The sequence below is a fragment of the Lactiplantibacillus mudanjiangensis genome, from assembly GCF_005405385.1.
GTDB lineage: Bacteria > Bacillota > Bacilli > Lactobacillales > Lactobacillaceae > Lactiplantibacillus > Lactiplantibacillus mudanjiangensis.
Window position 1 is genome coordinate 1 of sequence record NZ_BJDY01000004.1, and the last position, 57671, is coordinate 57671.

Here is a 57671-nt window from a genome sequence, read left to right on the forward strand (position 1 = left end):
ATGGCAATCTATATAAATGGCAAATCTATACACCCATTTATTAATGGCAAACGTATTGGAACGATTTATAGAGGCGGCAGTAAGGTTTATCAGGACTATGTCCCAGTCGGAACACTATTAGCAACAAACACTGATAATAATGTAACTGGTGATGACTTAATATTAAATTTGAGCGATAAAATTAGTCGAGCAAAGAATGGGATAACGATAACGTATACAAAATATTATGAATATCAGCAGGGTGGGCTCCCACAGCTTTCAGATTATGGAACGGGTCAAGGAAATATCCCTAAGAGTCAATTGGTAGTTGGAAAAACGGTTGTTTTACCAGTCAGTCCTTCCTTCGGTGGTTCATCCGGATTGTCTATCAAGATAGTGAGTGAAAAAAGTTTGCAGATTCCACATTTATTAATAAACGGCCCGTACAATGATGGATATTATCTATTTATGGGCAAAGTAGTAACTTACTAAGAAAGGATGAAAATAATGAATAATCTAAAATTGAATAGGTCGTTGCTCATGTCTGGTCTAGAAACGATTATGATTGGTGCCTACTTTGTAGCCAACTCATTTCGTTTTGCACGCCCGGACTTTTTTAATACGGTGGCTAGTCGCCTTGATGATCCGCCATTTGCCACAATCGCCATTATTTTAGGTACAATCACGGTAATTGTAGCCATATATAATATTCGGCCGTTAATTAGCTGGTGCTTTGTCGTTCTCACGTTTGTGTGGATCGTCTATGCGCTAGCTTTTCTTTTACAAAATATTGAGTTATGGGGACACCCATTTGCTCGGTTAGATTGTTGGCTGATGTTTGCCGTGGCCGGGCGATTGATTTTCGATGCGTGGGCTGGTGATACCGAATGAACTCAGGATTAATTCAAACGTTGCTAACGGTTGGCGGCGGTGTGATTGGCGGCATCATCACTTATTTTGGAACTAAAACGAAAGCTAGTTCTGACACTGAATCAGTTTACGCGCACTCAATGCCAGATATGATTGCTAAAGTTCAAGAATTGCTTGAACAGCTAGAATCAAAGAATGGCAAAATTGCTGAGCTAACGGCACAAGTTGAAGCACAGTCAACAACCATTGATGCTTTAACCAAGCAGGTTGGGGCAATGCAAGAAAAAATTGATAAATTAACAGGGGGACAAACAAAATGATGAAATTAGTAAATGATGTATTTAGTTGGTTAGTAAATGGTGGGGCAACGGTGATCGCAGTAATTGGCGGCACAATTGCAGTTAAGGCATGGCCTTTGGTTCATAAGATCCTTGATAATAAAGAAGCGACCACTAAGAGTGCCAAGACTAAGCAGCACTATGAACAGCTTGAACAATGGGCGGGGACGGCAGTGGCCGCAGTCTCAGTTAACCTTAACGCGATGGGTGCTGACAAGAAGAAAGAGGCTGTCCGCATTGTGAACCAACAACTGGCTGACCACAAGATCGATATCAACGTGGAAAACGTAGCTAATGCTGTGGAAGCGGCTTATCAAGCGTTTAAAGCGACCCAACCATCAACCAAATTAACTGCTTTGACAACCAGCGTGGCACACGTTGAAAAAGGCGGTTTAGTTGATACCACTAAGACGGCAACAAATGTACCAGATGGTAAAGAAATTGCTATTCCAGCCACTAAGGACACAGAAGACTAGGAGGTGCACCTATGACTGAATTTAATGACGTGGCGGTCTTTCAGCCAAAGACTAAAGCGTACTTTCAAAAGCTAAAGAGTCTTGGCAGTAAAGGAATCCTAGTCAAGCTGACTCAAGGTAGCGCTGACGGTACTGCCTACGTCAATGTGAGTGCCAAGGAACAGCTAGCTAACGCCAAGGCGGCTGGTTTACCAGTGGGCGCCTATCACTACCTAACTTGTAACTCGGCGCGGTATGGTTCCGATGACCCTATTGCCGAGGCTAAATGGTTTGTGATGTACTTGAAAGCATACGGTATCAATAAAACAGATCCAGTGATCGTTGACGTTGAAGATGGTTCACTCATGAGTAATGCCACTAAAGACGTTAAAAGCTTCGTTAAGTACGTTGAATCGCAAGGTTACAGCAATACGTGGGTTTACACTATGGGTAGCTGGTTCGGTTCCCGTATTTCATCTAGTGTTACTGACCGCTGGTGGATTGCAAGCTACGGCATTGCTAAACTAAATATTTCAGCTGCTAAAGCATGGCAATACACAGACAACTGGCACGGCCTAAGCGTTGATGGCAGCCACGATTACGGCTCTATGTTCAAGTATAAAGGGACCGAAAAGAGCGCTGCTAGCAAGCCTGCTAAGGCGTCATATTATGATTGGAACCCCAAGCTGATCCAAACTTTGACTAAGGTTGGCTTATATAAAGATACCGAATTTAAACACCGCGTCCGCTACTATCCGGCTGGTACACAATTCAAAATTAAAGATGTTGTAAAAACTAAAGCCGGAACGCCGCGATTACTAACGGATTCTGGCTTTTATATTACTGCCAATCGAGATAACGTAAAGAACTGGTACTACGTGACGAATCCTAAGCAGATCAAAGTGGTCAAGTCTACTTATCTGTATAAGGATAAGGACCGAACTAAGTGTATTCGCAAGTATGGAAAGGGTACGGTATTCACGATTACGGCCGTTGTTCGCTGGGGCGACATCTGGTTGCTTAAAACCGAGTCTGGATTTTATCTCACTGCCAACAAGAGCTATGTTAAAATTAATAACTAAACTTGACCCACATTATGTATATTTACCCCTCGCATAGGCAAAAGCGAAACTACTTGCGAAACTACTTGTATATTGAATGGTGTAAAATCAGTGATACCAAGCGGTTTAGAGATTTGTTGATGAGTTCTTCTTGGCCGCACTAATAATGTTAAAGCTCTTGGAACACCGATGTAGTGGTGATTCAAGAGCTTTTTTCTTTTGTCTTTGGGCTTAGCAAGAGTTGAAGGTATGCTAAAAAGTCGTCTGAATGCCGGTACATAGATATATCCAATACTTTGTTTTTGGCATTACTTAGAATTTGAAGCTTCGTTTTGGGCAGTAGGTAGGATGATTGACTAAGTCCCTGAATCTTGGTATTATTTGTATGAAGAAAAGTAGTTTTCTTCAGTTGGTCAGGCAACTATAAAATCAGATACTTGTTAGATAATTTAATCTAACGTCCGCTGGGGACAGAAAATTCAGATAGTTTTTGCTAGTTAACCACTAGCGTTCGCTGAGAACAGAAAAACCTGATGAAGATTGCTAATGAGTCTTTAAAAATAGACTTGTTAGCAATCTTTTTATTTTTGGTTAGAAACGAGTCGATATTTTGAAGTATCCACAAGAATATAAGCGTGCAACTTCGCAAGACCTTAAACGTATTAGACTGAAAATGAATGATTTAAAGATGGCTTTTAGTTATGTTGAAACTGAGCTGTGTGACCGTGAACGCTATTATTTTTATCAAAAAGCTGGAAAAGTGGCTGCTATTCAATTAAATGTTAAGCGGGAAAACTTCATGCACCTGTGTGGTTTGAGCTATAAAAATGGTGGTGCGAAACGTTTTTGGCATGACCTAAAACGCAATCATTTAGTTTTGGAAAACTTACTTGTAAAAGCGGATGGAACCACGTTTCAAAAACTACAGGTTATAAATTTACTGCCAGAATTAAGTAAATTAGATTTGAAGATCACTAGTGCTGGTAAGTATCTAAAACTTCAATATGACCATGCCATTAGAACTAGGAGAGAGCTAATGGCGATTGCGTTTCAATTTGACACGGATGGATATATTCCATTATCTCTTTTAAACTTAAGTGATACAAAGTTTAGAAATAATGAACTCTACGGTGTGCTGGCTATTGTAGACTGTTTTGAAAGTTCTAAAATATTGGTGGCTGCAACTAAAACTCCAGATTATTGGTTAACGAAGGTTCATCGCTAAGAAAATTAGAATAGATTTTTTTTAGCATTTTAGGCTAAGCAGAGTATTTGATATTCTAAGTAGTTGTTTGTAAAATGATGACGTAGTTCAGTCATCATGCATAGACAATAGTTGATCTTATGCTGGAAAATACCACAGTGAAAGTTCAAAATAATAGTCATCAAATTGATGGTATTTTCTGAGAAGACATAAGTTTCATTTTTATACGAATTACTAGGAGTTGAGCTAAATGCAAGCAACTAAGTTAAATAAAAATGAAGTCTACAATAAATTTATTAAAAAAATGAATGGTAGAACCGCTGCTGAAGTTGAGCGTGAAGCGTTAAATGCGATTCGACGTGATTTAGGAAAACCAAGCCTTGAAGCAGAAGCTAAACAAAAAAAGTCGAAATCAGTTGTGATTAAATCGGATGATAAACTGGCTAAAAAAATAATCAGCTTTTTTAAAGTCCTTTAAATAAGTGTTTTGTTGAAAAAACAGGTGTAGAGACTGACATAGTCTGAATATAGTTTTGCTAAGAATCTTTGGAGTACTATTAATTTAGTATTTTGAAGATTCTTTTTTATGTCTTGTTGTAACCCTAATTTATTTCAATAAAATCATGATCTTGTTTTTAAGCAAGCCATCATAATTGTCGTTTGGAGAAAATAATTGCGCCTAACGCGATGAAGCCAATTGCCCACATGCCATTTCCAACAGCTAATTGAGTTAGTGTGAGATGTGTCATGTGGCGATACGCTGGATTGCCGTATTCATTTTGCAAATTCAACATATTCAATGGATTCCAGCGCAAAATTCCCGTTAGTGGTCCGGCAACTTGTAATACCATTGCGGACAACCCTTCACCGAAGAAACAAACAGCCAAACTTACAGCAATCGTCACGCCACTGTTCCGTCCCAGACTTGCTAAGCAAAAGACTAAGCCGATAATTAATAAATTGCCATATAAATCCAGCTCGGCGTTAGCGACTAAGTTGTGTAGCAAACTTTGATGATAGAGATAGTTAGACTTGAGTTCTAGGTGTTGGTTTAAACCTAGCTGAATGAGCATTGTCGTTAAAATAGCCAATCCGTGTAAGCAAACACTAACCCCCACCATGACCAACCATTTAGCAAAATAAATTTGGTTACGACTGCGAACTTGCAAGGCAAGTTGCTTAATCGTGCCATATGCAAACTCCATCGTTACACAGGTTGCACTGAGAATAATCATTAAGATTGAGACCCATTGAAACCCTGAGTAGGCCACAGAAAAATAGAATTGTTGATCACTGTAGGTTGCGGTTAGTGTAAATCCGGCCACAAATAACATGAGCATGATGAGCACCCCCGCGGCCGCCCACAGACTCTTTTGATAACGTAACTTAAATAATTCTTGTTTAATCATAGTTATTTTCCTCCTCATGGTGAGTTAGTAGGGTTAAAACGGTTGTTTCTAAATCTGGTTGTGATTCATGAACTGTCAAAATGGGTAAGTTGGCGTTTACCAATATTCTCAAAATGTCATTTAACTGGCCATATGCAGTAGGCTGAAATCGGACATCGGCTCCAGCAACTAAAGTCACCTGTCGTGTCAGTAATAATTGACGAGCGCGTCGATCATCAGTTGTTTTCACCACGATTTCAGTTGGTCTGTCTTGTCTTATTTGCGCTAACGATGCTTGCAAAAGCACTTGTCCCTGGTCAATGACGATCACATCATCTAAAATTTTTTCAAGTTCACTTATTTGATGGCTAGAAATCAAGAAGGTTGTTCCGGCTTGTGCCAAGTGCTGGATGAGTTGGCGAAACGCTTGGACTGATTGCGGATCTAGGCCATTCATCGGTTCATCCAAAATGACCAGGCGCGGTCGTTTCACCAAGGCCATGGCAATCCCCAGTTTTTGTTTCATCCCCAACGAATAGTCACGTGCTCGGCGTTGTATATAGGATGCCATCCCCATCGTATCTACAATTGTTTGACTCTCCGCTGCTGATCCGTATAGTTGTAAATGCTGCCAGCCAGTTAAAAATGGATATAGTGCTGGACTTTCAATCAATGCGCCCGCAGATTCTTGAATAAATTGATGTTGCTGTGCGGTGACATTTTTACCGGCTAAGATGACCTGACCGGTAGTGCCGTTCAACAGCCCAATCATAATCTTCATTAACGTCGTTTTCCCGGCACCATTTGGGCCAATCAAGCCGACAATATGTCCCATCGGTAATGTTAATGACACATCATGCAAGATAACTTTACGGCCAAACCGTTTACTTAAATGTTTAATTTGGACAAGTGGCTCATTTTGCATATTTCCATCTCCAATTTCAATGACTATATTCAGCCTACGCGTTACCCGATTATCTGAAAATAGGCCCGGCAAAGTTTGTGGCGATGCTAGTAAACGTAGCCGATTTACGCTATGCTAGAAATAATAGCATTACCGGTATAACGGGATTACGAGGGGACAGGCTCATGACAACACGAACACTAGGTGCTCACTTAAAACACCTACGCCAAGCTAAAAAACTAACGCAAAATGATCTTGCCAGTCAGCTGCACGTGTCACGTCAGACGATTTCAAGCTGGGAAACCGATCGAAATCAGCCGGATTTGACAACCATTCAACAACTGGCCAATTTTTATCAAGTGTCATTGGATACGTTAGTTGCTGATCGTCCAGCCGACAAAATGATGACGACAAAGCCGCAACGAGCTATTGTGGTGATTTGGGCGTTACTTGCTGTATTGACGATTGAACGTATCACTCAGATGTCTACCTTCTCGGGTTATCATTGGGTTGATTTTTTGTGGTGCTGGTTAATAGGCTTGTTAGGCGTGTCCTGGTGGTCTAAAAGACATCATTCATCCCGAACAACGACTTATCTCGTTGCGGGCGGACTCTTGATTTTTGCTGGATTAGGCATCACGAGTGGTCTCGTCAATGCTTTTGATATGGGTTTTGGTCTAACGAATACTTGCTTTCTTTCAGGTGTCGTTGCGCTAATTACGGCTATTATCAGTATTCGACGGCAACGCCAAACTAATTAAAAAAAGCTGAACTCTTGAAATACGATTAATTTAGTATTTCAAGAGTTTTTTTATATTTCGTTATAAACTAAAGGTTGAAACTTACTCATCGTTAGTAGGACCTTACTAGAGCTGACGTGAATACCCCACCTTCGGCTGTCAGTGATTCTGCCAGCTGTGGGGACCGATTTCAGCCAAAAAGCGGGCTTCAATCTCGCTTGAAAGCCTAGCAAAACCACTAGTCTTTCAAGACGTCCACGTCGTAAGTCCGACAAAAACACTCGGACAACGACGTTTTCACGGCTGGCGCCATCACTGACAGCCTGCGGTTAAGCGACGATCATTGTTTAAAACAATGATTTGGTCACAAATCTAGCCGAGAGTGAGTCTAATCTGGGTCCAGCCGTGGGCGTTTCTTAGCGGTTTTTGCTTAGAAACTGGCGCTTTTGAAACGCCGACCTTTGCGGTTCAAAACGAAATCCAAGACCGAACTTTGGCTTGGATTGTCCATCCACAGCGTTCCGGCCCGGATTGGGCGAACGGTAGGCGGCAAGTTTCGCTATTTTTGACCGTTAAATGTCTATCCTATCAATGGTTAAGTCTAAAATTCAGCTTTCAACCTTTAGTTATAAACTTAATAAGTTTTAATTTTAGAGGACATTGCTTGTTCAAGTTACTTAATTCAGTTAATCTAGGATTAACCCCACAATAGTTGGTTATTATGAGGAGGAAGAAATTATGAAAACGTTGATGCCTTACTTCAAACGGTATCGAGTCGATATTTGGGTCGCCACGATTGCAGTCTTATTGTTAGTCTTTGCAACCTTGTGGCAACCGCGTTTATTACAAACAATAATGGAAGCGATTATAAAAAATGATCAAGCAACCGTCTTACGAGAAGGCCTATTACTACTTGTGCTAGCCGTCCTAGGGATTATTGGTGGGATCGTGAATACGATCTATTCTGCTCGTGTTGCCTTAGGGGTAGCGACCGACTTACGGGCTGATCTTTATGCCAAAGTCCAATCACTGGCTTATGCGGACGTGGAAAAGTTTGCGCCGTCCAACTTAGTGGTACGGATGACCAATGATATTAACCAAGTCCAACAAATTGTGATGGCTGGGTTTCAGCAGATTACGCGGATTCCGCTACTCTTTGTGGGGGCGTTAATTTTAGCCGTCATGACGATGCCGGAACAATGGTGGATCATTGTGGTTATGATGGTCGTGATTATCTTAGTGACCTTGGTAGCGGTGCGTCGGATGACGACGTATTTTGCCCAAACCCAAGAAGATATTGAACAGGTCAACACGCTGGCTCGTGAAAACCTAATGGGCATTCGGGTAGTTAAGTCATTTGTCCAAGAAAAGAATGAAATTAAAAAGTTTTCTAACGCATCCGATGAATTGACGAATGTGACCGCTAAAATTGGCTACTGGTTTGCGGTTTTGATGCCGGCGTTCTTTTTGATTGCCAATGTGGCGATGGGCGTTTCGGTGTATATTGTGGGACAAAACATCACGACGCATCCATCATACTTAGCGGCCATTACGAGTTTTATCTCCTATTTAATGCAAATTTTATTTGCAGTGATTAATGGGGGCTTCTTGATGACGTTTGCGTCACGGGCAGTGATTTCGATTGGCCGAATTAACGAAGTGATGACGACGACGCCTAGCATGACTTATGCTGATGGCCCAGTCGAACAGATTCCTGGTGATATTCAGTTTGATCATGTCACCTTTACGTATCCCGGCGATGATCAACCGACGTTAAAAGATGTGACGTTAACGATTCCCGCGGGCAGTATGTTGGGAATCGTCGGGGCAACCGGATCGGGTAAAACGACCTTAGCACAACTGATTGCCCGGCTTTATGATCCAGATGAAGGCCGGGTATTAATTGGGGGCGTTGATGTCCGTGAGTTACCGGAAAAAACGTTACGAAAAACGGTCGCGTATGTCTTGCAACGTTCGACCTTGTTCTCAGGCACGATTGCGGAAAATTTACGGCAAGTTAAGCCGGATGCTGAAGCACAGCACATGGCTTGGGCGGCTGATATCGCACAGGCAGCCGAATTTATTGATCAGTTACCGCAAACGTACGATGCGCCGGTGGAAGAACGGTCTCAAAATTTTTCCGGCGGGCAAAAACAACGGTTATCGATTACCCGTGGGGTGATTGCCAATCCAGAAATTCTCATTTTGGACGATGCCACGTCAGCGTTAGATGCCCGTTCGGAAAAATTAGTCCAAGAAGCCTTGGATCGTGAATTAAAAACGACAACCACGATTGTGATTGCCGAAAAGATTGCCTCAATCATTCGAGCAGATCAAATTATCGTTTTGGATGATGGTCAAATTGTGGGGCATGGCACACATCATGACTTATTAAAGACGAGTACGGTTTATCAAATGATTTATCAGACGCAAAAAGCGCGCGAGGAGGGGCTAAATGACTGACTTACGCAACGCCGGTAAATATTACTGGCATTATTTGAAACGTTACTGGTTCGGTTTTTTGATGAGCATTATCCTCATTGTGATTGCCACCTGGTGTATTGTGATGGCACCCACTTACTTGGGACGGGCGATTGAAGATTTAACCCAGTATTTACAACAATGGACCAATCAAGCCATGCGGGCCAAGGCCACATTACAGCCGTTTAATCAGACGTTAGTGACGTATATTCTCTTGTATATTGTCGAAGCGATCGCGTTATTTGTAGCGAGTTTGATTTTGGCGCGGGTCACGGCTTATTCGACTGGGACAATGCGGGTAGGCTTATTCCGTAAGTTGCAACGCATGCGGGTCCAGTATTTTGATACTCACCGAGATGGCGATATTTTAGCCCGGTTTACGTCGGACTTAGATAATATCTTTAATGCGATGAATCAGGCACTGCTAGAAATTCTGTTGGCAGTCGCCCAGTTTGTGGGACTCCTGATCGTGATGTTCAATCAAAATGTCACGATGGCGTGGGTCACCATGGCGTCAACGCCAATCACGTTAATCTTAGCTGCCTGGGTGATGCACAAAGCTAGTGTCGCGGTGAACCAACAACAAGATGACATCGGCCAACTAAATGGCTATATTAATGAACAAGTTACCGGTCAAAAAGTCTTGATCACAAATGGCCTGCAACAGGATTCCGTCAAAGGGTTCCAGAAATATAATGCCAAAGTTCGGCAGTCAGCCTTGACCGGGCAAATCTGGTCGGGAATCTTAAATCCATTAATGCAAGGGATGTCGCTCTTAAATACGGCAATCGTGATCTTCTTTGGCTCGTGGTTTGCGTTGAATGGGAATCTATCAACAGGGGCCGCGTTAGCATTAGTCGTCGTCTTCGTGAACTATGCGCAACAGTATTATCAACCCATCATGTCATTGACGAGTCTTTATAGCATGATCCAGTTAGCGATTACCGGTGCACGCCGGGTCGATGAAGTGCAGCAGCAACCAGATGAAGTTAATCCAGCTGACGGTCGTGCCCTAACCGCGATTGAAGATGAATTGAAGATCGATGATGTGCACTTTAGCTATTTACCCGGCAAAGAAATTTTGCATGGCGTCTCTATTCAGGTGAAACGTGGTGAAATGGTTGCGCTAGTTGGGCCAACTGGCTCAGGGAAAACGACCGTGATGAACTTACTGAATCGGTTCTACGATGTCGATAGTGGTGCGATCACCTTTGATGGTGTGAATATTCAAGATTTCGAGTTGTCGGCTTTGCGTCAACATGTCGGGATTGTCTTGCAAGATCCACAATTATTTAGTGGCACGATTGCGGATAATATTCGCTATGGGGAACCAACGGCAACGATGGATCGCGTGATTGATGCGGCGAAACAGGCCAACATTCATGACTTCATTGAAAGCTTGCCAGATGGTTATCAAACGCAAGTTTCTGATGAACAAAGTGTCTTTTCAGCCGGGCAAAAGCAATTGATGTCGATTGCGCGGACGATTTTGACAAATCCACAGCTCTTAATTTTAGATGAAGCGACATCTAACGTGGATACCGTTACGGAAGCCAAGATTCAAGCGGCGATGGATAATGTGATTCAGGGGCGGACGAGCTTTGTTATTGCCCATCGATTAAAGACAATCTTGAATGCGGATAAGATCGTGGTGTTGAAAGAGGGTCGCATTATTGAACAAGGTAGCCATCCTGAATTGTTAGCTGAAGACGGCTTTTACGCTGAGCTGTATCATAATCAGATGGTGTTTGATTAATTCAATAATTGGAGTCTTCCAAGATTATTGCCAATCTTGGAAGGCTTTTTAGTTAATAACTATGAGTTAATTCACGACAGTAGTATGATATGAACGAGCCACTTTGTTCATTAAACTAATAATCTAAAGGAGTCGGGGAATGATTATCAAAAGAGGATGGCTGATACTTATTGGTTTGAGTATTGGGGCAGGTTGGACCCAACTAGCTCATGCGAGTACCACCGTTAAGCAATCAGCAATAACACCAGTCGTTGCTAAGAAGACTTATTTAACTGCTAGTCAAACCGGTAAGCTTTATCAGTTTCAAGCAGCGGGTGAGCAGGTACAGTTAAAGGCTGTGCATCAATTGCGGAATTTTCCACATACTAAATGGACATGTACGCAACAAACTTATCTTTTTAAAAATGGTAAGAAGTATCTCTACTATTATGTTAAAAATAAAACTGGTAAATCGGGTTGGGTGTGGCATCAATATTTGAAGTTAACGGATGTTCGTTTAGCTGTTCCCTTAATTGGGCAGCGGCCACAGTTACCAACGGGATGTGAAATTACCGCAACGGCGATGATGCTACAGTATGCTGGTGCTAAAGTGACCAAAATGCAGTTAGCAAAAGAAATGCCGCGCAGTAGTAATCCTAATCGTGGTTTTGTCGGAAGTCCTTATAACAGCGTTGGTTGGGGACATTATGTTTATCCAGGCGGCCTAATGAGTACAGTAAAGCGGCATGTTGGAACCGCTGTGAACTTGACTGGAAGCCGATTGCCCAAGCTGAAGCAGGTTGTGACCAATAATCACCCAGTCGTTACCTGGATGGCTGGATTAGATGGTTTTCAAACGCATAGTATTACGGTTACCGGCTATTCGGCTAAACGAATTTATTATAATGATCCTTGGACGAAGCAAAAAACAAGTCTAAGTAATCAGCAATTTATAACCTATTGGCAAAAAAATCAATACCGAGCGCTTAGTTACTGATTATTGCAGTGCTAAACAAGTTATCAACTGACTTGTTTAGCGCTTTTTTTATATCTAAGTACAAATTAATTAATAAACTCACTCGCCAAACGGGTCATATCGATGTCAAGTGATCGAACAAAGCCGAAAGCTAGGCGTCAACCGTTTCTTAAGAAAAGTTAAAGCTAAATAATTGAAAGCGGTTAATCATCAACTTGTTTAAGAAAATATAAAGGAAACACTAAAAAAGACGTTCATTTGCTAAAAAAAACATAAAAATACGCTATATTGATACACAAAAAGCGATACAGAATACTGTATCACTTTTTGTGTATCAATATAAAGCCTTTAATATCGGTCTTTACCAATTAGTGTATTTTGGCACGGAAGTTGCATATATATTAGTGAGTGCAAAAAAGATTGCGCTTACAGTATCACAATAAAATTTAGTTACAGGCTATTTAGACATTATTTATTCATTTTCCTATGACTGTAACAAAAAAATAGGAGGTACAAAGATGGTAGGCATTATCATTGCTAGTCACGGTGAATTCGCTAAAGGCATTTATCAATCCGGATCAATGATTTTCGGTGAACAAGAAAACGTTCAACCGGTTACATTGATGCCTAGTGAAGGACCTGATGACATCAAGGCCAAATTGGAAAAGGCAATCGCTTCTTTCGATGACCAAGACCAAGTCTTATTCTTAGTCGACCTTTGGGGCGGCACACCATTCAACCAAGTTAACGGCTTGTTTGAAGCACATAAGGACAAATGGGCGATTGTCGCTGGTTTGAACTTACCAATGTTGATCGAAGCTTATGCTTCACGCTTATCAATGAATTCGGCGCACGAAATTGCGACCCATATCATTGAAACTGCTAAAGATGGGGTGAAGGTTCGTCCTGAAGCCTTAGCACCTAAAGAAGATGCTAAAGCAGCAGCTGTAGATAATTCAGCAAACGCTGGCCGTCCTGGGAAATTCGAATACGTGCTTGCACGGATCGATTCTCGTTTACTTCATGGTCAAGTTGCAACTGCTTGGAGTAAAACAGTTAACCCAACTCGGATTATCGTTGTTTCTGATAACGTTGCCAAAGACAACTTACGGACACAAATGATTATTCAAGCGGCACCAAATGGTGTTAAAGCGCATGTCATTCCAATCGATCAAATGATCAAGATTGCCAAAGATGACAAACACTTCGGTGGTCAAAAAGCGTTGCTCTTATTTGAAACCCCTCAAGATGCTTTGAAAGCAATCAAGGGTGGCGTACCGTTGGATACCTTGAACATCGGTTCAATGGCACATTCAGTTGGTAAAGTTCAACCAAACAAGGTTTTAGCTTTCGATCAAGATGATATCGATACTTACAAAGAACTTGAAAAGATGGGCGTCAAGATGGATGTTCGTAAAGTTCCTACCGATGGTCAAGAAAACCTTGATCACATCATGGATAAAGCTGAAAAATTGTTAAAAGAACAAGCTAATAGTTAATTATCGGAGAAAAATGGAGGATTAAATCATGAATTTGAACGCAATTCAAATGATTTTAGTCGTACTAGTCGCATTTTTAGCTGGTATGGAAGGTATTTTGGATGAATTCCATTTCCATCAACCAGTTGTTGCATGTGCCTTGATCGGCTTAGTTACTGGACAATTAGTTCCATGTATTATTTTAGGTGGTAGTCTTCAAATGTTGGCCCTTGGTTGGTCAAACGTTGGTGCCGCCGTTGCCCCTGATGCTGCTTTAGCATCAATTGCATCTGCAATTATTTTAGTTCTTGGTGGCCAAGGTAAAGCCGGAGTTTCTTCTGCTATTGCTATCGCCATTCCTTTAGCCGTTGCTGGTTTATTATTAACCATCATCGCACGTACAATCGCTACGTTAATGGTCCATGCAATGGACCGTGCTGCTGAAGAAGGTAGTTTTGCTAAAATTGACATGTGGCAAGTTATTGGTATTTGTATGCAAGGGTTACGTATCGCTATTCCAGCTGCTTTAATCTTGGCTGTTGGTGCTGGTCCCGTTAAAGCAATGTTGAACGCAATGCCTGCTTGGTTGACTGATGGTTTGTCAATCGGTGGTGGGATGGTCGTTGCCGTTGGGTATGCCATGGTTATTAACATGATGGCTTCTCGCGAAATGTGGCCATTCTTTGCCTTAGGTTTTGCTCTTGCTGCTATCAGCGAATTGACGTTGATCGCTTTAGGTGCTATTGGTGTTGCCATGGCTCTCATCTACTTGAACCTTTCTAAAATGGGTGGTTCAGGCAACGGTGGCGGTTCTGGTACCGGTGACCCTGTCGGCGATATTATCGATAAGTATTAGAGAAGGAGGAAAACTAAAATGGCTGATCAAATTAAATTAACTAAAAGTGATCGTGTTAAAGTTTGGTGGCGTTCGAACTTCCTCCAAGGTTCATGGAACTACGAACGTATGCAAAATGGTGGTTGGGCTTACACGTTAATCCCAGCTCTAAAGAAATTATATACAACTAAAGAAGACCGTGCCGCTGCTTTGAAGCGTCACTTGGAATTCTTCAATACTCATCCATACGTGGCTTCACCAATTATTGGTGTTACCTTAGCTCTTGAAGAAGAACGGGCCAATGGGGCTCCCATTGACGACGTTACGATTCAAGGGGTTAAAGTTGGGATGATGGGTCCTTTGGCTGGTGTTGGTGATCCAGTGTTCTGGTTTACCGCTAAGCCAATTATCGGGGCCTTAGCTGCTTCCCTTGCTTTGGGTGGTAGTATCATGGGACCAATCTTGTATTTCGTTGTTTGGAATGCAATTCGTATCGGATTTATGTACTATACACAAGAATTCGGTTATAAAGCCGGTTCTGCTATTACTGAAGATTTATCTGGTGGTATCTTACAAGACATTACTAAAGGTGCTTCTATCTTAGGGATGTTCATCTTACCAGCATTGATTGAACGCTGGGTTGTTGTTGACTTCAGTCCAGTTAAAGTTTCAAGTATCAAGCAAGCTTCTGGTGCTTACATTGACTGGGACAAATTGCCAAAGGGTGCTCAAGGTATCAAAGAAGCCTTGACACAACAAAAAGCTGGTTTGTCACTCGATAAGTACAAAGTTACAACTTTGCAAGATAACTTAAATCAATTAATCCCTGGTTTTGCTGCTTTGTTGATTACTTTCCTCTGCATGTGGTTATTGAAGAAGAAAGTTTCACCAATCATCATCATCTTCGGTTTATTCGCTTTTGGTGTTATCATGCATGTTCTTGGTGTTATGTAGAAAAAGATTTCAGTCTGAGTCTTTGACTTAGATCATTGGGATGGACTCTTTGGAGTTCATCTCTTTTTGTTAAACGGCGCCTTTGCGAAAAAGCTGCCGGCGCCGTATAATCGGTGTTATCAAGAGAAAGAAATGGAGTCAGTCAGATGGTCCAATCTATTAATACAAAGGTCGACTTAGTCATTGCTGGTAATTCTCATTTAGGATTAACCGATTATGGCAAAATTATGGTCGGGGACAAAGGGTTTGAATTTTACGATGATCGAAATGTTCGGAATTATATTCAAATTCCATGGGATGAAGTTGATTCAGTAATTGTGTCAGTAGTCTTTAAGGGTAAGTGGATTCCTCGGTATGCTTTGAAGACTAAGAAAAATGGGACTTATGCTTTTTCTTCTAAGAATCCGAAGAAAGTTTTGCGAGCTATTCGTAAATACATTGAGCCGGATCGTATTCTTCAATCCTTGACATTCTTTGACGTCATGAAACGATTATTTAAGGGTAAGAATCGGGACAATTATTTAAAGTAGGCTGAAATCTACTTGAAGGGCCAGTATCGAGAGAGCTGGTCCTTTTCTTACGAATTATTGTTAGCTCTTTCAGATTATACAGCTAGGTTAGTTTTAACATACTTGAAAAGATATATTGAGAGAAAATAATGTATGAATATATCAATAATCGGGGGTATCGTACTTTAATTAACGTTAAAAACATTGGCAGTCTCGCTAGGATCAATGGCAACTTTAATTCCATCAATTTCGATGGGAATGATTCTTGGGCGCACCAATTGGACAAGTGGTATTTTTAGGTGTTGCCAATGTAGTTGAGGTTTCTTGGAGCTGGTTGGGTTTTACAATTGGCTGTGGTTTGATCGTGTTATTTATTATCTTTGGAACTAGTCAAATGAAAGAGCCTGCCCTAATTGATGACTAAGTAAGGTGTAAATTACGATAGTCATTTGAATTTAGCAACTAACGTCAATTGGCGCTAGTTGCTTTTTTTGATTAAAAATAAATGATTAATCTTATTGAAATTTAATTATTTCTCTTCTAAAATTAGGCATTAGGAGGGGATACCAATGAAATTAAGGACGTTATTAGGGGATTATCTCAAAGGATTAGTGTGTTATGTGATCGTGGGCTACTTTGTGACCGCTAATCCTGATGGCACACTCAATTGGCACTGGAATGTGCTGAATATATGGCTGACTAGTTCTTACTTGATTTTTTACCCGCTGTTATTGAATCGGGTGCCACAACTACGGCGGCCGTGGTTAGCGATGAAGTCATTGACTAACTCAGGTTTTAAAGCGAGTCTCGATGATCGTTCAAGTTATCATCAAGCAACCAATCCGGTGATGAATCGCTATGACATGGCTGACCGAATGCAACGTCAAGATGATGGGGCGAATCTTGCCATCACGCTATTAGTGCGCGGCGTCTATATGCTTATCGCGATACCTGGACTGATTATTTATGGCATATGGACTGGTATTAAAAAAGCCAGCTAAAGTAGTTAGGTGAGTTATTTTTACCCAAATAATTCTTGTTACTCGTACATCATCGTGCTACTATGCAGACATGCAGGCTGGGGTTATGAGCTAGTGTCAAATCGGTTTAGGAGGAGTTAGGTTGATGCAAGATAAAGGGGATTTGTTCAGGGGACAAGGCGGTGCTAGTGATGCCAATTAAGCTAGTCAAATGGATCGTGGGCTTGTTAGTTGCTGGGATATTAGTGATTGGTTTCAAGCAGACGTTGTTTGCGTATCATCGCAAGGCTGCCGCTCAGCCAGAAAAAACAACTAAAGTTGCGGTTAAATCGAAAACGACTCGGCACGTTAAGTCGACCAGTCAGTCGATAGATTGGCACAAGCCCTCAATGACTAAGGCCTATCCAGATTTAGCGGCGCATCCGCAAGTTAAGCTAGAAGTCTCCATTGCCAAGCAACGTGTGTATTTAATTGATCAAGGCAAGACCTTGTACACGATGCGCGCATCAACGGGGAAAAAGGGTTCAGCAACGCCAAAAGGGCACTTTAAAATTCAAGCAGAACGTGGGACACACTTTTATAATGCGGCTTCTGGTGAAGGTGCGAATTATTGGGTGTCATTTAAAGATCATGGTATTTATTTGTTCCATTCAGTCCCAGTTGACGCTAGCGGGCACTATGTGGCAAAAGAGGCGGAACAGTTGGGGAAGAAATCAAATTCCCATGGTTGCGTGCGGTTGTCCATTGCGGATGCAAAGTGGTTGTATGAGCATATTCGACAGGGGACCCCGGTGATTATTAGCTAAAAATCGTGTTGTTTTGACAAGTGCTACCTGTTTATATAACACGTAAAACTTAAATTCTTTCTGAAGAATTCTATAAATGTCGATACACTGGCATTGTCGAATTCTTTTTTGTTGAATGATTTTTATATCGATTGACCGGTATATACTCAAATGAACTTTGTATAGTTTATTTTTAAAATGATAAAAATCAAATTGGTAGTTGATAAAATTTTGATTGTAATGTTATTTGGAAAATGATGAAAATGAATTATGTTATGCCATCATCAGCAGTGAATGCTTTGTAAATAAACTGAATGGAAAGAAATTAGTGAATTTATTTTTTAATCTATGAAAATATAGATAATTTAAGGTCCTTGCTAACATGGAGTTCCCTGATATATACTCTGTCTTGTAATTACAAATCATATTTCTTGCAAGAAATAATTACAGTTTAGGGGGACGCACATGCAAATCAGAACAGCACTATTTGCGACTGCCGCATTGTTTTCTGTCGGTATGTCCACTATTGCACCAACTGTTTCAGCACATCAGTCCACAACACCAAACACATCCACAGATCAATCAGTGAATATTCCTGATAATGCTGATTTAAGTACTATCCTAAAAGGTATGCCTAAAAAGTTAGCTAATTGGGATAAAAAATCAGGAGATATGCCTGTTAAAACAACACGTGATACTACAGACAACGACTTTTGGTTGAAGCTTTATGCTACTGATAAAAAAGCAGGTTATGCTGAAACTCCTTACCGAGTTAAGCAAAACACTTCAGGGGTTTATGAAATCACCACTCAACATAGCCGAAACTATCGAAATCCAGGTTGGGTTCGCGGGAGTAATGGTTATATAAATGTACCACGATATAATGATGCTGCAGGGCATTATTATGATCTTGCGTACAATCGCTCAATCCATATGTACAATACGGTAAAAGAAAACGGTCATAAAATGACAGCTATCGTAGCCGGTGCTGATCCTGGTAAAGAAAACTTCATCTGGGGTCGCTGGAGTCCCGATAGTAAATAAATTTTAATAGCTTTTTTACGGCCTCGCTTATGCGGGGCTTTAATATATTTTGAAACAATTTAAGATTTCAACAGTTCGAATATTTAAACCACTTCTAGGAGACTATTTTATGTATAAATACCTATTCTCACGTTTGGTCAGACGACCTGGTTTCTATTTCGCCATTTTACTAGGTAGCCTGATCACATTGGCCCAGGTGCCAGAAATTTTAAATATCGGTAACAGATTGCAAACTTCATTGTATACTCACTGGATTGAAAGTTTTACCGGATCTCCACTACCGCAGATTTATTGGATGGTATTTCCACTACTAGTGGCTATTCCGTTTGCAAGTATTTTAAGATCCGATCAAAAGAATAATTATTTTTACTTGATACAGGTGCAGGGACACTCAAAAAAGTATATGAACAGAGCTTTTATAATGAACTTTCTTGTGGGTGGGACGGTTGGAACTATTCCGTTAATGTTGAATTTTTATATTTTAGCAACTATTTTACCAGCAATTAAGCCCAACCTGGTATTAGATGGAGATGGAAACATAACAATCAACAAAATGTCTTTAACTATATTCCCAGATCTTTATTATAGTCATCCTTTAATACATGTCTTTCTATTTTTGTTCATTGCCTTCCTAGTTGGTGGATTACTCGCAGCTTTGGCATTTAGTATTGGAATGTGGACTAGGTCTGTATTTGTGACAGTCAGTAGTTCGTTTATTTTAATTTACATGGCCAGATTCTTTATTCCCTTATCGGACGATATTTGGGGAAGTTCAGTTATTCCAACAACATATGCTAATCAAACTGGCATGATTCATGGAATTAGTTTCCCGTTAATAGTTTTTAGTTATGCTATCTTTATGACGCTGACTTTGCTTATTTTTATGAGAGGCAGAAGAAGATATGCAATTTAAGAACTCTTTAAAGATCAGTATTTCTTTAATCAGCACAAATTTAAAATATAAGTGGATATATATCATTACGGCTATGCTTTTCATTTATGGATTCATGAATGTACACAAAACAATGCCACCAATGCTTAACTTTATTAATAACAGTGGTTCAGAAATGAATTACGTATTTATTATTATCCCTTGCTTTTGTTTCTGGTATGCGTGGAGCATGTCCCACCTTGATCAAACCATTAAAGCACATTTGTTACAGCGACCAATATATGTTTCTGTGATGATAGCTAACTCAATCGTCAATTCGCTAGTTTATAGTTTCTTTATAGGCGTAACTATGTTTTTATCTGTCGGTGTTCGACAAGGTGTTACGCTATATTTCTTCTATCGTACAATCAATCTTTACGTTCTATTAATTTGGATATTATCCATGTTTGGATATCTCCTTTTTATCTCGGTTATGATGACTTGTATTTATCAATTCGTGAAAGGGCCCATTCTCACAGCAGCAGTTTGTATTCTACTTGTTTGTAGCGAAAATTTAATATCGTTCTTTTGGGGACGTAATCTATTAGTTTCAAGGTTACCTTCTGCGACGAATATTGTAAAGTTAGCAAAAGGCGGACTATTCGATTTATTCTTGCTGTTCATCGGACTAATAATCTTAGCATCAATTTTCTTAGGAATAGTAGTGAATCGCAAGGATTGGTTAATGAATCGGGGGGAACAGGGTTAATGTACCGAGTAAAGGCTAGTTTTGAACTTTTTTCTTTGTCCTTAAGAAAATCTTCAGCATTATTTGGAACAACAGTAATAGGATATTTATTACTGCAATTTCGTGGATTAGAATTTCTGGAGCTTATTGCTGGAAAAACTGTTTTTAATGTTCAATCAGCGCCATTTGCTTTCCCTTTTTTTTGGTATTGGATGCTGATTTGGCCAAGCATTGTACTCTTTCCGTTAATGTATCTTTTTAAAGAAGGGGTATCAGAACAATTTGTTTTGGCGGGATGTTCTCGAATTAAATACTGGGCATTCAGATTTTGCGTATTTGGGATTAGCACAGCTGTATTGGACCTAATATTTTTTTCTTTTTTTAAAATATTCTTAATATACATTGCATTGACAGCAGTTGTTATTTTTACAGGTGGCAGTATCTTGATTACTTCGATCTGGCTACTATTGGCGTTAAGTCAAAAGATTGAAATAAGTTTTTTTTGCGCAATATTGTTTCCTGTTATTGGCATGAATAGTTTCATAAAGTTATTACCAGCAAATTTTTTGATGCCTGTCAGAGCGCAAGAAGCTGGATTGATGTGGTGGCAAGTTCTATTAATAGAAACTGTCTACTTAGTAGTAATTTTTGTTATTGGGTGTATTTTTAGCTATGGAATAGAGTATAAAAAAGGAGAAATTGATGAACGATAATCAAATTGAAATTCAAAATGTTTCCAAAAAAATTAAAGGCGCATTGGTACTGAACAATATAGATTTGAAATTCAAGGCGGGGCAGACATATGGATTGACCGGTATTAATGGTTCCGGAAAGACCATGATTTTACGTACCATTGCCGGCCTCATTAAGCCCAACACCGGTTGCGTTAAGATTGGGGATAAAAGCATAAAAATGGGAGGAGTCCCAGAAGGCATCGGAGCCATGATTGAGAATCCAAGTTTCGTTAACGAGTTCACGGGTGCGCAAAACTTAGAATTATTGAGTCTATTAAGCAAGAAACATAAATCAATAAAAAATGAAATTAACAACATTTTAGATCGCGTTGGCCTCAATCCTGAAGACAAACGTCTATTCCATAAATATTCACTTGGAATGAAACAAAGATTAGGCATCGCTCAGGCAATTATTGGACAACCTAAAATTGTTCTACTAGATGAGCCAACCAATGCTTTAGACGAATCAGGTATTAATCGACTTGTCAAAATAATAGATCAGTTACAAGCAAATAACGTCACAATCATTGTGGCTAGTCATGATCGCAGCTTTTTACAAGTGATTACGAATACTCAGAATATAATTCGCTTAGAGAATGGGTGTGTCGTTTCAGAAATGGATGCTGTTTTATGAAGAAATGGCTGGTGTTAATCTTTGCAGCGATCCTATTTATTGTGTCTGGCTACAAAATCTACATTTTAAATATTCGAGATACCGAGTCTCGGATTGAGGAAGCAACAACGCGCTATGGTGTGGCAACTCTAGGAACGGCTCCAACCATCATTGGTAAACCCAAGGTTAAGAAAATGATGATCAACAAGAACCAGAATAAGGTTCTTCGAGTAACAGTACCATATAAAATTAGTCTGATGAAAGGGTCTATAGGTGCTAAGAATCTAAAACATCCGGTAAATATGTCTAATCAGGTCAGAGTTCAGGCGGGCGGAACTGTATGGACTGCTAATCCGGGGAAAAGTGTTATGCTAACTGGAAAGAGTTGGAAAACTTCAGGAAATGTAATTGTAGATCTCTATATTCAAAATGGTTATCCTGAATCGGCTCTACGAGATTTCCAAGTTTATCTTCTAGAAGAGACTGGCACAACCTTGACTATAGTTCATAAGTACGTTTGAATTTAGTACAAAAATATATACTTCAAGGAATATAAGTAACAAAAATACCGGTATTACAGTATTACTACTTTCAAAGTATGTCAGCAACTAAACGTTGTAAGCTTACTAATTAAACAGAACGATCATATAATTACTGTGTAAGAAGACTGTGCATAATTGCACTAAAAAAGGCCGTCAATCAGAGGACGAGTTAAATGTTTTATAACATGTTCTTTAATGAATGTACGACTGATTATGTGACAAAAAAGGTTGAATGGTTTGGAAAGACCTCGGATTTTATGGCAATGCTTGATTGCCAATAAGAAATGACTGTATGAGTGTTGATACAGGACCCAGTGTTAAATAAATTGTAATAGTGAAGCCGTGTTTCAGGTATTAGTGTCAATACTTGAAACACGGCTTTTAGTTACTATAGGCAACTAAGATATTTAAGTGGAAGTTGGTTTTGTACAGTAATGCTTCAAATTTTTACCTAGTACAATGCAAATTAATTTATGGAGGAATTGGAATAGGCCTCTGAAAAATGTTGATGTGCTAGTTTTAGCTTCCGATAAAAGGTTCTCTCCCCAACACAAAGCTCTAACCAAATACCTACGTTGGTCAATTCTTCGATATTGATGTATTTCCAATAGAGGATAGAACGTTCCAAGGTATTTAATTTATTGATGGCTGTGATGATAGATTGAACTTCGGTTACGATACTATTATTATTTTCTGAAGGTGAGGTTTGCAATGTGAAGTCTTCATTAGCCACTATTGAACGCAGATTACTCCGTCGAAACAAGTGTCTGAATTCTTTTAGTAATTCTTTTGCGTGGTTAATGTTGCTGGTGGTCATTATTGTTTTCCTCCTGTTGATCAGAAAGTTTTGCAAGACTTTTAATAATAGAATGTGGAAGCTTTATTCCTAATTGTCCTAAATTCTCAACTACAGAAATACTGTAATTAAGAATATAGAATCCCATTATGGTATTGGCATAAGGTTTGAATCCAAGAAGGGTTAAGTATGGATATATTGTGAGCAAGATGAGAATCACAATAATGTGTTTTAGCAATCCTTTTAACCCAATACTACTGTCGAGCTTTTGATAATTATTTGAAAGAATTCCACGAAGATTTCCCGTTAAAATATCAAAGATAACAGCAATGATAAAAAAGTGAACATACAAGTTATCTTTCATACTGAAAATATTAAAAAGTAATTCGTGATCATCTAAAAACATGGTGTTTAACGAACTCGTAATACTTGCCCAACATAGATTTTGTCAATGTCAGCAATATTGTTCCACATATATAATTCGTAAATAGTAACGTGGAAACGAACAGCAATTTCGCTCAGAGTGTCACCAGATTTAACAGTGTAGTACATAAGATAGAAACCTACTTTCTTGACTTTAGTTACGGACTTTTAATACTTGCCCAACATAGATTTTGTCAATATCAGCAATATTGTTCCACATATACAATTCGTAAATAGTAACGTGGAAACGAACGGCAATTTCGCTCAGAGTATCTCCGGGTTTAACAGTATAATACATAGCAGTGTTCTCCTTCCTTTAATTTCAAAACCTGTTGCGTTTTGATGAGTAAATAATAACTTGAAAGAGCAGACCAAAATTGTCAGTTAACTGCCAATATACTGTCTTGTACATTTTAAGTGTTTGGCATGAAACATTATTTAATACCAAGTTCACTATAGTTGGAGTGAAGCAGTAATATTATAAAGAGATTATTTTTAAATTTTGAGTTTAATGTCTGAAAAAGTTAAGGTGTTTGTATTCTTAATAGAGAAGCTTAAGTTAACGTGATTGAAATCGCTAACTACTTAATTAAAGTTAACGCATCAACTTTTTCGACCATATTGACACGAAGTTGGCAGGTTATAAATAAGAATCCTATTTAATATATAGATGTTGATTTAATCAACTAAAAATATATGTAGGAGTGTTGATAGCGATGGATATAGCAGTTTTAAAAGTTCAGAAATGGTTGAACAAAACCTATGGGGATGTTCCTAAATTTGGTAGCGTTCCAGAAGATGGTCATACGGGGTGGGCAACTATTTATGGTCTTCGTAAAGGTCTTCAGTATGAGTTTGGCATTTCCGAACTTGATGACGGATTTGGAGATTTAACTATTGCAGCTTGTAATGAAAATGTAGGTGTTTTAGGAATTGGCTATTCTGGTAATATCGCTATGCTGATTCAAGGTGCATTTTGGTGTAAGGGTATTTCGCCAAATGATTTTTCACGGAAATATACAGAAGATACGGTCGATGCAGTTAAACAATTACAAGCCAATGCGGGGATTACACCTGATGGCTCTATGACAACTAATTTAATGAGAGCTTTATTCGATATGAGTGCATTTACACTAGTATCTAATGGTGATCAGGTAGTTCGAGATATGCAACAGTGGTTGAATGCTAATTATGAGCATTATATTGGTCTTCGGCCTTGTGATGGTATTTATCAACGTGATACTAATCAGGCCTTGATTTATGCATTGCAAGTATTGTCAGGAGTTTCAACACCTAATGGTAATTATGGTAGCCAGACAATTCAAAAAACGCCGACTATTGTTGAAGGCGTTACTGGTGATATTGTCAAATTAATTCAATATGGATTATACGTCAATAACTTTTATAAAGATGGGGCCATTGATGGCTATTACTCACCAGAAGTTGCTGATGAAGTTTTAAAATTTCGTCATTTTATGAGATTACCCGAATATAATGGGATTGCAGATATGCGAGTTATCAAGGGATTGCTTACCAGTAATGGAGATACATCTCGTGATTCGGTTGCATTCGATTGTGCAACGCAGTTGACAGATGTTAAGATGATTTCTCGTCTATATAATGCTGGATTTTCAATCGTTGGACGTTATTTAACCGGAACTGTTGGCCAAGATGATAATGAAAAAAATAAATATTTAACGTCTGATGAAGTTTCCAAGTTAACTAGCAACGGTTTTTCGATTTTTCCGATTTATGAAGATGGAGGCTATAGAGAAGCATATTTTACGGCCAAACAAGGGAATGAAGATGCGTATATTGCAGCTAATGCTGCACGCGATTTGGGATTCCCTGATGGAACGATTATTTACTTTGCCGCTGATTTTGATTTACAAGATGGAGATATTGATGGTACGGTGATGGCGTATATGGCAGCTGTTAAAAACGCTCTGGAACCGCTGGGATATATTACTGGTATGTACGGAACTCGTAATATGTGTCGTCATGCAGCATCAAAAGTGGGTATTGATCGATTCTTTGTTGCAAATATGTCATATGGTTGGTCTGGAAATTTAGGTTTTCCGATGCCAGATGGTTGGTGCTTTGATCAGTTTGTAGAGTATACTACTGGCTCTGGAGTCGATATTGACCAAGATGCGGCTTCCTACCTAGATCCAGGACAAAAACATTTTGAAGAAACTGGCATTACAGCCGAAGATGCTTTGAATGAAATCAAAGGGTCACTTGATATAAAGCTAGGAGTTCCGTACACGACAGCCTACGGTCCATTTAAAGTTAAATGGTTAGCAGCGCAAGATATTGCTGAGGGTGATAGTAATTCGACATTTACCATTTCTAATTATCAGTTGCCACAGGCTAAAATTCGTGATTGGTTAACAGATCAATTCAGCGCTGATGAGTATAATATAAAACAATCCGTTGATACGGTAATGAATGGATTGAATAAGATGAGCCTAACAACACAGATAAAAAAAGGTAAGGTATCGGTTAGTTATGGTGTATCAAGTGATGGAATTTTTACTATTTCGATGACTTATTATGTATATTCAGTTAAAAAAGGTAATCTAAAGGAAACATTATCTATGACATTGTCATTAAGCTTTTCTAATAATGATATCGATTGGCCAGACGGTCTAACAAATGTGTTACAAACTGTTTCGAAAGGGGCAGAAATTGCTATTATTGCTGGGGGAGTGGTAATTGCCGTTATTTTTGGAGGGGAACTGGTCGGTGCAGCAACGGGTATCGTTGAGATATTTTTAAATACTCTGAGAGCAATTCTGATTGCTGTTTAATATTTACAAAAAAATCAATTTTAAGTGAAAGATCCCCTACAAGAGTTAAGTAAATTAATTCTTGTAGGGGATCTTTTTAGTTAGCGAAAACTAAGTCTTGTACGTGAAGAAAGTATAGGATGCCTAAAAAGTCTAACATGAGACAAAAGTATAACAAGCCGACCTGATTTCGTATTCTTTGAGTTACATGAAACGCTTTTGGTGACAATAAAATGATTGTGGGATCATTAGCTTTTTTCCAATAATCATAAAAGATCCTTTGAAAAAATAGTTGATCAAGGGCTATTAATGGACAATACCCCAGCATGATAATAAGGGCATTCGAGATGTTTATGAATAAGTTAATTAAGACTGCATATATAATGATAGATTCAAGAAAGTGTAAAAAAATAGCTAGACGGATTCTAATTGAGTGAGTATTTTTGAACATAGTGATCAGCCTATTGCGTTCAATTTTTGCCTTTGACCTTAGATTGGATTTGGTTGGGACCTGTGCTCCTGTATCAGACACAGCGTTAATCAATAGAATCCTTTTGTAAACGTTGATGAGGATAATAGATGTTGTTAGGGGTAGTACAACGAGTAATAAAACAAATATAAAAATCATTTCACACCTCCTATTTACCAAGTATACACATGAACCACTACGATAGACAATAAAAGGCTATCTCACTGTTAAGCAAGTATACGAAGACATAATAATTATTATGAAATGTTGTACTGCTAAATTAATTAAAAAGAATCAATTATTGACACGATCATTGTTACGTTGGTGTTTGAGGATGTAGATACGCATGAGAGCTGGAGGCATTGCGTAAATTGGTTCATGGTATATTATTTAGAAAATTATGGGGTGATTAAAAGACGGTTTCATAGTTAAATGATCGTTATTTAATGTTAAAAATTTAGTTATAGCAGGATTTGAAAATTGATGAAAATGAATATTGTTATAACATTATTGAGTGCTATACCGTGCATAACTAGGACGAAAAGAACTTAAATCAGAAAGGTGTTTTTTAATCTATGAATATGTGTGTATTCTAGTGTTCTTGTTGACTATGAATTCATTAGGTTATACTCGAATTGGTATTTATAGTACGGCTTTTTATAGAAAAGGGTGATGGGTTAGGTTTGACCTAATACTAATAATTTTCATGAAGGGTGTAAAGAACATGCGGATTAAGAGCACCGTAAAATTGGGCTATTCAACGATCAGTGCAATTATAAAACAAGACTGGCCGCTTGCTGTACTGGCGATACTCTTTCTTAGTGGATTTGTAAATGTACATAAAGTCTTACCACCGATGCTTAACTTCATCAATAACAGTGGTCAAAGACTGAATTATATCATGATTATTATTCCATTCTTTTGTTTTTGGTATGCACGGAACATGAGGCAACTTGATCATTTAGTTAAACTACATTTAATTCAGCGGCGTACATATATTGCAATAATGGTAGTCAATGCATTTGTGCAGTCGTTGTTATATAGCATGCTTATTGGGATAGCCATCTTTTTAATGGTGGGGCTTCGACAAGGCGCGACGATACTTTTTTTCTTTTTACCAATTAATCTTCGTTTAGTAACGATTTGGATCTTGTCGTTGTCATGGCTTTTAATGTTAATCTCAATTATTATGACTTGTCTGTATCAGTTCGTTAAAAGAGCTACTTTCATTGCAATAGTCAGTGTTTTAATGGTTGTTGGTGATGGCCTAGCAAGCTACTTCTTGGGGCAAAAATTATTGGTCTCGCGATTGCCATCGCCATCAACTCTTGGCAAGTTTGTAAATGGCGGTTTAGTCGACTTTGGCATAATGATTGCTAAGTTGATAATAATAGCAATCATTATTTTAAGTGCTGTGGTTGCTTGCAAGACGTGGCCAGTTGAAGTTGAAGAAAGGTAATAGCGCATTAAAGTTTGGTTATGAATCGCCTCATTAGGATTGGGACTGATCAGACTAGCTAGTCATTTAAACGATGCCAATCAGCTGCTGAAAGTGTCTTAATGCTTACACTTTTCAACTGATCGATTGACTTGTTTAGTGCTTGACGATTTTCTTCTGATTCTAGTAGATATAAAGTCTCTTCCCAAGAACGAAATTCATCTTCGGACATGATAACCACATTTTCGCTATTGGGTTTAGTGATGATCACCTGATCGTTAAATTCAACAATATCATCTGTCAACTTATTGAGATGATGACGAGCATTATCAAGATTAGTCGTAATCGTGGTCATTGGAATCCCTCCTTATTGAACTTCAATGCGTTTAATTTTCCAAGTATAGCCGCCAACATGTGTGATATAAACATCAACGCCGCGCGTATTAAGGATAGTTGTATAGCCATCCCAATGATTGAGTTGCATTTGGTAGTCAGAAGTATCTTTAACTTTAGTTGTGGCGGTCGTGTTTTTTAGGAATCGGTACGTTTTAGGATTAGCGGCTAGCTTTTTCATCGTGATGTGATTTTGAGAGCTTAGTAGCTGATTCATTTCGGCTGTCACGATGCGCGAGAGGTGGACATCCGAAGTCATGTATTCGCGATAGCCCCAGATGCCGCCAGTTATCAAAAAAAAGATAACGATCAGTACTATTATGATGCGGATGGTAATTCGATTAGCCCGGTCACTCATTTTTCAGCCTCTTTTTTTAGGATTTATCTATAAAATAACACACATCAACCACGAGTTGATATGATTAATGAGCTTGTCGACAAATTATGGGTGTATATTATTAATTGTAAGGGGTTACATAAAGCGGTGAATAAAGCATTATCTTAATTGTGATGCGAGGGGGATTTTAAAGATGTTAAGTAAGAAAAAAAGTTGGTTGGGAATCATCGTATTTTTTGCTTTGGTACCGTTGGGGTTACTTGTTGTGCCATATTTAATTGCCTGGGCTGTACCGGAACGATTTGGTCAGTTGGCTTGCGATTGTGTGATTATCTTACTGGCATATGGGTTAAATCAACGTTATTGGCATGTACCGATTCATTTCTTTTCAAGGCATAAGCCGGTAGGACAGCTAGTTCAACTATTACCGGCGTTAATTTACTTTACGATCATGAAGCTGCCCAGTTGGTCGACGATGGCGTTCAATAAAGTGACGATCTTGATTTTATTGACGGTAATGATGATCGCTGTGGCAGAAGAAATCATCTGTCGTGGATTACTGATTCCGCTGGGATTAACGGTTGCTGGTGGTCGGCCATTTGTAGCGGTCTTGATAAGTAGTTTGGCTTTTGGTCTAGTTCATGTTGTTAATCTAGCACACGGCTCCCTTAACACAGTTATGATTCAAGTAATCTTTGTTTTTGCATCGGGAATGCTGTGGGGTGCGGTGTATTTGAAGACGCACAATTTATTATTAACGATCATACTACATTTCCTAGATGATTTACCGGTGGTCGTGGGTAGTCAACAGTCGAATATCGCAACTTTGAACAGTTCACAGGTTCAAATAATGGTTATGATTGTATTGGGCATAGCAGTGATCGCTTGTGGGGTTGTCTTTTTTCAGGTTCATTCATTTCACTATCATGGTAAAAAGTTACCGCAATAAGTGATTGTTAATTCGCCGAAAAAGCGGCTATAATAATGATATAAAGGGTTACATAAGATTAAAAAGGAAAGCGGGTCATCACATGATTGTAAAATTAGTTGGAATTGCTTGTCTGGCGTTAAGTATCTGGCAGTTTTACGCGGCCAAGAACGCTTTTATGCAAGTTAAACATCACGGTAATCAAGGGACGTCAGCGTTTATTGCTTTTGGATTATGGTATGGGTTCTTGTTTGGCATCATTCTCTTATTTGCGGGGATTATGCTGCTATTTTATGGTTTACCGTTTTAACCCAATACGCTTAATTGGTCACGATCAGCAATTAGGATTGTGGCCTTTTTGTCGATCTGGGACTCGAAATAGTGTATCAACAAGTAGTGTGTTAAACTAGAGCATATCGCAGTGTTTCAATACACTGATACTGTAAAACGGTTACATAAAAGGAGTGACGGAATTGACACGGAAAGCCCGCATTTATGAATATTTGTGTCAGCATGGAGACGCTAATGGCCTCACCACGAAAGCGGTGGCGGAGGCCTTGATGTTAGCTCGTCCCAATGTTAGTAAGGAACTGAATGCGTTGGTCAGAGACGGTGAGCTACAAAAGCTCGCTGGTCGACCAGTGCGATACGTGCCATTAGATGCCGAAGTTGCACCGGCTGAGATGATGTCTGGACCGGCAGCATCCACGACGTCACCCATCACGCCGGCAAGACAAGCAGCACCAGTCGCAACAGTGCCTAAGCCCAACTACGATACCCAACATGATTTATTCGATAGCATGATTGGCGCGCATGAGAGTGAAAAGAATCAAGTGGAACAAGCTAAAGCGGCGATTCTTTATCCACCGCGTGGGCTTAACACCTTGATCATTGGGCCGACTGGTTCCGGGAAAACGTACTTTGCCAACACGATGTATCAGTTTGCGGAATCACAACAGGTCTTAACGAATCCGCAGGGACTAATTACGTTTAACTGTGCCGATTATGCGCATAATCCAGAGTTGTTAATGTCACATCTATTTGGCTACATCAAAGGGTCATTTACTGGCGCCAATGAAGATAAAGACGGCCTGATTCAAGAGGCGGATGGCGGCATGTTATTCCTCGATGAAGTCCACCGCTTACCCCCTGAAGGGCAAGAAATGATCTTCTACTTCATGGATCATGGGACTTATTCGCGTTTAGGGGAAACGGCCAAGAATCATCATGCCAACGTGCGGTTAGTCTGTGCCACCACTGAAGATCCGAAGAGTTCGTTACTCCAGACATTCGTCCGGCGAATTCCAATTACGATTCAGTTACCAGCCTTTAATGATCGTTCAGCTAAAGAACGGTTGGAACTTTTGAAGGCCCTCTTATCTTTAGAAGCGAATCGCATCAACAAGCAGATTCGCTTGACCGAAGATGTGGTACAAGCCTTACTTGGTTCGGTCACGTTTGGGAACGTTGGACAATTGAAGTCCAACATTCAGTTAGTCTGCGCGCAAGGTTTTGTTAATAGCATTGAAAATGACAGTGAAATTGAAATCACGATGGATGATTTACCAGAAAACATCCGGGGCGGTCTCGTAACGGTGGCCTCAAATCGGCATGAACTCGGTGCCATTTCAGAATTACTCGATCCATTTTTAATTGTGAAACCAAACGATGGTCCAACTCCGATTCGCAATAAGAACGATAACTATGAGTTACCTTACAATCTTTACGAGATTATTGGGGACAAAGCGTCTTTGTTACGCCGTGAAGGGCTCGATAAGGAACACATCAATCGTTTTATCACGACCGATATTAACTTACATTTGAAGTCATTTTATAAACAGACACAGATGAATGTGTCGCCAGAAAATAAGTTGGCGGAGATTGTCGACCAAGATGTGATTGATTTTACCAAGATGGCGCAAACCACGATTCAAGAAATGCTGGGTTACAATTTCAAAGACAACTTTATTTATGCGGTAAGCTTGCATATCAGTTCGTTTATCAAACGGATTCAAGCCGGCAAACCGATGCGACAGATGAGTCAAGATATGTTGGCGATGGTGAAAGATTATCCCGCGGAAATTAAAGCCGCTGAGTATTTGAAGCAGTCATTAGATGAACGCTACCATTTACCGATCCCACAATCAGAAGTGTACTATCTAGCTATTCTATTGATTTCGCTCAAGTCGATGCAACTAGATGGTAAGGTTGGCGTTTTAGTCGCGGCCCATGGGATGAGTACCGCATCATCAATGGCTCAAGTGGTCGGGCAATTATTAGATGATTATGATGTCGGTGCGTTCGACATGCCGCTCGATATGGACCCTAATAGCGCCTATACGCGGGTCAAAGAGCTAGCCATCAAGTTAGATGCTGGCAACGGGGTGTTGATGTTAGTCGATATGGGATCGTTGACCACCTTTGGCAAACGGATTGAGGCCGAAACTAAGGTTAAGATTCGGACTATTGATATGGTGACGACCCCGGTTGTCCTAGAAGCGGTTCGTAAAGCGAGTTTGATTGATAGTAATCTAGACACGATTTACCATGAACTGGTTGGATTCAAAGGGTATTCACGGATTTCACGCAACCTGCCAACTGAAGCGGAATCGGCGCCAGAAGTGGTTCCAGCTAAAGCGGCTACGGATCAGCGGGCCATCATTGCGATTTGCTCAACAGGTGTGGGGACGGCCGAACGGATTAAAACGATTTTGGATAGTTTGTTGGCTCAGAACTTTATTGAAGGGATTACCGTTTTCCCTGTTTCTGTTGTTAATATGGCGGCGCGGTTGGCTCAAATCGCCCAGTCTTATCAAATTATTGCGGCGACTGGGATTGCCAAGCCGGATTTAGACGTGCCATTTATCTCGTTAGAAGAGTTATTACAAGGTGGCGGGGAGAAGTTCATCGATCAACTGGCAACGGGCTTAAATGCGCCGCAGAACAAGTTGACCGACTTACGTGAATTAACGCCTGAACTTTGTGAACGATATCTCGGTGATTATTTCACGTTCTTGAATCCACGCAAACTAACCACCTTATTGTGGCAATATAGTGAAGTGATCGGCGAACATTTGGCACAGCCAATGGCTAATGCTTTTCGGATTGATTTGATCATGCATTTAGCGGGCGCGCTAGAACGGACCGCCATTAAAGATTCGATTACGGCCCCAGCCGAAGAGCTCACGACATTACCAGATGCGCCTTGGTATCCAGTCGTTATTGAAGCCAATGACCAAATTACGGCGCAACTACAGCTAGAATTTTCGGCGGCCGAAACGTATTATATTGTGCAATTATTGGAATCTCATCAAGCTGAGTTGAAATGATACACTAGTTGGCACGTTTTTTGCATGAATAAAAGTAGCAGACCGGATTAAGAGAGGGGTAGCAAAATGTTAGCATTTATCGTTGTGAGTCACGGCGAATTTGCCAAGGGTGTCGTGAACTCGTCATATATGATTTTTGGGCAACAACCAAAAGTAAAAACGGTGACGTTTGAATTGGATGAAGAACCAGAAGAACTATCACAAAAATTAGATGCCGCAGTGGCGACATTCGAAGATAATGATGAAATCCTATTTTTAGTAGATCTATGGGGAGGCTCACCATTTAATGCGGCAAGTCGGATCGTTGCAGAACACGCTGATCGTATGGGCCTAATCACCGGGCTTAACTTGCCAATGTTGATTGAAGCCTATACGGTGCGTGACAAGCCGATCAATGAAGTTATCGCGCATTTGGAAGAAACGGGTAAAATCGGCATTAAGCACTTGGAACTCTTACAAGACGGTGAAGAAGCGGAGCTACTATGACCATGGATGTGCGTCTCGCGCGAATCGATAGTCGGCTGTTACACGGCCAAGTGGCGACTGTTTGGACCAAATTTGTGGCACCAACGCGTATTTTAGTGGTGTCAGATACAGTGGCTCAAGATGCTTTGCGCAAATTGTTGATTATTCAAGCCACACCACCGGAAGTAAAGGCTAATGTGATTACAGTTGATAAAATGATTGAGATTTATCACGATTCATTATTCGACAATATGAAACCATTGATTTTAACAGATACGCCGCAAAACATGGCCCGACTAGTGGCTGGTGGGTTAGACTTTCAGTCGGTCGGCATCAATATTGGCAGTCTGGCCTATTCAGGGGGCATGGTGATGGTCACCAATGCCATCGCGATCGGTCCCGATGAGGCCCAAGCGTTGTATCAATTACAAGCAGCGGGGTTAAAAGTTTACGCACAAAAAGTGCCAACCGATAAGCGTGTCGATGTGATGCCACTATTGGCTAAGAATGGCTTTCAAGCAACGGCTACGGATTAAGCGGCCTACGCCAGCCAGTGATTCTGCCAGCTGTGGGGACCGGTTCCAGCCGAAATTCGGGCTTCCACCTCGCTTTTAAGCCTAGCCCAACCCGCTAGTCTCAAAAGTCGTCCACATCGTAAAGTCCGGTAGAATCATCCGGACTAACGATGTCTTCACAGCTGGCGCCATCACTGGCTGCCTCCGGCTATATCATGATTCATCTTATGATGTGAGTCTATAAGTGATCATTATTTTAATTTGAGTCAAAGTTAGCCGAGAGTGAGTCCATTCAGCGCCCAGCCGTGGGTGTCTCTTAGCGATTTATCGCTTAGAGACTAGCGCTTTTGAAACGCGGTTTTAGCGGTTCAAAACGAAGGCTGAGACCGTTTTTTGGCTCAGCCTGTCTCCCCACAGCGTTCCGGCGCAGAATGGGCGAACGGCAGGCGGCATTAAAAAGTAGACTAACCATAACGAGTTTGAGGACAACCCTCGGCTCGTTTTTTAGTTTGGCGAGTCAAACTTAATGGGGAGAGTCTAAGGATTTGACTAAAATTAGCCGTCAAGCTTTGAACGCTGGGGCTTTACTGCTAAAATTAGGACAATTAGGATATTTATATTTCAGGGGGTTCGATGATGACAGTTTATACCAAAATAACCGCGACGGGACAGTATGTGCCGGAACGGGTGGTGACTAACGATGAGTTAGCGACCTTGATGGATACAAACGATGAATGGATTCAAGCGCATACCGGGATTGTGACCCGGCATTATGCCATGGATCAAGAAAACACTTCAATGTTAGCGACGCAAGTAGCACAACAATTGTTAACCAAGAGTGGCTTACGGGCAACCGACATTGATTTAATCATTGTGACAACGATTACCCCTGATGCGTTGACACCTGCCACGGCCTGTTTAGTGCAAGCCAATATTGGTGCGGACAATGCGTTTGCTTTTGACATGAGTGCGGCCTGTGCCGGCTTTACCTTTGGATTAGCAACGGCGGACAAATTTGTTCGTAGTGGGCAATATCAAAACGTGATGGTTATCAGTGCCGAAGTGAATTCAAAAATGATGGATTTTCAAGATCGGACAGCCGCCGTTTTCTTCGGTGACGGCGCGGGTGGGGCGTTACTACAAGCCACAACTGATCCAGCTGAAAATAACATTATTGCTGAAAAGCTTCAAACTAAAGGTGATGCGCAAGTGATCCATTCTGGTCGGGTGCAACCACTCAAAACAGTGGCGGCTACGAATTACCCACAAACGGATGCCTTTTATCAATCTGGTCGGGATGTTTTTCAGTTTGCCACAACGGTCGTTCCAGAACAAATGCGAACATTACTTCAAACGGCCGGTATTGCGCCAACTGAATTACAGTACGTCATTTGTCATCAGGCTAACTTACGCATTATCGAAAAGATTGCGGCTAACTTAGATTTACCAATGACGGCCTTCCCACATAATGTCGAACGATTTGGAAATACGTCTTCAGCGGGCGTTGCGATGGCGCTAGCGAGTGTCTTTGATGATTTAACGGGTTCCGCGTTGTTGACTGCCTTTGGTGGTGGATTGGCGTATGGATCGATTTTAATTAAGAAGTAGGGGTGACTAATTTATGGATATTAAAGCCTTAGATCAGTTGGTTGAGAAGTATGCCAAAGAAGGCTACGGTCATATTCGGGTTAAAGCGGGTGACTTGGAGATTGAAGTGACTAAGCCACAGGCGGTTCAGTCGGCCCCGGTGATGGCACAGCCAACTGAAACAGTAGCGGCCACAGACGATGTGACGGCAATCACTAGTCCAATGGTCGGTGTCGTGCATTTGACACCTGATCTAACCGTGGGCCAAGTGGTTACTGAAGGACAAGAACTCGGTCAGATTGAAAGCATGAAGTTGTTTAATCCGTTGACGGCACCTCACGCGGGTGTGTTAACGGCCATTTTGGTCGCTGATCAAGCGGCTGTTGAGTATCAACAACCATTATTTGAGTTACGAAAGGATCGGTAGGGATGTTTCACAAGCTGCTAATTGCGAATCGCGGGGAAATTGCGGTACGGATTATTAAAGCGTGCCGTCAACTGAATATTCAGACGGTCGCCGTCTGTTCAACGGCGGATCGGCAGGCCTGGTATACCCAATTAGCGGATGAAGTGGTTTGCATTGGCCCAGCCGCCGCGGCAGGATCATATTTAAACGCGGAAGCGATTCTGATGGCTGCGATTAATACGCATGCCGATGCGATTCATCCAGGGTATGGTTTTTTAGCTGAAAATGCGGATTTTGCAGCGATGTGTGCCGAATGTGGGATTACTTGGATTGGTCCGAAAGCTGATCAGATTGAACTCATGGGTGATAAGTCGTTGGCTAAAGACTTTGCTCGCTCACAAGGTGTTCCGGTACTGGCGGGGCAATCGATTCAAGGCTTGACCTGGCCCAAGATTAAACAAGCGGCGCTAGAAATGGGCTTCCCGCTTGTCTTGAAAGCGAGTCATGGTGGCGGTGGTAAAGGGATTCGGGTCATTAACGACGTGACCGCTTTACATCACCAACTGCGGATTGCCCGAGCGGAAGCAGCCGCGTCATTTTTAAACGATGCGATGTATTTAGAGCACTTTTTACCCACGGCACGTCATATTGAAGTACAGGTTTTAGGAACCGGGGTGCAGCTGTACATTTTAGGTGATCGGGACTGTAGTTTACAGTTACATAAACAAAAAGTTCTTGAGGAAAGTCCCGCCAGTATTTTAACGGCGGCACAACGGACTGAATTGTCACAGTTGTCACAACAATTATTAGCCGGCGCCGGTTATCAAAGTCTGGGAACGATCGAGTATTTATTTGCTAATGGCCAATTTTACTTCATGGAAATGAATACACGGTTGCAAGTCGAACATGGGGTGACCGAATTGACCACAGGAGTTGATATTGTCATTGCGCAAATTCAACAAGCTGCAGGCGTGCCGTTGTCCTTACCAGCGACCATTTTGACGCCAAAATGTACTGCAATTGAAGCCCGGATTACGGCCAGCGTTCCGATTGAACAAACCTTGATTACGGCTTTTAGTTGGCCCGAGTCAGTCCGAGTTGATACTGGCTATCGCGTTGGTGATCACTTGAGTACGATGTACGATGGCTTAATCGCCAAGCTCATGGTAACGGGGCGAGATCGCAACCAAGCGGTGCAACGATTACAAACGGCCTTAGCAGCGGTTAAGTTAACTGGGCCGGCAACGAATTTGGCGTTTTTACAACAAACCGTGGCGCGACCAGCTTATGTGGCTGATGATTATTCAATTCATAGTTTAGCAGAATGGGGGCAACCGTCATGAGTCATTATCCAGCAACGGGGCAGTGGACCACGTGTCGAGTCTGTGGACGCCATGTCCATGCCCGCCAATGGGGAACCTGGCGGCAATGTCCATATTGCCAAGCGTGGCAGCGGCTAACGGCTAAACAACGTATTGATCAGTTGGTTGATGCAGATAGCTTTGAGCCATTACCAGTGGTTGCCCGTTCACAAAATCAATTGGCTTTTCCAGGTTACGCCACTAAATTAGCACAAGCGACTGAAAAGACTGGTTTAACTGAAGCGGTAGTTGCTGGTTGGGCAACAATTCAGACTTGGCCAGTGATGCTAATTGTAATGGATAGCCATTTCATGATGGGGACGTTGAATACGACGGTCTCAAGGCGAATTATGGCAGCTTTAAAGCAAGCACGTCAGCGTCAAGTTCCGGTCATCATGGTAACCGCGTCTGGTGGTGCCCGGATGCAAGAAGGCATTTATGCGTTAGTCGGAATGAATTTGATTTTGGCTGAGATGGCCCGATTAGCAGCGGTGCCAGTGCCGGTGATCAGTGTCTTAACTGATCCCACGATGGGTGGCGTTTCCGCTAGCTTTGCGTTTAAGGCTGATGTGGTTTTAGCGGAAGCTGGAGCCAAGATTGGGTTTGCGGGACCACGAGTGATCCAACAAACAATGCCCGTTGACTTACCAGCTGACTTTCAATCAGCAGCGAGTTTGTACGAAAATGGGGCCGTTGATGCCGTGATTGCGCGGCCAGAATTACGTGATCAACTAGGTGATATTTTAGCTAGTTATCGTTTTCAGGGGGTGTCAACACATGGATGAACGCTTAAAACGACTACGGGCTGCTGATCGATTGAGTGCACCTACCGTGATTCAGGCGTTGCTGCCAACTTTTGTACCATTACACGGCGATCGAGTACTAGGTGATGATGCCGCATTGACTGCTGGTTTTGGTCGAACTGCTGACCAACAGGCGCTAACGGTGCTAGGCATTGATCGTGGTCAAAACGTCAATGAACGGCGCCAAAAAAACGGTGGAGCCTTAACGGTGCCAGGTTATCGAACGGCATTACGGGTCTTAGCGCACACTGAAAAGTTTCGGATGCCGGTGGTGAGCTTGTTGAATATGCCTGGGGCCGATGCCAGTCCGCAATCAGAGGAGCATGGACAAAGCCAAGCCATTGCCGATTTAATCGCGGCAATGGGCCAATTAACCGTGCCGAATATTGTTGTTTTCTTAGGTGAGGGACATAGTGGTGGTGCGTTAGGGTTTGCCAATGCGAATCGTGTGATTATGCTGGATGACAGTTTATTCAACGTTGCGTCCCCCGAAGCAGTGGCTGCGATTCTGCATGGTCAACAAACCGTTAGTGCCGCAATTGATTTATTGCCGATGACGGCGGCTGCCTTAAAGCAGCGTGGTTTAGTTGATGTGGTGATTGATCATCGCGCGCCCGATTTAGTTGCGACGCTGAGTACCCAGATTATTGACCTGTTAGTGCCATTATTGCCAGTAATGCCGGATGCGTTGATTGCGCAACGAGAAGAAAAGTTCCAAGCATTCTTAGAACAATGGCCGCTTAATTAAAAATACTAAAAAATGCGGTATGAATTCGTTAGAGAATTCATACCGCATTTTTTAGTTTGAATAAGTTAGGTCAACGAACTATTGACCAGTTGTGGTTTGATCAGCAGTAGTCGTTTGCGTGGTATCAGTTGTCGTACTGTCAGTTGTTGAATCAGAACTTGAGCTTGAACTACTGCTACCTGTTGAAACGGAGGCGGTTTCCGAGTAATCACTAACGGTTAAATCGCTAGTGGTTAATTGGAGTTGCGTCCGAATCTTCTTTGAAATCTTCAGACGTTCACTAGCGGAAGCAACTTGGTAAGATAAACCATCAATTGTGGCATCATCACCTTGTAAGGTATATGACTTCGCATGGTGGGTCGCATTCTTGTACTTCGTATCTAAGGCAACCATATCGTTCCAAGTTAGGTCGGTCCGCATGTTGTTTGATAATTGTTTGGTAATCTTTTCAATGTTTGCAATTGAACCAAGTGAGTTTGATTGGCTAACCATCGCCATGATAATTTGACGTTGACGCTTTTGACGACCATAGTCACCTAATGGATCAGAGTAGCGCATCCGTGAGTAATCTAGGGCAGCCGCGCCGTTTAACTTGATCTTAACGCCTTTTTTAACGTTGGCGTGACCATACTTAAAGGTCAACTTAGGGGTAACGGTAACGCCACCCATAGCATTGACAATTTGTTTTAAGCCACCCATGTTAATCAGTACATAGAAATCAATTGGGACGTTCAATAATTTTTCAACGGATTTGACAGCACCACTGGCGCCACCAATCGTATAAGCTGCATTGATCTTTTCAGATTGACCGTCAATCGTGACTAACGTATCCCGCGGAATACTGGTCAAGGACATGGTTTCCTTTTTCGGATTAATCGTGCAGACGATCATCGTGTCGGTTCGAGCTGAGAAGTTAGTCTTGGCACTCCGACCTAAAGCCCCAGTATCCGTTCCTAATAATAGAATTGAGAACGGTTTGTTCTTTTTGATCACGGCATCGACATTGCGTTCTTTTGACGTGCCGGTCGCTTGATAGGTCGTGTTCATGGTACTTTTAGCGGTATTCCAAGTTTTAATACCCCAAGCTGCGGCCCCGGCAATCCCAAATGCCAATAAAATCAATAGGGTGATTAACCACGGCCGATGCTTGTGTGGTCGCAAGTGCGGGTTCTGTTGTCGCCGACGTCGTTCACGTGGGCCCATTGGTTCATTATTATTTTGTGACATATCCGTTCCTCGTTGTTTTATATTTCCTCTAGCCTATTCTATGCCGTTTCTGTAATTGGTGATTCAAATTAGGGCTGATTTAAGAAGATTTTAAACTCTTGCGGCAAGGTTAGTGGTCTCAAGACAGCCAAAAATTTGACATAATCAAAGAACACTATAAGTAAAATTGTTGTTTGAGTCAAACGTTTACAAAATTTTATTGGGTTCAAGCGCTCGGAAAACAGTGGTATACTTAAATAATTCTCATTAAAATTTTATTAATTCGGCAGATTGGAGGAGAAGAAGTTTGGCGATCTTTTTACATAGTATTCAAGGTGTTGTGATTATTATTGTCATGATTGCCTTAGGTTATCTACTCGCTTCTTGGGGTTGGTTCAGCGAAGACTCGACGAAGTTAATTGCTCGTTTGGTCACGCAAATTGCGTTACCAGCTTACATGATTTCGACGATTACCAAAGATTTTACCGCTCAGAAATTATTAGCGACCTTACCGGGATTACGTTTTCCGGTATTAAATATGGCGATTCTCTTCGGAATATCATTCGGGGTGATGCGGGCGTTAAATATCAAGAAAAGTCATCGGGGGCTATTTGCCTCAATGTTTTTGAACTCCAATACCGTTTTTATCGGGTTGCCAGTAAATGAAGCGTTGTTTGGGAACAGTGCGTTGCCATACGTTTTAGTGTATTACATGGCGAATACGACGATTTTCTGGACCCTAGGGGTGTACTTGATTCAACGTGATGGGCCGCAAGCAGCGCAGTTTAATTGGAAACAAACGTTGTCGAAAATTTTCTCACCACCGCTATTAGGGTTTATTATTGGGGTTATCTTGGTCTTGCTCAAGATTAAATTACCAAGCTTTTTAATGTCTGATTTCACTTATATTGGTGGGTTAACGGTGCCGTTGTCGATGATCTTTATTGGGATTTCGATGTCGAATGCCGGTTTGAGTAAGATGCGGTTTGATCGTGATAGTATCGGGATCTTGCTTGGACGGTTTATCTTTGCGCCAGTTTTGATGACGTTAATGCTCATTCCGATGTCAATGCCACTTGAAATGAAACAAGTTTTCATCTTGCAATCAGCGATGCCCGTCATGACTAATGCGCCGGTGGTATCGAAGTTATACGGTGCCGATGCCGATTATGCGGCGATTATGGTAACGGAAACCACGTTGCTTAGTTTGATTGTGATTCCGATCTTAATGATGATTGTCCAATTAGATTTTCTACATTAATTTGAAAGTCACTTGAAAATGGTGCTATACTTAACATCGTTGACTGTTTAAATTTTGGTTAAAAAAGGAAGCGAACGTTTCGTGAAGAAAGCATATCTTTACATTGCAATTTCCACCTTGATGTTTAGCTCAATGGAAATTGCGCTAAAGATGGCGGGCAGTGCCTTCAATCCCATTCAATTAAACTTAATTCGGTTTATGATTGGGGCCATCGTGTTGTTACCATTTGCTGTGCGGGCTTTAAAACAAACCGGCCGGAAATTAGTGGCAGCCGATTGGCGGTTATTTATGATTACCGGTTTGGCCTGTGTCATCGTTAGTATGTCGTTGTACCAATTGGCAATTACGGTGGATCAAGCCTCAACCGTTGCTGTGCTATTCAGTAGTAATCCGGTATTTGCCTTGATCTTTTCATACTTGATTCTTCACGAACGTTTAGGCCGTTCAAACTTAATTTCCGTGGTGATCTCGGTAATTGGGTTATTAATCATTGTGAATCCCACCCATTTAACCAATGGTTTAGGGTTAGTCTTAGCAATTGGGTCAGCGATTACGTTTGGCTTGTATAGTATCATTTCCCGGTATGGCTCAGTTAAACGGGGCTTAAACGGGTTAACGATGACGTGTTTCACATTTTTCGCTGGTGCGTTTGAATTATTAATTCTCGCTTGGATCAGTAAAATTCCAGCAGTCGCTGGTGGGTTACGGGCGATTGGTTTACGGCAATTCGCTGCTATTCCAATCTTGGTCAATGTTAACTTAAATTATTTTTGGCTATTATTCTTTATCGGTGTCTGTGTCACAGGTGGGGGCTTTGGCTTCTATTTCTTGGCAATGGAAAAAACCGATGTGTCGACGGCGTCTTTGGTGTTTTTCATCAAACCAGGGTTAGCCCCAATTTTAGCGGCATTGATCTTGCATGAACGAATCGTGCCAGCAACGATTGTTGGGATTGTCGTTATTTTAATTGGATCAGTGGTTACCTTTGTTGGGAACCGGTTCAAGGAACGCGACAGTACGATGGGCAAAGAAGCGCAAGCGGCTAAAGCCGAGGCGGTACGTCAGAATGTGGCGACCCATTCGAATGCGATTTCAGAACAAGAAAACTAAGTATCAGGGTTGCGAGCCATGTTGGTCGTAACCCTTTTTTTATCGGTGGCTTGCGTCGAGTGACCGATATCGCTTATCATAGAGCTATTGAAGGTAACGGGAGCAGAGAAAATATGACAGAATTGGTACTGGTCCGTCATGGTGAAAGTACGGCGAACCGAGATAATACGTATACAGGCTGGAGCGATGTCCCCTTGACGGCCACCGGCATTGCGCAAGCCAAAACAGCCGGCCAACAGTTGCGAGCGGCTGGCATTCAGTTTGATGCTGTTCATACGTCCGTCTTAAAACGCGCGATTGTAACGGCGAATCTGATCTTAGATGAGATTGACCAGCTGTGGTTGCCAGAATATAAAACGTGGCGCTTGAATGAACGCCATTATGGCGCGTTACGTGGGCAAAATAAAGACGCGACCCGTCAGATTTATGGTAAGGCGCAAGTGCAACAATGGCGGCGCAGCTTTTATACCGTGCCACCGTTATTGGCGCCAGAAGACTTGAGTCATGATCGGCGGTATACCGAATATGGTCAGGCGGTTGAACCGCGGGGCGAAAGCTTAAAAATGGCCTATGATCGCATCATGCCGTACTGGATCGATGTGGTGGCGCCACAACTTTTGGCCGGCCATAATCAATTGATCGTGGCCCATGGGAGTACGTTGCGAGCCCTGATTAAATATTTAGAACACATTAGTGATACTGGTATTGATGGCGTCGAAGTCGGCAATGGCGCACCAATTCGGTACCGATTTGATGACCAGTTGAATGTGATTGATAAAACAGAACTTTGAATTAACTGACGGAGATTAGCCACCTTCACCGGCTAGTGATTCTGCCTGCTGTGGGGACCGGTTCCAGCCAAAGTGCGGGCTTCCACCTCGCTTGGAAGTCTAGCAAAGATCACTAGTCTTCCAAGTCGTCCACATTGTAAGCCCGGAAAAACCATCCGGACTAACAATGTAATCACAGCTGGCGCCATCACTAGCTGGTTCCGGTTAATAGGATGATTATTTATCGATATAGCCGATAGTGAATTCACTCTGAGCCCAGCCGTGGAAGTTTCTTAGCGGTTTACCGCTTAGAAACTGGCGCTTTTGAAACGCGGTTTTGGCGGTTCAAAACGACGGCTAAGACCGTTCCTTGGCTTAGCCGGTCCGTCCACAGCGTTCCGGCTCAGAGTGGATGAACGATAGGCGGCAAGCTTTGCTATACTTTTGGACAATAAACACACAAAACGACCGCAACCATTAGATGATTGCGGTCGTTTGCTTTAATTATTATGATTAATCGCTTAAGCTAAAGCGCCCATTGGATCCCATGGTGCTAAGACCGTTGGTTCTTCGGCTTGAGCCTTTTTGAGGTTGTCAGGTAAGAATTCTTTGTTCACAACGACTTGGTAGCAGTATTCGTCCATCCAAGCGTCGCTCATCACGAAGAAGCCTTTAGTCCCAACTTTTTCGCCCCAGCTGTTTTCAACCTTCCATTTGGTTGGTTGACCATCAACAAGGTCGACACCGGTGATAACCATCGCATGGGTCATTAAGCTTTGACCGTAGTCTAAGCGTTCTGCTTTAGACATTGCCATGTCGACACCGAATAATTCGTCAGTACCGTAAACGTCAGTAGCCATGACCCCTTGTTGGCGATCTGAAGATTTACCAACATCACAACCAAACCAAACACTTTGACCAGCTTGGAGTTGTTTGATGGCAAGTTGTTTGAAGTCAGCCATAGTGACATTCAAATGCTTAACTTCACGGCCACCTAAAACGTTGCCTAACATTTCGATGGTGTAAGTGTGGTTGTATGGCTTGTCATCGGTTGGGGCGTTGATGATTGACACATAGTCGTCCAAGTTCCAGCCAATGTACTTCTTGAAGAAGCTTTGTGGGGTTAAACCTTGGTCGATGTGATAGTTCTTGTCATCATCGCGATATTCCCAGTCGAATTCAGTGACGGGTTCGCCAAAGGCAAAGGCTAACATCCGGTAAACTTCGTTCAACATCTTTTCCTTACGGTCTTGGATGGCGTCAGCACTCGTGCCAGCGGCAACCAATTCGCGTAATTCAACGGCATCTTTACGTAACTTTAAGTTCAAGGTGCTGTTGATTTCAGCAGATTTTGAACTGTTATAAGTTTCTGGCATAACACTCTTAGGCACAATCCCATATTTTTGGATGATTGCGACTAACATGTCCCATTGACCACCATCTTGTTGTGGGGTCGTCATGAGCCAGGCAACTTTGCGGCTGCTGGTTGGTTGATCAGCAGTGGCTAAGACATTTTCGTAGAAGTAGTTGGCTTTTTCGAACTTGTCCCAGAAGAAAGTGTAGTTTTGGGATAATTCAAAGTCAGTTAAGTTGAATCGTTCTGCTAATGAATGACGCATTGTATTTAATGCGGCGAACATCCAGCAACGCCCACTTTGTTTTTGGTTAGCGACTTTACCGGTGTTTAAATCAATGGAAAATACCGGGGTCGTTTGGTTCATAGCTTGAGTATCTTGGCTGCTAGCTAAGATACCATTCTTGGTGACCGCCCGTTCAATAACTTTAGCGGCTGGTCGTGAATCTAAATCAGCTTGGAAATTAGCGATTTGATCCATACTAATTGCTTTACTCAAAAAATCACGCTCCTTTAATCTATTTTTAATTGTATCGGTTTCAAGGCTGAACGGCAAGTGCGGCGATTATGGCCGCGCTGTGATTACTTCTGGACCGTCTTCATGACCAATAATGATGGTGTTAACCATGTCTAAGAACAAGCCGTGTTCGACGACACCAACCATGTGAATCAAGTCTTCAGCTAAGGCGTGTGGATCGGTAATTGGGTTTAAATGTAAGTCAATAATGTAATTATTTGAGTCAGTCCGCACGAATTCGCCGTCTACTTTGCGGAACTCAGGATGATAGCCTTTAGCTACCATTTTTTCAAAGATATGTTGGCTACCATAAGGAATCACTTCAACTGGGAGGCCAAATGCCCCTAGTTGATCAACAATCTTACTTTCGTCAACAATCCACATCACTTTATCAGAATTAATCGCCACGATTTTTTCAAAGAGTAAAGCGGCACCGCCACCTTTAACGCCTTGATAGTCGCTAGAGATTTCATCAGCACCATCAATGGTTAGGTCAAGGTGATCGACTTCATCAACGGACTTCATCGGAATTCCTAAGCTTTTAGCTTGAGCAGCGGTTCGTTCAGAAGTTGAAACGCCGACGATGTTTAAGTGTTCGTTTTTAACACGTTCACCTAAGGCATCGACCATAAACTTAACGGTGGACCCAGTACCTAGGCCGACTTGCATGCCGTCTTTGATGTACTCAACGGCTTTTTGGCCAACGAGTTGCTTCAATTGATCTTGATTCATAATGACAGAACTCCTTTAAAAGAATTTAGTGAACTAATAAATCAGCGTATTCCGGATGCCTAGTGAAATAGGCTTTAGCGTACGTGCAAAGCGGATCGATCAACTTGTGTTCATCCTTAGCAGCCGCAATTACCGCTAACGTTAATTGCGCCGCGATTCCTTGGTGACCAAAGTCGTCGCGGACAAAAGTATGTTCAATCGCCCAAGTTTGGTCATCATTGATGGCGGGAAAGGTGATTTCGCCAGCTAAACGGCCGCTATCATCATTAAAGTAAAACCGATTTGGTTCTCGAATAAAATCCATGTCTGTCACCACCTTGAAAGGGTTTTAAGCTTCACGTTTATTAAACGGGTAATTGCTGGTTTTGTCAACGAAAGGTCGTCCTAAGTATGGTAAAATATGAACACTATCAATGATTTTCAGAAAGCAGGTTTTATTCAATGACTCGAGGATTTGAAATTGTCAGTAAATATGCCGATCAAGGTCTAAATTTGCCTTATCGGGCAACGAAGCAAGCAGCTGGCTATGACTTTGAAGCCGCCACTGATTTTACGTTACCATCTATTTGGAAGCTGAATTTTATCAAGGTGTTGTGGCAACTGCGACACGGTGAAACGGCAACCGATGCAGATTTAGATACCGCCGCTAAAGTGTTGAAACCATATTTAGTACCAACTGGGATTAAGGCGTACATGAATGCCGATGAATATTTGATGATTGCCAATCGATCAAGCAATCCCTTAAAACGCAACTTAGTGTTACCTAATGGGGTAGGCGTGATCGATGCCGATTACTACGATAATCCTAAAAACGAAGGTGAGATCTTTATTCAATTACTGAACTTTGGGATTCGTGACGTTCACATTAAAAAGGGCGAACGCTTAGGCCAAGGGCTCTTTATGCCATTTTTAGCAGCCGATAATGAAGCCGAAGTGACAACGACCCGGACCGGTGGCTTTGGTTCAAGTGGTAAATAACTAGTGGCTGAAACCTGATTACAGTCTATGGATTAAACTATGCTAAAGTTGCCACCTACGTCAACCGGTGATTCTGCCAGCTGTGGGGGCCGGTTCCAGCCGAAGTACGGGCTTTCACCTCGCTTTTAAGCCTAGCCAAAACCGCTAGTCTTAAAAGTCGCCCACGTCGTAAGTCCGGCAAAACCATCCAGACTAACGACGTTATCACGGCCGGCGCCATCACTGGTTAACTCCGGTTAATGTCTCGTTGTTAATCAGACTGAATGATCAACTATCATAGCCGAGAGTGAGTCCACTTTGAGCCCAGCCGTGGGCGTTTCTTAGCGGCTTTACCGCTTAGAAACTGGCGCTTTTGAAACGCGGGTTAGGCGGTTCAAAACGAAATCTAAGACCGAACTTTGGCTTAGATTGTCCACCCACAGCGTTCCGGCTCAAAGTGGGCGAACGGTAGGCGGAAAATTTGTCATATCAAGGATTGATAGTCATATCTAATTTTCAACCTTTAGTAAATAACTAAAAAATGGTAAAGGGCACCCTTTTTACCGGCTTTAGCTAGGAATCATGGTAAAATAAATGTTGAGACTATTTTGGAATTAATTTAGGCATAATAGGTGAAGGAGGCCGGATTCGTGGCAAAAGCCAAAACACAATTTGTTTGTTCTAACTGTGGGTATTCGACGCCCCGTTATTTAGGGCGTTGTCCTAACTGTGGCGAGTGGAATACGTTGACTGAAGAACATTTCGATACGAAACCTGATCGTAAGTCGCGGGTCAGCTTCGCTGGTAAGGCAGCCAAACCCCAACAATTAAAAGATGTTTCCTTAACAAAAACACCACGGGTAACCACCAAGTTGCGAGAATTCAATCGCGTACTAGGTGGCGGGGTGGTGCCAGGGTCTTTAGTCCTGATCGGGGGCGACCCGGGGATCGGGAAGTCGACCTTACTCCTACAAGTTTCGGGACAATTGGCGGAAACGGGTGGCTCAGTATTGTATGTCACTGGTGAAGAAAGTGCGTCACAAGTGAAGTTACGAGCTGATCGGTTAAAAGTTGAAAGTGAAGATTTCTATCTTTACCCTGAAACTGACATGAGTAATATTCGGGCTACAATTGAATCGATGAGTCCCCAATTTGTTGTGATTGACTCGGTACAAACGATGCAAGAACCAGATATCCAGTCAGCGATTGGTTCTGTCGCTCAGATTCGTGAAATTACCGCGGAGTTGTTGCAGATTGCCAAAACCAACGGGATTACGATTTTTATCGTGGGTCATGTCACTAAAGGTGGCGCGATTGCGGGGCCGAAGATTTTGGAACATATGGTGGATACCGTCTTGTACTTTGAAGGTGACTTACATCATACGTATCGGATTTTGCGGGCCGTAAAAAACCGGTTTGGCTCAACCAATGAACTCGGCATTTTTGAGATGCGAACTGCCGGGTTGATGGAAGTAGCGAATCCCTCTGAAATCTTCTTGGAAGAACGGCTCAAGGACGCGACGGGTTCGGCAATCGTGGTTTCAATGGAAGGCTCACGACCGATTTTGGTCGAAGTTCAAGCGTTAGTGACACCGACTGTTTTCGGTAATGCCAAACGGACCGCGAGTGGTCTTGATCATAATCGAGTGTCTTTGATTATGGCAGTCCTCGAAAAACGGGCAAACTTAATGTTGCAAAATCAAGATGCTTACTTGAAAGCAGCTGGTGGCGTCAAGTTAGATGAACCAGCGATTGATTTAGCCATTGCGATGAGTGTCGCGTCAAGTTATCGCGATCAACAAACACGACCTAGTGATTGTTTTGTTGGTGAAGTTGGCTTGACGGGTGAAATTCGCCGAGTTAGTCGGATTGAACAACGGGTCGGTGAAGCTCGCAAACTTGGATTTAAACGGATTTTTATTCCGAAAAATAACTTGCAAGGTTGGGACATTCCTAGCGGTATCGACGTAATTGGGGTGGGGACTTTGAAAGAAGCCCTCCAATTGGCTTTGCAAGCAAACTAAATTGAAGAGGGGTTAAAAGTATGAAAAAGTTAACGGTGCGGCTAGTCTTCATCGTGGTCGGTGGTACTTTAGGGTTAACTTACTTACCATTTTTATGGGAAAACATTTGGTCGCAACCAAATACCTTGTTGGATAACATCTTTACGAATTTCTTATTAGGTGCGCTGATCCTCTGGATTGTGTCATTGTTCTTAGCGAATGCCACAATGCGGTTGGTTGATCGGGTTGAAAAGAATTTGTCGAAGCAAAATCCAATGACATTGTTATTTGGCAGTGTTGGTTTCATTATCGGGTTATTGATCGCGGTTCTGATTTCGCAATTATTCAATCGCAGTCCGTTATTCTTATTGAACACGGTCGTGCCCGTTATTTTGATGTTGTTCTTTGGCTACATTGGCGCCCGGGTTGGGACAACTCGGATCGACGAATGGCGGAAAGTTTTTAACTTCCGGCGACGTGAAAAAGAACCACAGCCCGATATTACCGATGCACAGCCTGATCAAAATTATCATCATTACAAGATTTTAGATACCAACATCTTGATTGATGGTCGGATTTACGATTTGATCAAAACTGGATTTTTAGAAGGAACTTTGTTAGTACCCAACTTTGTGTTGTATGAGTTACAATACATTGCCGATTCAGCGGACAGCATTAAGCGGGTGCGTGGTCGTCGCGGGTTAGATATTTTAAACAAGTTACAGAGTGAAAAGATTATTCCCGTTGAGATGTATGAGGGTGACTTTGAAGATGTGCCAGAAGTTGATAGCAAGTTGATTCAACTTGCTAAAAAGGTTAACGGCGTGATCGTCACTAATGATTACAACTTGAACAAAGTGATTGAATTCCAAAACGTGCAAGTCCTAAATATCAACCAATTAGCGAAGTCATTGAAACCGCGGGTTATTCCGGGTGAAGAGATGAACGTGATGGTCGTGAAAAATGGGAGTGAACGGCAACAAGGGGTCGGTTACTTGGATGATGGCACGATGGTCGTGGTTGAAGATGGGAAGTTCTACATCAACGAAAAAGTCGATGTCGTCGTCACTAGTGCGTTACAAACCGATGCTGGGCGGATGATCTTTGCTCGGTTGGCGCATGCTAATCGTGGTATTTCAGATCATGCAACTAATGAAGCAAGTTCGACTAAGTCAACTCAACAAACTCACAATCAGACACAAGCGCATAAAGGTAACCGCTCGAATAATCGCAATAAGTCGACGAAATCGTAAGCGAAACTTTATTTTTAAGCGTAAACATTGTAAACTGGATGAGCAACGTATGTGCGGCTGATTGTCGCCATACAATTCGGTTGAACCCGAAAACCGGGAGTTCAGTCAGCTCCAGTTATGTAGTAAGTTTGACAAAAAAACGAAAGAGGCGTTAATCACATTGGCAAAGAGCAAGATTCGTGTGCGGTACGCACCAAGTCCAACTGGCCATTTACACATTGGTAATGCCCGGACAGCGTTATTTAACTATTTATTTGCCCGGCATAATAAAGGAAAGTTTATTCTTCGGATCGAAGACACCGACTTAAAGCGGAATGTCGCTGACGGTGAAAAGAGTCAAATGGATAATTTGACTTGGTTAGGGATTGATTGGGATGAAGGTCCTGATAAGGGCGGCGACTTTGGTCCTTATCGTCAATCCGAACGGAAAGATATCTACCAACCCCTCATTCAACAATTGATTGATGAAGGCAAGGCTTATGAATCTTACATGACCGAAGATGAATTAACGGCGCAACGTGAAATCCAAAAAGCCCGTAAAGAAATGCCACATTATGTGGATGAATATGCAGGCTTAACGGCAGACGAAAAGCAAGCCAAAATTGACGCTGCTAAGGCAGCTGGGATTACACCAGTTATTCGTTTCCACGTCCCAGAAGGTCAAACTTATGCTTGGGATGATATGGTTAAAGGCCACGTTTCCTTCGAATCTAAGACGGTGGGTGGCGACTTCGTCATTCAAAAACGTGACGGGATGCCAACGTATAACTTTGCTGTGGTTGTCGATGATCATTTGATGCAAATCAGCCACGTCTTCCGTGGTGATGATCATGTGGCTAACACGCCTAAACAATTGATGATCTATGAAGCCTTTGGTTGGAATCCACCAGCTTTTGGTCACATGAGCTTAATTATCAACACTGAAACGGGTAAGAAGTTAAGTAAGCGTGATGAAACGGTCTTACAATTCATCGAACAATATCGTGAATTAGGCTACTTGCCAGAAGCCATGTTGAACTTTATTGTCTTACTTGGCTGGTCACCAGTTGGTGAAAGTGAATTATTCAGTAAACGTGAATTCATCAAGATGTACGATGAAAAACGTTTGAGTAAATCACCAGCCGCTTTTGACGGGAAGAAACTTGAATGGGTCAATAACCAATACATCAAGAAATCTGATGAAAACGAAGTCTTTGCAATGTCTATTCGCCAATTGATCAAAGCTGGTCGTTTACCAAAACGTCCAACCATGAATCAAATCGAATGGACACGGACGTTAGTGTCATTATTCAAGAACCAAATGAGCTATACGGGTCAAATCGTTGACTTAGCAGACCTATTCTTCAATGGCCCTGCTGATATTAACGAAGAAGCCCAAGCTGAATTGGCTGCTGAAACGGCACCAACCGTCTTAAAAGAATTCCGTCAACGAATTGAAAACGTGGATGTTTTTGAAGCCACTGAAATTCAAAAGACGATTAAGTCAATTCAAAAAGATACTAAGATCAAGGGTCGTCAATTGTATATGCCGATTCGGATTGCGGTGTCACATGAAATGCACGGTCCAGAATTACCAGAAACGATTGAATTGCTAGGTCGGGAAACGACTATCAAGCATTTAGATGCGATGATCGCCGAATTAGCAAAATAACTGTTTGATAATAAGAGTAAATTCGTGATGGTCTGCAGAGAGTGATGATTAGTGTGACATCATGACCACCGAATTGAAGTGCGATTATCACGAAAGCAGCCGGGTGGCCGTTATCCCAGCAATGAGGCCGGTTAACCGGTAAAACAAGAGTGGAAGCACGCGGAAGCGTCTTTTGTATCAGGACAAGTTTTGTGCTGATATGAGAGATGCTTTTTTATTAAAACGATTGATCCTAAACATGTTAAACTTAATTCACGAACAAACGAGAGGAGCTGGCAACATGATTTCAGTTTTTAATACGTTAACACGACAAAAAGAGCCTTTTAAACCCATTACCCCGGGTCAGGTGAAGATGTATGTCTGTGGGCCAACTGTTTACAATTATATTCATATTGGTAATGCCCGCTCAGCCATTGCGTTTGATACGATTCGGCGTTACTTCGAATATCGTGGTTACCAAGTTGACTACGTGTCGAACTTTACGGATGTTGATGACAAAATGATCAAACGCGCTAAGCAAGACCAAACCACGGTGCCAGCGATTGCTGATCGTTTCATCAAAGCGTTCATGGCAGATACTGCTGCGGTAAATATCGAACCAGCAACTGCCCATCCCCGGGCGTCAGAAAACATTCCCGAAATCATCGCCTTTATCCAAGATTTGGTGGCTAAAGATTATGCGTACGCGGTTGATGGCGATGTTTATTATCGAACACGTAAATTTAAAAATTATGGGCAGCTATCTGATCAACGGATTGATGATTTGGAAGTTGGCGCCAGTCAGCATACGGCGGATGAAGAAACTCAGCGTAAAGAAGATCCGATCGACTTTGCGTTATGGAAAGCTGCTAAAGCGGATGAAATTTCTTGGGATTCCCCATGGGGAGCCGGTCGTCCAGGTTGGCATATCGAATGCTCGGTCATGTCAACGAAGTATTTAGGTGAGACGTTTGATATTCATGGTGGCGGTCAAGATTTGGAATTTCCACATCATGAAAACGAAATTGCCCAAAGTGAAGCTAAGACTGGGAAAACATTTGCCCATTATTGGCTACACAATGGGTTTGTCACGGTTGGCGATGACAACGAAAAGATGAGTAAGTCGCTCGGTAACTTTGTGACGGTCCATGATATTATTAAACAAATTGATCCGCAGATTTTACGCTTCTTTATGGCAACGACCCAATATCGGCGGCCAATTCAATATAGTCAGAAGAATTTGGATGAAGCAGCCAATAATTTGAGCAAACTTCAAAATGCCTACACCAACCTGACATATCGGCTAAAAGATGCAACCGCTGGTGGCGATGCGGATGTAACGAAACAGTTACTAGCTTTGAAAGCCAACTTTGTTACCGCAATGGATGATGATTTTAACGTTCAAAATGGGATTGCGGCAGTCTATGAACTGGCTAAATTGGCTAATGTTTATGCCGCACAAGTGACCGTCCAAACGGTCACGGTTCAAGCATTGATCACCGCTTTAACGGATCTCGCCGGTGTCTTTGGCGTTAAGTTCCAAGAAGCGGCTGCCGAATTAGCTGATGCAGATATTCAAGCCTTGATTGATGATCGCGAAGCTGCGCGGCAAGCCAAAGACTTTGCTAAAGCGGATCAAATTCGTGATGATTTAAAAGCACAAGGGATTATTTTGGAAGATACGCCCCAAGGGGTTCGATTTAGAAAGGATTAACATGACAGTTGATTACCAACAATTAAATGGGATTGCGCTCGCTTATTTAGGCGATGCCGTATATGAACCATTTATTAGACAACATTTGATCGAAATTGGCTTTACGAAGCCAACTAAGTTGCACCATCATGCCACCCATTACGTGTCAGCCAAGGCTCAAGCGGCTTTGATTGCGTTGATGGAAACCGATGGCGTTTTAACAGAAACAGAAACAGAAGTCTTCAAACGGGGACGCAATGCGAAAAGTCATACCTCAGCTAAACATACTGATGTGTTGACCTATCGGGTATCAACCGGCTTTGAAGCCGTTTTCGGTTATTTACAATTGACGGAACAGACTGCACGGATTGCTGAACTAGCAAGCTGGTGCATTAAACAAGTGGATGAAGGGCGGGTTTCAAATGGCAGATAATGAACGTAACCAAGCAACACCTAATGAACCAGCTGATTTTGTGATTGGTCGGCACCCGGCAATGGCAGCGATCAAGAGTGATCAACAGATTAATAAAGTGTTCATTCAAAGCGGCCTTCAAGCCGATGTGTTAAATGATATTGCTAAAATTGCCAAAAAACGGAATTTAATTGTGCAGTATGTGCCAAAGCAGAAGTTAGATCGACTAACCGACAATGGCAATCACCAAGGGGTAGCCGTTGGTGTGGCAGCATTTGAATACGCATCAATTGACGATTTATTTGCCGTAGCTAAGGCTAAAAATGAACCACCATTTTTCTTGATCTTAGATAACATTGAAGATCCACATAATTTAGGCTCAATTATGCGGACGGCCGATGCTGCGGGTGCACATGGGATTATTATTCCTAAGCGACGTGCCGTTGGCTTGACAGGAACGGTAGCCAAGACGTCGACTGGCGCAATTGAACACGTCAAAGTGGCGCGGGTAACGAACTTGGTCCAAACCGTTAAGCAGTTGCAGTCCGAAGGTTTATGGATCTTTGGGACTGATATGAATGGGACGGATTATCGCCAATGGGATGCCAGCGGTGCGGTTGGCCTCATTATTGGGAACGAAGGCAAGGGCATCTCACCATTATTGAAGAAGAGCGTTGACGAAATGTTAACCATTCCAATGATTGGTCACGTGCAAAGTTTAAATGCCAGTGTGGCCGCCAGCTTGTTGATCTATCAAGGCTATACGTCACGACATCCTTTAGGAAAATAATATGAAACGACAATTATTAATTGTGGATGCATATAATATGATTGGTAACTGGCCAGAACTCAATCAGCTCAAACAAACGGAACGGTTGCCTGAAGCGCGTGATGAACTTTTAGCAGCTTTAACGGAATATAAAAAGATTTCTGGCCTAGATATAACGGTGGTATTCGATGCGATGTATGTGCCGGGTAATTCAAAAAGTTATCGGCAAGCTGATTTAGAAATTGTTTGGACGAGTAAAGATCAAACGGCGGACAGTTATATTGAAAAGCTGGCTGGCGATAAACAATCACGAGTCTTACAAGTAACGGTAGCCACTAGTGATCAAGCTGAGCAATGGGTGATTTTCTCAGAAGGGGCCTTACGTATTCCAGCCTTGGAATTACGTAAACGTGTTCGCGAATCCTTGCAAGAAGTTCGACACACGGCGCTTAAGTCACAAGATTTAGGTTCCGTGCGAAAATCACCATGGAATGATCGACAATTGTCTGAGTTGGATAAGTTTCGACAACAGTTGGAACAAACACCTGAACCACCGTATAAACGGAAATAATTAGGTAAAACTTGTTTTTTGATAACGTGTAAAGGTTTCACCAATTAAAAAAATTAATAGTGTGAGTTCAATGTGAAAAGTAAAACGTGAGTTCGCTTGTGCACAAGTTAGTTGCTCGGTATATTTAACGCACAGATGCGACAGGGGTGTGGCTTCTGTAAATCCAGTTAAAAGGAGCGTTACATGGACGAACACCAGTTAATTAGTTTGGCAGCACAGGGAGACGATCAGAGTATCGCTGTGCTGACGAAGCAATATGCCCCCGTCATGCTAAAATTGCAACGAGATTATTTCATTAAGAACTTTGATCATGACGATTGGTTACAGGAAGCACGTTTGACAATCTATCGCTCAGCAGTCAAGTATGATGCCCAACAACTGGGCAGTTTCGGCACGTTTTATCGATTGCTACTGAAACATCGAGTCGTTGATCTGATTCGACGCTCACAAGCATATAAGCGCCAGCCTGACCGCGACGTATTATCGCTCGACTTACCAACCGAAGATGTGCAAGAGGCATTGTTAGTTACTCATCTACAACCAGATGTGACCGTACATGTTCGCCAAGTGGTCGCGGCGTTTCCGTTGTCTTGTTCTAGGTTTGAAGCCCAAGTCTTTGATGGCTTACTGGCCGGGTTTAGTCCAGAAGTCATTGCCCGGCAGTTAGCGGTGGATTTAGCGCCGGTGATGAATGCGGTTGATCGGTGTCACCGTAAGTTGAAGCAACAATTGGCAAGCTAGGGATTGATTGACATTCAAAAAATTCCATGCTAATGTTAAGCTTGATTAATTATGGAGGTTTGTATCGATGGCACAAAAGAAAATAGCCTTGGCATGTACGGTTTGTGGTTCACGAAACTACACGATTGATGCCAACCCTAATCGAACTCACCGCTTAGAAGTAAAGAAATTTTGTAAATTTTGTGGTACACACACACTTCATCGTGAAACGCGGTAGGGGGAGTTTATATGCGATTATTTAAGTTCTTTGGTCTTGTTGGACAAGAAATGAAAAAAGTAACCTGGCCAACTTGGAAAGAAAATCGGCGAGATTCATGGACCGTTATTTCGGTATCCTTGTTCTTTACGGCATTCTTTGCCTTGTTCGATTGGATTATCCAATTATTATTGAACATGTTAACCTCATGGCATTAATGGTCATTTAACAAAAAATTTGTTATAATACGGTTATTGAAAGAAAACTTCGTCTTGGCGAGGTTTTTTTATTTTACTTAAAAGACACTTTAAAGGAGTTCAATCATGGTCGAATCTGTTGAAAAAAAGTGGTATGTCTTACACACTTATGCTGGTTATGAAAATAAAGTAAGTTCTAACTTGGAATCTCGGGCCCAATCAATGGGGATGGAAGATAATATTTTCCGCGTTGTTGTGCCAGAAGAAGAATCCCACGAAGTCAAAAATGGGAAAGATAAAGTTGAAATGAAAAAAGTTTTCCCTGGCTATGTCCTTGTTGAAATGGTCATGACTGACCAAGCTTGGTACATTGTTCGGAATACACCAGGTGTCACTGGGTTCTTGGGCTCACATGGTCAAGGGAGTAAGCCAACGCCATTATTGCCTGAAGAAGCTGAAAACATCTTACATCAATTAGGGATGAGTGCCCGTCATACTGAATTAAATGTTGAAGTTGGCGAACAAGTGACGATCATTGATGGGGCCTTTTCTGGCTTAACCGGTGAAGTTACCGAAATTGATACTGAAAAGTTGAAGTTAAAAGTAAATATCAACATGTTCGGTCGAGAAACCAGTACGGAACTTGATTTTGATCAAGTTGATCAAATCGTCTAATTTAAAGTAAGCTGGTGGTCAACAGTGGCAACATTGATCTTAGTGGTGATTGTCGTACTGATTGTGGCGGTGTTGAGCCGGATTACTTATAAATTTATTCAGTACGGGCGCCCACAACATTTGATGGCGTCACCAACGCCGCAAAATGCGGATGACAGTGCCGTGACGTTATTTATTCCTGGCTATGCGGGTAACCGTTTTTCGTTTGGCGGCATGTTACAACGATTTGTGACTGGTTCAATTGCGAATAAATCATTAGTCGTGATGATTGATCGCTATAATCATCCGCATGTGACTGGACAGTTGGATCAATATCGGCCGATGGTTCAGTTGGTGTTTACGACGCCGCGTGTGTCGGTGCGACAACAGGCACAAGGGGTGTTAGCTGTGGTGAAATATTTGTTGGCACATGAACACGTTCAAACCATTAATTTGGTCGCTCATTCAATGGGTGGTGTGGTGTTGTTTCAATATTTAACGACGGCGGCCCGGTTGGTCAACTTGCCGGAAGTTCGAAAAGTGGTGACCATTGGGGCACCATTTAATGATAGTGAAGTCGGACAAAACACGTATCCGATTGAAAATCATCCGTTAACGGCGAGCGGCCCGA

The 57671-nt window shown here is 41.9% G+C and carries 61 protein-coding genes (1 of these 61 running past the window's edge); 51 read left to right on the top strand and 10 right to left on the bottom strand.

The features are described 5' to 3' along the window. The 7 genes from FFM84_RS16105 to FFM84_RS08210 form a co-directional block, all read left to right on the top strand. A partial coding sequence (locus FFM84_RS16105) for a hypothetical protein (protein WP_130844777.1) occupies positions 1 to 471 on the top strand: 471 nt, incomplete at its 5' end. A 15-nt stretch (positions 472 to 486) separates the two neighbouring features. Then, the gene (locus FFM84_RS08185) at positions 487 to 870 is read left to right on the top strand and encodes a hypothetical protein (protein ID WP_130844005.1); all 384 of its coding nucleotides are present in this window, start codon (positions 487 to 489) and stop codon (positions 868 to 870) included. Then, positions 867 to 1169: an ead/Ea22-like family protein gene (locus FFM84_RS08190; RefSeq protein WP_130844782.1), complete on the top strand. Its 303-nt coding sequence runs from the start codon at positions 867 to 869 to the stop codon at positions 1167 to 1169. The genes FFM84_RS08185 and FFM84_RS08190 overlap by 4 nt, the downstream gene beginning before the upstream one ends. Continuing rightward, on the top strand, positions 1166 to 1663 hold the full coding sequence (locus FFM84_RS08195) for a phage holin, LLH family (protein ID WP_130844783.1): 498 nt from the start codon (positions 1166 to 1168) through the stop codon (positions 1661 to 1663). Before FFM84_RS08190 ends, FFM84_RS08195 begins: the two co-directional genes overlap by 4 nt. 11 nt (positions 1664 to 1674) lie before the next feature. Next, a complete protein-coding gene (locus FFM84_RS08200; RefSeq protein WP_130844784.1) occupies positions 1675 to 2724 on the top strand; it encodes a DUF5776 domain-containing protein in 1050 nt (349 codons plus the stop codon). 589 nt (positions 2725 to 3313) lie between these two features. Continuing rightward, positions 3314 to 3928, top strand: a complete 615-nt coding sequence (locus tag FFM84_RS08205) for a PBECR4 domain-containing protein (RefSeq protein WP_130844785.1) — start codon at positions 3314 to 3316, stop codon at positions 3926 to 3928. Positions 3929 to 4157: 229 nt separating this feature from the next. Next, positions 4158 to 4385, top strand: a complete 228-nt coding sequence (locus tag FFM84_RS08210) for a hypothetical protein (protein ID WP_130844786.1) — start codon at positions 4158 to 4160, stop codon at positions 4383 to 4385. Between the two features lie 169 nt (positions 4386 to 4554). On the opposite strand, the gene FFM84_RS08215 is transcribed toward FFM84_RS08210, so the two are convergent. Further along, positions 4555 to 5316 (bottom strand): ABC transporter permease, encoded by a 762-nt coding sequence (locus FFM84_RS08215; protein ID WP_165444268.1) that lies wholly within the window; start codon positions 5314 to 5316, stop codon positions 4555 to 4557. Then, complete coding sequence (locus tag FFM84_RS08220) at positions 5309 to 6220, bottom strand: ABC transporter ATP-binding protein (protein WP_130844788.1); 912 nt, start codon at positions 6218 to 6220, stop codon at positions 5309 to 5311. The genes FFM84_RS08215 and FFM84_RS08220 overlap by 8 nt, the downstream gene beginning before the upstream one ends. 164 nt (positions 6221 to 6384) lie before the next feature. On the opposite strand from FFM84_RS08220, the gene FFM84_RS08225 reads away from it, so the two are divergent. The 16 genes from FFM84_RS08225 to FFM84_RS08295 all read left to right on the top strand — a co-directional run bounded on the left by FFM84_RS08225 (position 6385) and on the right by FFM84_RS08295 (position 22203). Then, positions 6385 to 6960, top strand: coding sequence for a helix-turn-helix domain-containing protein (locus tag FFM84_RS08225; RefSeq protein ID WP_165444267.1), 576 nt, complete (start codon positions 6385 to 6387; stop codon positions 6958 to 6960). A 717-nt stretch (positions 6961 to 7677) separates the two neighbouring features. Further along, positions 7678 to 9402 (top strand): ABC transporter ATP-binding protein, encoded by a 1725-nt coding sequence (locus FFM84_RS08230; RefSeq protein ID WP_130844790.1) that lies wholly within the window; start codon positions 7678 to 7680, stop codon positions 9400 to 9402. After that, on the top strand, positions 9395 to 11176 hold the full coding sequence (locus tag FFM84_RS08235) for an ABC transporter ATP-binding protein (RefSeq protein WP_130844791.1): 1782 nt from the start codon (positions 9395 to 9397) through the stop codon (positions 11174 to 11176). The genes FFM84_RS08230 and FFM84_RS08235 overlap by 8 nt, the downstream gene beginning before the upstream one ends. 139 nt (positions 11177 to 11315) lie before the next feature. Next, positions 11316 to 12152, top strand: a complete 837-nt coding sequence (locus FFM84_RS08240; protein ID WP_130844792.1) for a C39 family peptidase — start codon at positions 11316 to 11318, stop codon at positions 12150 to 12152. A 497-nt stretch (positions 12153 to 12649) separates the two neighbouring features. After that, positions 12650 to 13630, top strand: a complete 981-nt coding sequence (locus FFM84_RS08245; protein WP_130844793.1) for a mannose/fructose/sorbose PTS transporter subunit IIA — start codon at positions 12650 to 12652, stop codon at positions 13628 to 13630. Between the two features lie 28 nt (positions 13631 to 13658). Continuing rightward, entirely contained in the window at positions 13659 to 14465 is an 807-nt protein-coding gene (locus tag FFM84_RS08250; RefSeq protein ID WP_130844794.1) for a PTS mannose/fructose/sorbose transporter subunit IIC, read from the top strand. Positions 14466 to 14483: 18 nt separating this feature from the next. Then, on the top strand, positions 14484 to 15398 hold the full coding sequence (locus FFM84_RS08255) for a PTS system mannose/fructose/sorbose family transporter subunit IID (RefSeq protein ID WP_130844795.1): 915 nt from the start codon (positions 14484 to 14486) through the stop codon (positions 15396 to 15398). A 146-nt stretch (positions 15399 to 15544) separates the two neighbouring features. Then, the gene (locus FFM84_RS08260) at positions 15545 to 15928 is read left to right on the top strand and encodes a DUF956 family protein (RefSeq protein ID WP_130844796.1); all 384 of its coding nucleotides are present in this window, start codon (positions 15545 to 15547) and stop codon (positions 15926 to 15928) included. Positions 15929 to 16172: 244 nt separating this feature from the next. Continuing rightward, on the top strand, positions 16173 to 16331 hold the full coding sequence (locus FFM84_RS16110; protein WP_165450296.1) for a hypothetical protein: 159 nt from the start codon (positions 16173 to 16175) through the stop codon (positions 16329 to 16331). A 145-nt stretch (positions 16332 to 16476) separates the two neighbouring features. Next, positions 16477 to 16908, top strand: a complete 432-nt coding sequence (locus FFM84_RS08265) for a hypothetical protein (RefSeq protein WP_130844797.1) — start codon at positions 16477 to 16479, stop codon at positions 16906 to 16908. 170 nt (positions 16909 to 17078) lie between these two features. After that, positions 17079 to 17693 carry a L,D-transpeptidase gene (locus FFM84_RS08270; RefSeq protein ID WP_130844798.1) on the top strand — a complete coding sequence of 205 codons (615 nt, stop codon included), beginning with the start codon at positions 17079 to 17081 and terminating at the stop codon, positions 17691 to 17693. A gap of 444 nt (positions 17694 to 18137) precedes the next feature. Further along, the gene (locus FFM84_RS08275) at positions 18138 to 18716 is read left to right on the top strand and encodes a DUF2712 domain-containing protein (protein WP_130844799.1); all 579 of its coding nucleotides are present in this window, start codon (positions 18138 to 18140) and stop codon (positions 18714 to 18716) included. Between the two features lie 109 nt (positions 18717 to 18825). Beyond that, complete coding sequence (locus FFM84_RS08280; protein ID WP_130844800.1) at positions 18826 to 19629, top strand: hypothetical protein; 804 nt, start codon at positions 18826 to 18828, stop codon at positions 19627 to 19629. 726 nt (positions 19630 to 20355) lie between these two features. Next, a complete protein-coding gene (locus tag FFM84_RS08285; protein WP_130844801.1) occupies positions 20356 to 21048 on the top strand; it encodes a hypothetical protein in 693 nt (230 codons plus the stop codon). After that, a complete protein-coding gene (locus FFM84_RS08290) occupies positions 21038 to 21703 on the top strand; it encodes an ATP-binding cassette domain-containing protein (RefSeq protein ID WP_130844802.1) in 666 nt (221 codons plus the stop codon). The genes FFM84_RS08285 and FFM84_RS08290 overlap by 11 nt, the downstream gene beginning before the upstream one ends. Beyond that, entirely contained in the window at positions 21700 to 22203 is a 504-nt protein-coding gene (locus FFM84_RS08295) for a hypothetical protein (RefSeq protein ID WP_130844803.1), read from the top strand. The genes FFM84_RS08290 and FFM84_RS08295 overlap by 4 nt, the downstream gene beginning before the upstream one ends. Positions 22204 to 22690: 487 nt before the next feature. Here FFM84_RS08295 and FFM84_RS08300 read toward each other — a convergent pair whose 3' ends face one another. Beyond that, positions 22691 to 23041: an ArpU family phage packaging/lysis transcriptional regulator gene (locus FFM84_RS08300; protein WP_130844804.1), complete on the bottom strand. Its 351-nt coding sequence runs from the start codon at positions 23039 to 23041 to the stop codon at positions 22691 to 22693. Beyond that, complete coding sequence (locus FFM84_RS08305) at positions 23022 to 23426, bottom strand: phage holin family protein (protein ID WP_130844805.1); 405 nt, start codon at positions 23424 to 23426, stop codon at positions 23022 to 23024. The genes FFM84_RS08300 and FFM84_RS08305 overlap by 20 nt, the downstream gene beginning before the upstream one ends. A gap of 733 nt (positions 23427 to 24159) precedes the next feature. On the opposite strand from FFM84_RS08305, the gene FFM84_RS08320 reads away from it, so the two are divergent. Both FFM84_RS08320 and FFM84_RS08325 read left to right on the top strand, forming a co-directional pair. Next, a complete protein-coding gene (locus FFM84_RS08320) occupies positions 24160 to 26256 on the top strand; it encodes a glycoside hydrolase domain-containing protein (protein WP_130844808.1) in 2097 nt (698 codons plus the stop codon). A 1172-nt stretch (positions 26257 to 27428) separates the two neighbouring features. After that, positions 27429 to 28163 (top strand): hypothetical protein, encoded by a 735-nt coding sequence (locus FFM84_RS08325; protein WP_130844809.1) that lies wholly within the window; start codon positions 27429 to 27431, stop codon positions 28161 to 28163. 58 nt (positions 28164 to 28221) lie between these two features. On the opposite strand, the gene FFM84_RS08330 is transcribed toward FFM84_RS08325, so the two are convergent. Further along, on the bottom strand, positions 28222 to 28497 hold the full coding sequence (locus FFM84_RS08330) for a type II toxin-antitoxin system Phd/YefM family antitoxin (RefSeq protein ID WP_130844810.1): 276 nt from the start codon (positions 28495 to 28497) through the stop codon (positions 28222 to 28224). A 12-nt stretch (positions 28498 to 28509) separates the two neighbouring features. Beyond that, positions 28510 to 28893, bottom strand: coding sequence for a hypothetical protein (locus FFM84_RS08335; protein ID WP_130844811.1), 384 nt, complete (start codon positions 28891 to 28893; stop codon positions 28510 to 28512). A 172-nt stretch (positions 28894 to 29065) separates the two neighbouring features. Between FFM84_RS08335 and FFM84_RS08340 the strand changes: the two genes are divergently transcribed. From FFM84_RS08340 to accA, 10 genes are all read left to right on the top strand, one after another. Then, complete coding sequence (locus FFM84_RS08340; RefSeq protein ID WP_130844812.1) at positions 29066 to 29821, top strand: CPBP family intramembrane glutamic endopeptidase; 756 nt, start codon at positions 29066 to 29068, stop codon at positions 29819 to 29821. Between the two features lie 82 nt (positions 29822 to 29903). After that, on the top strand, positions 29904 to 30110 hold the full coding sequence (locus FFM84_RS08345) for an immunity protein (RefSeq protein WP_130844813.1): 207 nt from the start codon (positions 29904 to 29906) through the stop codon (positions 30108 to 30110). 163 nt (positions 30111 to 30273) lie between these two features. Further along, a complete protein-coding gene (locus tag FFM84_RS08350) occupies positions 30274 to 33129 on the top strand; it encodes a sigma-54-dependent transcriptional regulator (RefSeq protein WP_130844814.1) in 2856 nt (951 codons plus the stop codon). Positions 33130 to 33195: 66 nt separating this feature from the next. Next, positions 33196 to 33615: a PTS sugar transporter subunit IIA gene (locus tag FFM84_RS08355; protein ID WP_130844815.1), complete on the top strand. Its 420-nt coding sequence runs from the start codon at positions 33196 to 33198 to the stop codon at positions 33613 to 33615. Beyond that, positions 33612 to 34130 (top strand): PTS sugar transporter subunit IIB, encoded by a 519-nt coding sequence (locus FFM84_RS08360; protein WP_130844816.1) that lies wholly within the window; start codon positions 33612 to 33614, stop codon positions 34128 to 34130. The genes FFM84_RS08355 and FFM84_RS08360 overlap by 4 nt, the downstream gene beginning before the upstream one ends. Positions 34131 to 34745: 615 nt before the next feature. Continuing rightward, positions 34746 to 35717, top strand: coding sequence for a beta-ketoacyl-ACP synthase III (locus FFM84_RS08365; protein WP_130844817.1), 972 nt, complete (start codon positions 34746 to 34748; stop codon positions 35715 to 35717). Between the two features lie 13 nt (positions 35718 to 35730). Beyond that, positions 35731 to 36123 carry an acetyl-CoA carboxylase biotin carboxyl carrier protein gene (locus tag FFM84_RS08370; protein WP_130844818.1) on the top strand — a complete coding sequence of 131 codons (393 nt, stop codon included), beginning with the start codon at positions 35731 to 35733 and terminating at the stop codon, positions 36121 to 36123. 2 nt (positions 36124 to 36125) lie between these two features. Then, positions 36126 to 37445 (top strand): acetyl-CoA carboxylase biotin carboxylase subunit, encoded by a 1320-nt coding sequence (locus FFM84_RS08375; RefSeq protein ID WP_130844819.1) that lies wholly within the window; start codon positions 36126 to 36128, stop codon positions 37443 to 37445. Continuing rightward, the gene (locus FFM84_RS08380) at positions 37442 to 38248 is read left to right on the top strand and encodes an acetyl-CoA carboxylase carboxyltransferase subunit beta (protein WP_130844820.1); all 807 of its coding nucleotides are present in this window, start codon (positions 37442 to 37444) and stop codon (positions 38246 to 38248) included. The genes FFM84_RS08375 and FFM84_RS08380 overlap by 4 nt, the downstream gene beginning before the upstream one ends. Further along, positions 38241 to 39014, top strand: a complete 774-nt coding sequence (gene accA / locus FFM84_RS08385) for a carboxyltransferase subunit alpha (RefSeq protein WP_130844821.1) — start codon at positions 38241 to 38243, stop codon at positions 39012 to 39014. Before FFM84_RS08380 ends, accA begins: the two co-directional genes overlap by 8 nt. A 78-nt stretch (positions 39015 to 39092) precedes the next feature. On the opposite strand, the gene FFM84_RS08390 is transcribed toward accA, so the two are convergent. Beyond that, positions 39093 to 40241 (bottom strand): LCP family glycopolymer transferase, encoded by a 1149-nt coding sequence (locus FFM84_RS08390; protein ID WP_130844822.1) that lies wholly within the window; start codon positions 40239 to 40241, stop codon positions 39093 to 39095. A gap of 286 nt (positions 40242 to 40527) precedes the next feature. On the opposite strand from FFM84_RS08390, the gene FFM84_RS08395 reads away from it, so the two are divergent. From FFM84_RS08395 to FFM84_RS08405, 3 genes are all read left to right on the top strand, one after another. Continuing rightward, positions 40528 to 41481, top strand: coding sequence for an AEC family transporter (locus FFM84_RS08395; protein WP_130844823.1), 954 nt, complete (start codon positions 40528 to 40530; stop codon positions 41479 to 41481). Positions 41482 to 41562: 81 nt separating this feature from the next. Continuing rightward, complete coding sequence (locus tag FFM84_RS08400; RefSeq protein ID WP_130844824.1) at positions 41563 to 42591, top strand: DMT family transporter; 1029 nt, start codon at positions 41563 to 41565, stop codon at positions 42589 to 42591. Between the two features lie 113 nt (positions 42592 to 42704). Then, positions 42705 to 43382, top strand: coding sequence for a 2,3-bisphosphoglycerate-dependent phosphoglycerate mutase (locus FFM84_RS08405; protein WP_130844825.1), 678 nt, complete (start codon positions 42705 to 42707; stop codon positions 43380 to 43382). A gap of 500 nt (positions 43383 to 43882) precedes the next feature. Here the strand turns inward: FFM84_RS08405 and FFM84_RS08410 are convergent, their stop codons facing one another. The 3 genes from FFM84_RS08410 to FFM84_RS08420 all read right to left on the bottom strand — a co-directional run bounded on the left by FFM84_RS08410 (position 43883) and on the right by FFM84_RS08420 (position 46268). After that, on the bottom strand, positions 43883 to 45214 hold the full coding sequence (locus FFM84_RS08410) for a C1 family peptidase (protein WP_130844826.1): 1332 nt from the start codon (positions 45212 to 45214) through the stop codon (positions 43883 to 43885). 66 nt (positions 45215 to 45280) lie between these two features. Beyond that, on the bottom strand, positions 45281 to 45964 hold the full coding sequence (gene rpiA / locus FFM84_RS08415) for a ribose-5-phosphate isomerase RpiA (RefSeq protein ID WP_130844827.1): 684 nt from the start codon (positions 45962 to 45964) through the stop codon (positions 45281 to 45283). A 25-nt stretch (positions 45965 to 45989) separates the two neighbouring features. Beyond that, positions 45990 to 46268 carry a GNAT family N-acetyltransferase gene (locus FFM84_RS08420; protein ID WP_130844828.1) on the bottom strand — a complete coding sequence of 93 codons (279 nt, stop codon included), beginning with the start codon at positions 46266 to 46268 and terminating at the stop codon, positions 45990 to 45992. A gap of 137 nt (positions 46269 to 46405) precedes the next feature. On the opposite strand from FFM84_RS08420, the gene FFM84_RS08425 reads away from it, so the two are divergent. The 13 genes from FFM84_RS08425 to FFM84_RS08485 form a co-directional block, all read left to right on the top strand. Beyond that, entirely contained in the window at positions 46406 to 46942 is a 537-nt protein-coding gene (locus FFM84_RS08425) for a dCTP deaminase/dUTPase family protein (RefSeq protein WP_130844829.1), read from the top strand. A gap of 629 nt (positions 46943 to 47571) precedes the next feature. Beyond that, the gene (gene radA / locus FFM84_RS08430) at positions 47572 to 48945 is read left to right on the top strand and encodes a DNA repair protein RadA (protein ID WP_130844830.1); all 1374 of its coding nucleotides are present in this window, start codon (positions 47572 to 47574) and stop codon (positions 48943 to 48945) included. Between the two features lie 20 nt (positions 48946 to 48965). Then, on the top strand, positions 48966 to 50177 hold the full coding sequence (locus FFM84_RS08435) for a PIN/TRAM domain-containing protein (RefSeq protein WP_130844831.1): 1212 nt from the start codon (positions 48966 to 48968) through the stop codon (positions 50175 to 50177). A gap of 160 nt (positions 50178 to 50337) precedes the next feature. After that, positions 50338 to 51828 (top strand): glutamate--tRNA ligase, encoded by a 1491-nt coding sequence (gene gltX, locus FFM84_RS08440; protein WP_130844832.1) that lies wholly within the window; start codon positions 50338 to 50340, stop codon positions 51826 to 51828. Positions 51829 to 52108: 280 nt separating this feature from the next. Beyond that, positions 52109 to 53521: a cysteine--tRNA ligase gene (cysS, locus tag FFM84_RS08445; protein ID WP_130844833.1), complete on the top strand. Its 1413-nt coding sequence runs from the start codon at positions 52109 to 52111 to the stop codon at positions 53519 to 53521. Between the two features lies 1 nt (position 53522). Then, on the top strand, positions 53523 to 53933 hold the full coding sequence (locus tag FFM84_RS08450; RefSeq protein ID WP_130844834.1) for a Mini-ribonuclease 3: 411 nt from the start codon (positions 53523 to 53525) through the stop codon (positions 53931 to 53933). After that, positions 53923 to 54702 (top strand): 23S rRNA (guanosine(2251)-2'-O)-methyltransferase RlmB, encoded by a 780-nt coding sequence (gene rlmB, locus FFM84_RS08455; protein WP_130844835.1) that lies wholly within the window; start codon positions 53923 to 53925, stop codon positions 54700 to 54702. The genes FFM84_RS08450 and rlmB overlap by 11 nt, the downstream gene beginning before the upstream one ends. A 1-nt stretch (position 54703) precedes the next feature. Next, positions 54704 to 55252, top strand: coding sequence for a YacP-like NYN domain-containing protein (locus tag FFM84_RS08460; protein WP_130844836.1), 549 nt, complete (start codon positions 54704 to 54706; stop codon positions 55250 to 55252). Between the two features lie 183 nt (positions 55253 to 55435). Then, positions 55436 to 55993, top strand: coding sequence for a sigma factor (locus FFM84_RS08465; protein WP_130844837.1), 558 nt, complete (start codon positions 55436 to 55438; stop codon positions 55991 to 55993). A 67-nt stretch (positions 55994 to 56060) separates the two neighbouring features. Beyond that, positions 56061 to 56210 (top strand): 50S ribosomal protein L33, encoded by a 150-nt coding sequence (gene rpmG / locus FFM84_RS08470; protein ID WP_130844838.1) that lies wholly within the window; start codon positions 56061 to 56063, stop codon positions 56208 to 56210. A gap of 11 nt (positions 56211 to 56221) precedes the next feature. Next, a complete protein-coding gene (gene secE / locus FFM84_RS08475; RefSeq protein ID WP_130844839.1) occupies positions 56222 to 56407 on the top strand; it encodes a preprotein translocase subunit SecE in 186 nt (61 codons plus the stop codon). A gap of 105 nt (positions 56408 to 56512) precedes the next feature. Then, a complete protein-coding gene (gene nusG, locus FFM84_RS08480) occupies positions 56513 to 57061 on the top strand; it encodes a transcription termination/antitermination protein NusG (RefSeq protein WP_130844840.1) in 549 nt (182 codons plus the stop codon). A gap of 24 nt (positions 57062 to 57085) precedes the next feature. After that, positions 57086 to 57671, top strand: partial view of an alpha/beta hydrolase gene (locus tag FFM84_RS08485; protein ID WP_130844841.1) — the 5' portion only. The gene runs 302 nt beyond the window's last position; only the first 586 of its 888 coding nucleotides appear in the window; the start codon lies at positions 57086 to 57088; its stop codon lies beyond the right edge, outside the window.

Coding starts and splice junctions, on each gene's coding strand:
- FFM84_RS08185 (WP_130844005.1), top strand. CDS start 487: ATGAATAATCTAAAATTGAATAGGTCGTTGCTCATGTCTGGTCTAGAA.
- FFM84_RS08190 (WP_130844782.1), top strand. CDS start 867: ATGAACTCAGGATTAATTCAAACGTTGCTAACGGTTGGCGGCGGTGTG.
- FFM84_RS08195 (WP_130844783.1), top strand. CDS start 1,166: ATGATGAAATTAGTAAATGATGTATTTAGTTGGTTAGTAAATGGTGGG.
- FFM84_RS08200 (WP_130844784.1), top strand. CDS start 1,675: ATGACTGAATTTAATGACGTGGCGGTCTTTCAGCCAAAGACTAAAGCG.
- FFM84_RS08210 (WP_130844786.1), top strand. CDS start 4,158: ATGCAAGCAACTAAGTTAAATAAAAATGAAGTCTACAATAAATTTATT.
- FFM84_RS08215 (WP_165444268.1), bottom strand. CDS start 5,316: ATGATTAAACAAGAATTATTTAAGTTACGTTATCAAAAGAGTCTGTGG.
- FFM84_RS08220 (WP_130844788.1), bottom strand. CDS start 6,220: ATGCAAAATGAGCCACTTGTCCAAATTAAACATTTAAGTAAACGGTTT.
- FFM84_RS08225 (WP_165444267.1), top strand. CDS start 6,385: ATGACAACACGAACACTAGGTGCTCACTTAAAACACCTACGCCAAGCT.
- FFM84_RS08230 (WP_130844790.1), top strand. CDS start 7,678: ATGAAAACGTTGATGCCTTACTTCAAACGGTATCGAGTCGATATTTGG.
- FFM84_RS08235 (WP_130844791.1), top strand. CDS start 9,395: ATGACTGACTTACGCAACGCCGGTAAATATTACTGGCATTATTTGAAA.
- FFM84_RS08240 (WP_130844792.1), top strand. CDS start 11,316: ATGATTATCAAAAGAGGATGGCTGATACTTATTGGTTTGAGTATTGGG.
- FFM84_RS08245 (WP_130844793.1), top strand. CDS start 12,650: ATGGTAGGCATTATCATTGCTAGTCACGGTGAATTCGCTAAAGGCATT.
- FFM84_RS08250 (WP_130844794.1), top strand. CDS start 13,659: ATGAATTTGAACGCAATTCAAATGATTTTAGTCGTACTAGTCGCATTT.
- FFM84_RS08255 (WP_130844795.1), top strand. CDS start 14,484: ATGGCTGATCAAATTAAATTAACTAAAAGTGATCGTGTTAAAGTTTGG.
- FFM84_RS08260 (WP_130844796.1), top strand. CDS start 15,545: ATGGTCCAATCTATTAATACAAAGGTCGACTTAGTCATTGCTGGTAAT.
- FFM84_RS08265 (WP_130844797.1), top strand. CDS start 16,477: ATGAAATTAAGGACGTTATTAGGGGATTATCTCAAAGGATTAGTGTGT.
- FFM84_RS08270 (WP_130844798.1), top strand. CDS start 17,079: ATGCCAATTAAGCTAGTCAAATGGATCGTGGGCTTGTTAGTTGCTGGG.
- FFM84_RS08275 (WP_130844799.1), top strand. CDS start 18,138: ATGCAAATCAGAACAGCACTATTTGCGACTGCCGCATTGTTTTCTGTC.
- FFM84_RS08280 (WP_130844800.1), top strand. CDS start 18,826: ATGTATAAATACCTATTCTCACGTTTGGTCAGACGACCTGGTTTCTAT.
- FFM84_RS08285 (WP_130844801.1), top strand. CDS start 20,356: ATGTACCGAGTAAAGGCTAGTTTTGAACTTTTTTCTTTGTCCTTAAGA.
- FFM84_RS08290 (WP_130844802.1), top strand. CDS start 21,038: ATGAACGATAATCAAATTGAAATTCAAAATGTTTCCAAAAAAATTAAA.
- FFM84_RS08295 (WP_130844803.1), top strand. CDS start 21,700: ATGAAGAAATGGCTGGTGTTAATCTTTGCAGCGATCCTATTTATTGTG.
- FFM84_RS08300 (WP_130844804.1), bottom strand. CDS start 23,041: ATGACCACCAGCAACATTAACCACGCAAAAGAATTACTAAAAGAATTC.
- FFM84_RS08305 (WP_130844805.1), bottom strand. CDS start 23,426: ATGTTTTTAGATGATCACGAATTACTTTTTAATATTTTCAGTATGAAA.
- FFM84_RS08320 (WP_130844808.1), top strand. CDS start 24,160: ATGGATATAGCAGTTTTAAAAGTTCAGAAATGGTTGAACAAAACCTAT.
- FFM84_RS08325 (WP_130844809.1), top strand. CDS start 27,429: ATGCGGATTAAGAGCACCGTAAAATTGGGCTATTCAACGATCAGTGCA.
- FFM84_RS08330 (WP_130844810.1), bottom strand. CDS start 28,497: ATGACCACGATTACGACTAATCTTGATAATGCTCGTCATCATCTCAAT.
- FFM84_RS08335 (WP_130844811.1), bottom strand. CDS start 28,893: ATGAGTGACCGGGCTAATCGAATTACCATCCGCATCATAATAGTACTG.
- FFM84_RS08340 (WP_130844812.1), top strand. CDS start 29,066: ATGTTAAGTAAGAAAAAAAGTTGGTTGGGAATCATCGTATTTTTTGCT.
- FFM84_RS08345 (WP_130844813.1), top strand. CDS start 29,904: ATGATTGTAAAATTAGTTGGAATTGCTTGTCTGGCGTTAAGTATCTGG.
- FFM84_RS08355 (WP_130844815.1), top strand. CDS start 33,196: ATGTTAGCATTTATCGTTGTGAGTCACGGCGAATTTGCCAAGGGTGTC.
- FFM84_RS08360 (WP_130844816.1), top strand. CDS start 33,612: ATGACCATGGATGTGCGTCTCGCGCGAATCGATAGTCGGCTGTTACAC.
- FFM84_RS08365 (WP_130844817.1), top strand. CDS start 34,746: ATGACAGTTTATACCAAAATAACCGCGACGGGACAGTATGTGCCGGAA.
- FFM84_RS08370 (WP_130844818.1), top strand. CDS start 35,731: ATGGATATTAAAGCCTTAGATCAGTTGGTTGAGAAGTATGCCAAAGAA.
- FFM84_RS08375 (WP_130844819.1), top strand. CDS start 36,126: ATGTTTCACAAGCTGCTAATTGCGAATCGCGGGGAAATTGCGGTACGG.
- FFM84_RS08380 (WP_130844820.1), top strand. CDS start 37,442: ATGAGTCATTATCCAGCAACGGGGCAGTGGACCACGTGTCGAGTCTGT.
- accA (WP_130844821.1), top strand. CDS start 38,241: ATGGATGAACGCTTAAAACGACTACGGGCTGCTGATCGATTGAGTGCA.
- FFM84_RS08390 (WP_130844822.1), bottom strand. CDS start 40,241: ATGTCACAAAATAATAATGAACCAATGGGCCCACGTGAACGACGTCGG.
- FFM84_RS08405 (WP_130844825.1), top strand. CDS start 42,705: ATGACAGAATTGGTACTGGTCCGTCATGGTGAAAGTACGGCGAACCGA.
- rpiA (WP_130844827.1), bottom strand. CDS start 45,964: ATGAATCAAGATCAATTGAAGCAACTCGTTGGCCAAAAAGCCGTTGAG.
- FFM84_RS08420 (WP_130844828.1), bottom strand. CDS start 46,268: ATGGATTTTATTCGAGAACCAAATCGGTTTTACTTTAATGATGATAGC.
- FFM84_RS08425 (WP_130844829.1), top strand. CDS start 46,406: ATGACTCGAGGATTTGAAATTGTCAGTAAATATGCCGATCAAGGTCTA.
- FFM84_RS08435 (WP_130844831.1), top strand. CDS start 48,966: ATGAAAAAGTTAACGGTGCGGCTAGTCTTCATCGTGGTCGGTGGTACT.
- cysS (WP_130844833.1), top strand. CDS start 52,109: ATGATTTCAGTTTTTAATACGTTAACACGACAAAAAGAGCCTTTTAAA.
- FFM84_RS08450 (WP_130844834.1), top strand. CDS start 53,523: ATGACAGTTGATTACCAACAATTAAATGGGATTGCGCTCGCTTATTTA.
- rlmB (WP_130844835.1), top strand. CDS start 53,923: ATGGCAGATAATGAACGTAACCAAGCAACACCTAATGAACCAGCTGAT.
- FFM84_RS08460 (WP_130844836.1), top strand. CDS start 54,704: ATGAAACGACAATTATTAATTGTGGATGCATATAATATGATTGGTAAC.
- FFM84_RS08465 (WP_130844837.1), top strand. CDS start 55,436: ATGGACGAACACCAGTTAATTAGTTTGGCAGCACAGGGAGACGATCAG.
- rpmG (WP_130844838.1), top strand. CDS start 56,061: ATGGCACAAAAGAAAATAGCCTTGGCATGTACGGTTTGTGGTTCACGA.
- secE (WP_130844839.1), top strand. CDS start 56,222: ATGCGATTATTTAAGTTCTTTGGTCTTGTTGGACAAGAAATGAAAAAA.
- nusG (WP_130844840.1), top strand. CDS start 56,513: ATGGTCGAATCTGTTGAAAAAAAGTGGTATGTCTTACACACTTATGCT.